Origin of the sequence: Synechococcus sp. OH20, assembly GCF_047502685.1 — a bacterium.
In the GTDB taxonomy this organism is placed as follows: Bacteria; Cyanobacteriota; Cyanobacteriia; order Thermostichales; family Thermostichaceae; genus Thermostichus.
On the sequence record NZ_JANSIQ010000059.1, the window covers coordinates 1 to 56154 of the forward strand.

At 60.9% G+C, this 56154-nt stretch carries 50 protein-coding genes and 1 tRNA gene; 20 read left to right on the forward strand and 31 right to left on the reverse strand.

Annotated features, from left to right (window positions below):
- Window positions 1-210 precede the first annotated feature (210 nt).
- The 5 genes from NW826_RS12625 (at window position 211) to NW826_RS12645 (ending at window position 4058) form a co-directional block, all read left to right on the forward strand.
- Window positions 211-777: a class I SAM-dependent methyltransferase gene (locus NW826_RS12625; protein ID WP_414510300.1), complete on the forward strand. Its 567-nt coding sequence runs from the start codon at window positions 211-213 to the stop codon at window positions 775-777.
- A 101-nt stretch (window positions 778-878) separates the two neighbouring features.
- Window positions 879-1322, forward strand: coding sequence for a SufE family protein (locus NW826_RS12630; RefSeq protein WP_414349115.1), 444 nt, complete (start codon window positions 879-881; stop codon window positions 1320-1322).
- Between the two features lie 13 nt (window positions 1323-1335).
- The gene (locus NW826_RS12635) at window positions 1336-2439 is read left to right on the forward strand and encodes a metal ABC transporter solute-binding protein, Zn/Mn family (RefSeq protein ID WP_414510301.1); all 1104 of its coding nucleotides are present in this window, start codon (window positions 1336-1338) and stop codon (window positions 2437-2439) included.
- Window positions 2436-3212: a metal ABC transporter ATP-binding protein gene (locus NW826_RS12640; protein ID WP_414510302.1), complete on the forward strand. Its 777-nt coding sequence runs from the start codon at window positions 2436-2438 to the stop codon at window positions 3210-3212. The genes NW826_RS12635 and NW826_RS12640 overlap by 4 nt, the downstream gene beginning before the upstream one ends.
- A gap of 9 nt (window positions 3213-3221) precedes the next feature.
- Complete coding sequence (locus tag NW826_RS12645) at window positions 3222-4058, forward strand: metal ABC transporter permease (protein WP_414510303.1); 837 nt, start codon at window positions 3222-3224, stop codon at window positions 4056-4058.
- Here NW826_RS12645 and NW826_RS12650 read toward each other — a convergent pair.
- Window positions 4055-4810, reverse strand: coding sequence for a hypothetical protein (locus tag NW826_RS12650; RefSeq protein ID WP_414510304.1), 756 nt, complete (start codon window positions 4808-4810; stop codon window positions 4055-4057). The genes NW826_RS12645 and NW826_RS12650 overlap by 4 nt on opposite strands.
- Before the next feature lie 366 nt (window positions 4811-5176).
- On the opposite strand from NW826_RS12650, the gene NW826_RS12655 reads away from it, so the two are divergent.
- A complete protein-coding gene (locus NW826_RS12655) occupies window positions 5177-5995 on the forward strand; it encodes a DUF1350 family protein (protein WP_414335863.1) in 819 nt (272 codons plus the stop codon).
- Here NW826_RS12655 and NW826_RS12660 read toward each other — a convergent pair.
- Window positions 5992-6402, reverse strand: coding sequence for a hypothetical protein (locus tag NW826_RS12660; RefSeq protein WP_414349167.1), 411 nt, complete (start codon window positions 6400-6402; stop codon window positions 5992-5994). The genes NW826_RS12655 and NW826_RS12660 overlap by 4 nt on opposite strands.
- A 232-nt stretch (window positions 6403-6634) precedes the next feature.
- On the opposite strand from NW826_RS12660, the gene NW826_RS12665 reads away from it, so the two are divergent.
- Window positions 6635-6844 carry a hypothetical protein gene (locus tag NW826_RS12665; RefSeq protein WP_414335866.1) on the forward strand — a complete coding sequence of 70 codons (210 nt, stop codon included), beginning with the start codon at window positions 6635-6637 and terminating at the stop codon, window positions 6842-6844.
- A 206-nt stretch (window positions 6845-7050) separates the two neighbouring features.
- Here NW826_RS12665 and NW826_RS12670 read toward each other — a convergent pair whose 3' ends face one another.
- Window positions 7051-8082: a hypothetical protein gene (locus NW826_RS12670; protein WP_414510305.1), complete on the reverse strand. Its 1032-nt coding sequence runs from the start codon at window positions 8080-8082 to the stop codon at window positions 7051-7053.
- Window positions 8083-8443: 361 nt separating this feature from the next.
- The gene (gene ribD / locus NW826_RS12675) at window positions 8444-9544 is read right to left on the reverse strand and encodes a bifunctional diaminohydroxyphosphoribosylaminopyrimidine deaminase/5-amino-6-(5-phosphoribosylamino)uracil reductase RibD (RefSeq protein ID WP_414335881.1); all 1101 of its coding nucleotides are present in this window, start codon (window positions 9542-9544) and stop codon (window positions 8444-8446) included.
- A gap of 243 nt (window positions 9545-9787) precedes the next feature.
- Between ribD and ppc the strand changes: the two genes are divergently transcribed.
- Window positions 9788-12724 carry a phosphoenolpyruvate carboxylase gene (gene ppc / locus NW826_RS12680; protein ID WP_414426955.1) on the forward strand — a complete coding sequence of 979 codons (2937 nt, stop codon included), beginning with the start codon at window positions 9788-9790 and terminating at the stop codon, window positions 12722-12724.
- Between the two features lie 40 nt (window positions 12725-12764).
- Here the strand turns inward: ppc and NW826_RS12685 are convergent, their stop codons facing one another.
- On the reverse strand, window positions 12765-13571 hold the full coding sequence (locus NW826_RS12685; protein ID WP_414367760.1) for a Ycf66 family protein: 807 nt from the start codon (window positions 13569-13571) through the stop codon (window positions 12765-12767).
- A gap of 165 nt (window positions 13572-13736) precedes the next feature.
- Here NW826_RS12685 and NW826_RS12690 point away from each other — a divergent pair, with 165 nt between their 5' ends.
- Window positions 13737-14138, forward strand: a complete 402-nt coding sequence (locus tag NW826_RS12690; protein WP_414335877.1) for a hypothetical protein — start codon at window positions 13737-13739, stop codon at window positions 14136-14138.
- A gap of 262 nt (window positions 14139-14400) precedes the next feature.
- Here NW826_RS12690 and aroH read toward each other — a convergent pair whose 3' ends face one another.
- The 6 genes from aroH to NW826_RS12720 all read right to left on the reverse strand — a co-directional run bounded on the left by aroH (window position 14401) and on the right by NW826_RS12720 (window position 17538).
- Window positions 14401-14775: a chorismate mutase gene (aroH, locus tag NW826_RS12695; protein WP_414334481.1), complete on the reverse strand. Its 375-nt coding sequence runs from the start codon at window positions 14773-14775 to the stop codon at window positions 14401-14403.
- A 90-nt stretch (window positions 14776-14865) separates the two neighbouring features.
- The gene (locus NW826_RS12700; RefSeq protein ID WP_414510306.1) at window positions 14866-15555 is read right to left on the reverse strand and encodes a V4R domain-containing protein; all 690 of its coding nucleotides are present in this window, start codon (window positions 15553-15555) and stop codon (window positions 14866-14868) included.
- 64 nt (window positions 15556-15619) lie between these two features.
- Window positions 15620-16102 carry a hypothetical protein gene (locus tag NW826_RS12705; RefSeq protein WP_414334477.1) on the reverse strand — a complete coding sequence of 161 codons (483 nt, stop codon included), beginning with the start codon at window positions 16100-16102 and terminating at the stop codon, window positions 15620-15622.
- A 45-nt stretch (window positions 16103-16147) separates the two neighbouring features.
- Window positions 16148-16399 (reverse strand): hypothetical protein, encoded by a 252-nt coding sequence (locus NW826_RS12710; protein WP_414334475.1) that lies wholly within the window; start codon window positions 16397-16399, stop codon window positions 16148-16150.
- Complete coding sequence (locus NW826_RS12715) at window positions 16396-17079, reverse strand: V4R domain-containing protein (protein WP_414334474.1); 684 nt, start codon at window positions 17077-17079, stop codon at window positions 16396-16398. The genes NW826_RS12710 and NW826_RS12715 overlap by 4 nt, the downstream gene beginning before the upstream one ends.
- A gap of 147 nt (window positions 17080-17226) precedes the next feature.
- Entirely contained in the window at window positions 17227-17538 is a 312-nt protein-coding gene (locus tag NW826_RS12720) for an Hfq-related RNA-binding protein (protein WP_414510307.1), read from the reverse strand.
- 291 nt (window positions 17539-17829) lie between these two features.
- On the opposite strand from NW826_RS12720, the gene gvpA reads away from it, so the two are divergent.
- The 5 genes from gvpA to NW826_RS12745 all read left to right on the forward strand — a co-directional run bounded on the left by gvpA (window position 17830) and on the right by NW826_RS12745 (window position 21143).
- Window positions 17830-18048, forward strand: coding sequence for a gas vesicle structural protein GvpA (gene gvpA / locus NW826_RS12725; RefSeq protein WP_011429717.1), 219 nt, complete (start codon window positions 17830-17832; stop codon window positions 18046-18048).
- 240 nt (window positions 18049-18288) lie between these two features.
- On the forward strand, window positions 18289-19296 hold the full coding sequence (gene gvpC / locus NW826_RS12730) for a gas vesicle protein GvpC (protein WP_414510308.1): 1008 nt from the start codon (window positions 18289-18291) through the stop codon (window positions 19294-19296).
- A gap of 88 nt (window positions 19297-19384) precedes the next feature.
- Entirely contained in the window at window positions 19385-20269 is an 885-nt protein-coding gene (gene gvpN / locus NW826_RS12735; protein WP_414334468.1) for a gas vesicle protein GvpN, read from the forward strand.
- 41 nt (window positions 20270-20310) lie between these two features.
- On the forward strand, window positions 20311-20643 hold the full coding sequence (locus NW826_RS12740; protein WP_414334484.1) for a gas vesicle protein: 333 nt from the start codon (window positions 20311-20313) through the stop codon (window positions 20641-20643).
- A gap of 74 nt (window positions 20644-20717) precedes the next feature.
- Entirely contained in the window at window positions 20718-21143 is a 426-nt protein-coding gene (locus NW826_RS12745; RefSeq protein WP_414334466.1) for an LptA/OstA family protein, read from the forward strand.
- A gap of 170 nt (window positions 21144-21313) precedes the next feature.
- On the opposite strand, the gene NW826_RS12750 is transcribed toward NW826_RS12745, so the two are convergent.
- The 11 genes from NW826_RS12750 to NW826_RS12800 form a co-directional block, all read right to left on the reverse strand.
- Window positions 21314-21387 (reverse strand) — tRNA-Arg (locus tag NW826_RS12750).
- Between the two features lie 21 nt (window positions 21388-21408).
- On the reverse strand, window positions 21409-22041 hold the full coding sequence (locus NW826_RS12755; RefSeq protein ID WP_414334483.1) for a ribonuclease HII: 633 nt from the start codon (window positions 22039-22041) through the stop codon (window positions 21409-21411).
- Window positions 22042-22103: 62 nt separating this feature from the next.
- Window positions 22104-24269: an Rne/Rng family ribonuclease gene (locus NW826_RS12760; protein WP_414510309.1), complete on the reverse strand. Its 2166-nt coding sequence runs from the start codon at window positions 24267-24269 to the stop codon at window positions 22104-22106.
- 778 nt (window positions 24270-25047) lie between these two features.
- Window positions 25048-27687 carry a TIGR03960 family B12-binding radical SAM protein gene (locus NW826_RS12765; protein WP_414510310.1) on the reverse strand — a complete coding sequence of 880 codons (2640 nt, stop codon included), beginning with the start codon at window positions 27685-27687 and terminating at the stop codon, window positions 25048-25050.
- 153 nt (window positions 27688-27840) lie between these two features.
- Window positions 27841-29064 carry an aminotransferase class V-fold PLP-dependent enzyme gene (locus NW826_RS12770; protein WP_414510311.1) on the reverse strand — a complete coding sequence of 408 codons (1224 nt, stop codon included), beginning with the start codon at window positions 29062-29064 and terminating at the stop codon, window positions 27841-27843.
- 134 nt (window positions 29065-29198) lie between these two features.
- Window positions 29199-30824: a peptide chain release factor 3 gene (locus NW826_RS12775; protein WP_414510312.1), complete on the reverse strand. Its 1626-nt coding sequence runs from the start codon at window positions 30822-30824 to the stop codon at window positions 29199-29201.
- A gap of 317 nt (window positions 30825-31141) precedes the next feature.
- On the reverse strand, window positions 31142-31906 hold the full coding sequence (locus NW826_RS12780; protein ID WP_414510313.1) for a hypothetical protein: 765 nt from the start codon (window positions 31904-31906) through the stop codon (window positions 31142-31144).
- A 1-nt stretch (window position 31907) separates the two neighbouring features.
- Window positions 31908-32708, reverse strand: coding sequence for a ParA family protein (locus NW826_RS12785; RefSeq protein WP_414337251.1), 801 nt, complete (start codon window positions 32706-32708; stop codon window positions 31908-31910).
- A 148-nt stretch (window positions 32709-32856) separates the two neighbouring features.
- Window positions 32857-34041, reverse strand: a complete 1185-nt coding sequence (locus NW826_RS12790) for a pyridoxal phosphate-dependent aminotransferase (RefSeq protein WP_414334453.1) — start codon at window positions 34039-34041, stop codon at window positions 32857-32859.
- A 62-nt stretch (window positions 34042-34103) separates the two neighbouring features.
- Window positions 34104-34688, reverse strand: a complete 585-nt coding sequence (locus tag NW826_RS12795) for a hypothetical protein (protein WP_414334451.1) — start codon at window positions 34686-34688, stop codon at window positions 34104-34106.
- An 88-nt stretch (window positions 34689-34776) separates the two neighbouring features.
- A complete protein-coding gene (locus NW826_RS12800) occupies window positions 34777-35376 on the reverse strand; it encodes a DUF2232 domain-containing protein (protein ID WP_414510314.1) in 600 nt (199 codons plus the stop codon).
- Between the two features lie 323 nt (window positions 35377-35699).
- On the opposite strand from NW826_RS12800, the gene NW826_RS12805 reads away from it, so the two are divergent.
- The 3 genes from NW826_RS12805 (at window position 35700) to NW826_RS12815 (ending at window position 39759) form a co-directional block, all read left to right on the forward strand.
- Window positions 35700-36710 carry an ArsJ-associated glyceraldehyde-3-phosphate dehydrogenase gene (locus NW826_RS12805; RefSeq protein WP_414333099.1) on the forward strand — a complete coding sequence of 337 codons (1011 nt, stop codon included), beginning with the start codon at window positions 35700-35702 and terminating at the stop codon, window positions 36708-36710.
- A gap of 13 nt (window positions 36711-36723) precedes the next feature.
- On the forward strand, window positions 36724-38010 hold the full coding sequence (gene arsJ, locus NW826_RS12810) for an organoarsenical effux MFS transporter ArsJ (protein WP_414337249.1): 1287 nt from the start codon (window positions 36724-36726) through the stop codon (window positions 38008-38010).
- A 117-nt stretch (window positions 38011-38127) separates the two neighbouring features.
- Complete coding sequence (locus NW826_RS12815; RefSeq protein ID WP_414510315.1) at window positions 38128-39759, forward strand: alpha-D-glucose phosphate-specific phosphoglucomutase; 1632 nt, start codon at window positions 38128-38130, stop codon at window positions 39757-39759.
- 23 nt (window positions 39760-39782) lie between these two features.
- Here NW826_RS12815 and NW826_RS12820 read toward each other — a convergent pair whose 3' ends face one another.
- The 4 genes from NW826_RS12820 to menA all read right to left on the reverse strand — a co-directional run bounded on the left by NW826_RS12820 (window position 39783) and on the right by menA (window position 47215).
- Window positions 39783-43088 carry a hypothetical protein gene (locus NW826_RS12820; RefSeq protein WP_414510316.1) on the reverse strand — a complete coding sequence of 1102 codons (3306 nt, stop codon included), beginning with the start codon at window positions 43086-43088 and terminating at the stop codon, window positions 39783-39785.
- 80 nt (window positions 43089-43168) lie between these two features.
- A complete protein-coding gene (locus NW826_RS12825; protein WP_414510317.1) occupies window positions 43169-44347 on the reverse strand; it encodes an LptF/LptG family permease in 1179 nt (392 codons plus the stop codon).
- Window positions 44348-44424: 77 nt separating this feature from the next.
- A complete protein-coding gene (locus tag NW826_RS12830; RefSeq protein ID WP_414510318.1) occupies window positions 44425-46218 on the reverse strand; it encodes an LptA/OstA family protein in 1794 nt (597 codons plus the stop codon).
- A 130-nt stretch (window positions 46219-46348) separates the two neighbouring features.
- Window positions 46349-47215: a 2-carboxy-1,4-naphthoquinone phytyltransferase gene (menA, locus tag NW826_RS12835; RefSeq protein WP_414333088.1), complete on the reverse strand. Its 867-nt coding sequence runs from the start codon at window positions 47213-47215 to the stop codon at window positions 46349-46351.
- Between the two features lie 376 nt (window positions 47216-47591).
- Between menA and NW826_RS12840 the strand changes: the two genes are divergently transcribed.
- Together NW826_RS12840 and thrC are read left to right on the forward strand one after the other, a co-directional pair.
- Window positions 47592-49151 (forward strand): isochorismate synthase, encoded by a 1560-nt coding sequence (locus NW826_RS12840; RefSeq protein WP_414510319.1) that lies wholly within the window; start codon window positions 47592-47594, stop codon window positions 49149-49151.
- A 131-nt stretch (window positions 49152-49282) separates the two neighbouring features.
- Window positions 49283-50362 carry a threonine synthase gene (thrC, locus tag NW826_RS12845; RefSeq protein ID WP_414333101.1) on the forward strand — a complete coding sequence of 360 codons (1080 nt, stop codon included), beginning with the start codon at window positions 49283-49285 and terminating at the stop codon, window positions 50360-50362.
- A gap of 17 nt (window positions 50363-50379) precedes the next feature.
- On the opposite strand, the gene NW826_RS12850 is transcribed toward thrC, so the two are convergent.
- The 5 genes from NW826_RS12850 to NW826_RS12870 form a co-directional block, all read right to left on the reverse strand.
- A complete protein-coding gene (locus NW826_RS12850) occupies window positions 50380-51264 on the reverse strand; it encodes a hypothetical protein (RefSeq protein ID WP_414510320.1) in 885 nt (294 codons plus the stop codon).
- Between the two features lie 298 nt (window positions 51265-51562).
- Window positions 51563-52963, reverse strand: a complete 1401-nt coding sequence (locus NW826_RS12855; RefSeq protein WP_414510321.1) for an AtzE family amidohydrolase — start codon at window positions 52961-52963, stop codon at window positions 51563-51565.
- Complete coding sequence (locus tag NW826_RS12860; RefSeq protein ID WP_414333082.1) at window positions 52960-53148, reverse strand: DUF4089 domain-containing protein; 189 nt, start codon at window positions 53146-53148, stop codon at window positions 52960-52962. The genes NW826_RS12855 and NW826_RS12860 overlap by 4 nt, the downstream gene beginning before the upstream one ends.
- 100 nt (window positions 53149-53248) lie before the next feature.
- A complete protein-coding gene (locus NW826_RS12865; protein ID WP_414367747.1) occupies window positions 53249-53830 on the reverse strand; it encodes a hemerythrin domain-containing protein in 582 nt (193 codons plus the stop codon).
- Window positions 53831-53966: 136 nt separating this feature from the next.
- Window positions 53967-54839, reverse strand: coding sequence for a tRNA (5-methylaminomethyl-2-thiouridine)(34)-methyltransferase MnmD (locus NW826_RS12870; RefSeq protein ID WP_414510322.1), 873 nt, complete (start codon window positions 54837-54839; stop codon window positions 53967-53969).
- 136 nt (window positions 54840-54975) lie between these two features.
- Between NW826_RS12870 and accD the strand changes: the two genes are divergently transcribed.
- Window positions 54976-55920 (forward strand): acetyl-CoA carboxylase, carboxyltransferase subunit beta, encoded by a 945-nt coding sequence (gene accD, locus NW826_RS12875; protein WP_414510323.1) that lies wholly within the window; start codon window positions 54976-54978, stop codon window positions 55918-55920.
- Window positions 55921-56154 lie beyond the last annotated feature (234 nt).

Sequence of the window (56154 nt, forward strand, 5' to 3'; positions counted from 1 at the left end):
CAGCCTCGTGAGTCTTGGATGCTTCAGCTCTACTTCAGAGACCCGGTACACGGGAACGATGAAGCAACTGGGGCAGAAGAAGAGACAAAAATCTCGCCGTAAAGCGGATGGGGAAACTCCACCCGCCTGCGCGGTGGGGTAGTTCATTAGCTGAGCAATACATTGCTGGTTGCGCTCACCAGGCTTGCCTATAGCAAGGGGTTCCTGGAGATGAGGAAAAGCCTTAGCATCTGGCATTGGCTGGCCCGCCGATATGGGCTTAGGCTCTTGAGTGCTGCCGATATAGCCGTCAATGGCTCGCGGCCCTGGGATCTGCAAGTCCACGACGAGCGGCTTTACCTGCGCTGCTTGCTCTATGGATCCCTGGGCTTTGGCGAGGCCTACCTGGAGGGGTGGTGGGATTGCGAGGCTATTGACGAGTTGGTTTGTCGTCTCCTCACCGGTCAGGCAGTGGAGCAAGTGGGCTGGCCGGTTCGGCTCCTGCTTGCCTTGGACAGCCGCTTTATTAACCGTCAGGGGGCCAGGGGAGCGTTTGTGGTTGGCCAGCGCCACTACGACCTCGGCAGTGATCTCTACGGGGCCATGCTGGATCGCCGCCTGATCTATAGCTGTGCCTATTGGGATGGGGGGGCACAAATCCTGGACGAGGCGCAGGAAGCCAAGCTGAAGGCCATCGCTGCCCACGACGGCGCCGCTGCCGAACAGATTAACCAAGAAGCACTGCGCTGGACCCTGGCCAATGCTGGCCCCATTGTGCGCGCCAGCCAAGCTATATAGGGATCCCCCCATCGCCACACCTAGTGCTTCTCCTCGGCAGGCTCTGAGGCGGCGTGCTACGATGACTTTTGATTATCATTCTCATTCAGGCAAGTGGGTTGATGCCCGAAGCTCTGCGGCAGATTGTGGGTCGCTTTCAAAAGGCCAGAACTTCTCGTCAGAAGTACGAGTTGCTGCTGGCCTATGCCAAGCGCCTGCCCCCTTTCCCCGATTCCCAGCGCACAGAGGAGAATCTCGTGCGGGGTTGTGCCTCGCGGGTGTGGCTGGCCACCGAGTTAAGGGACGGCAAGGTCTACATCCAGGGAGATGCCGATGCCCAGTTGGTCAAGGGCTTGGTGGCCATTTTGGTGGAGGGGTTGAGCGGCCTAGCGCCAGAGGAAATTTTGGGGGTTTCCCTGGAGTTTGTGCGGGAGATGGGCCTCAACTTCAGCCTTAGCCCTTCCCGCTCCAACGGCCTGGTGAGCATGTTCTCATTGCTGCAGCAGCGGGCCTTGGCTTTCCAGGAGTCAGGCGCTTCCGACGCTGCTGTCTCTGTCGTCTTGTGAGGTATTAGGACTCATGGCTAATAACTCTCTGCGTTCGGCCCGACCCGTGCGATCGCTGGTCTCGCTGGTGGCGGCCCTCTCGGTCGGGATCCTGGGTGGCTTGCAGATGCGCCAAGAAGAGTCCCGGGCCCAACGGGGATCCACCCCTCCGCAGGTGGTGACCACAATCCTGCCGATAACGCAATTTACCCGCGCCGTGGCCGGGGAGCGGGCCGAGGTGAAACCCCTGATCCCTCCCCAGATGGGGCCCCACGACTTTCAGGCTCGACCCGAGGATGCGCGCCTGCTGTCCCAGGCGGATGTGCTGGTGATCAACGGGTTGGGAATGGAGACCTTTTTGGAGGGATTGATTGCCAACGCCGGCAATCCGAAGCTGCGCATCATTGACAGCAGCCAAGGGATCCCGACTTTGCAGACCCAGGAGCCAGAGCATGGGCATTCCCACGGCCATGGCCATTCTCATGGTCACGGGCATGGTCACGGCCACAGTCATGGACACTCTCATGGGCACAGCCACGGCGAGTTGAACCCCCACATCTGGCTGGATCCCAGGCGGGCCATTCAGCAGGTGGAAAACATCCGCGATGGCCTCATTGCTGTCGATCCAGAAGGGGCAGAGACTTACCGCGCCAATGCCGCTGCCTTTATCGAGCAACTGGAAGCTTTGGATAAAGAAATCGAGCAGAAATTAGCTCCCTTCGCCGGCAGGAGCTTTGTGGTCTTCCACGACTTTGCCCCCTACTTTGCCGAGCGCTACAACCTCAAAGCGGAGTTCCTGGTGGAGATCCCGGAAGCCAGCCCCTCTCCGGAAGATGTGCGCCGGGTGATGGAGACGGTGCGGCAGTCGGGCCTAAAGACAATCCTGGTGGAGCCACAAGTGGGGAAGGACAACCCCTTTGAGGTCTTGGCCCGGGATCTGGGGGTACAAGTCCGCGTATTCGATCCCTTGGAAACTGCTGGCCCAGAGGGGATCGAGCCGGAGTACTACCTAACCATCCTGCGGCAGAACGTGGAAAACCTAGTCTCCGCCTTCGAGAAAGAGAAGGCCTGGGTTCCCCTACAGTTGCCCTTGGTGGGTCAGGCTGCTCTCGAGCACCTGCTGGCAAGGGGGCGATGAGCTTCCATTCTGACGAGGTTGTCCTGCGGGTGGAGGAGCTGACGGTCTATCGGGGATCCCACTTGGCCGTGCAGAACGTGTCGTTTGCGCTAGAGGCGGGATCCCATACGGCCATTGTCGGCCCCAACGGCGCCGGCAAGAGCACCTTGGTGCAGGCCATCTTGGGCATCCTGCCGCGGCAGTGTGGCTCGGTTTACATCCTAGGGGAGCCGCTGCGTCTGTCGGGGTATTTGCCCCAGAAAGTGCGGCAGCAGATTGCCTACGTGCCGCAGCGCTTGCACTTCAACCCCGCCATTCCCCTGACGGTGGCGGAGTTTGTCGCCCTGGGCTGGGGATCCCTTAGGCCCCGCTGGCCCTGGCAGCAGCGAGCTGCTCGGCAGGAGGCCGTCCAGAAAGCCTTGCAACGGGCCGAGGCTCTGCACCTGGCCTCTAAGACTCTGGGTCAACTGAGCGGCGGCGAGCTCAAACGGGTGTTGTTGGCCTATTGTCTAGTCTGGCCGCGGCGGCTGCTGGTGCTGGACGAGGCCCCCGCTGGTCTAGATAGCCTCAGCGAAGGGGAATTCTATCGGCTATTGGAAGAGCTGCGCCGCTCCCTGGGCTGGGCCATCCTGCAGGTCTCCCACGACCTGGAGATGGTGTCCCGCTACTGCGACCGCGTGTTGTGTCTCAACCGCTCCCTGATTTGCCAGGGATCCCCTGAAGCGGCCCTGGCGCCGGAGATGCTCAGCCGCGTCTACGGCCCCGCGTTTGCCCGCTACATCCACCACCACTGAGGAGGGGCAATGCCGGAGACCTGGGCGCAGGTGGTGGAATGGCTGCAGCTGCCCTTCATGCAGCGGGCTCTCCTAGGCGGCATCCTGACGGGGGTGACGGGGGGGCTTTTGGGCAGTTTTGCCATCTTTCGGCAGTTGGCGTTTTTTAGTGATGCCTTGGGGCATTCGGCGCTGCTGGGTATTGTCCTGGGAGTGGCCCTGGGGCTGGATCCCACGGCAGTGCTGATGGTGTTTGGGGTAGTGTTTGCCCTGGGGGTGACTTTTGTCCTGGAACGCACCCAGCTTTCGGCAGATGCGGTGCTAAACATCATCTACTCCTCCTCCTTGGCTCTAGCCATCATTGGCCTCAGCCTGATCCCTGGCTACCGCGGCAACCTTAACCAGTTGCTATTTGGGGATATTCTCGGCATCAGCCTGCCGGCCTTGTGGATGAGCGGCCTGCTCCTGCTCTTGGCCCTGGGGTATATTGGGCTGACCTTGCCTGCCCAGATGCTGCTCACCCTGGATGAGTCGCTGGCGCGGGCGCGGGGGGTAGAGGCGGGCTGGCAGCGGTTGGCCTTTGTGGTGCTGCTGGCTTTGGTGGTGGCCCTGTCGATCCGCTCGGTGGGGGTGCTATTGGTGAGCGCTTTTGTGGTGATCCCTGCCTCGACGGCGCGGCTTTTGGGATCCAACTTTACAACGTATGTGTTGCTGGCCATGGGCTTGGGGGGCTTGAGTGCGGTGTTGGGGATCCTCCTCTCGGCTGCCTTCAACCTGCCCTCCGGCCCCAGCATTGTGGCCACCCAGTTGCTGTTTTTTCTCCTGGCTATGGCGCTCAAGGGGGCGCCGCAACTGCTGCGGCTCTAGCTGTCGGCCATCCCAAAAGTTCTTTCTGGCAGAAGCTGGCCGAACAGGCGGCGGTAGCTCTCCGGGAAAACCTGGCCCATGAGGGTGGGCTGCTCGTAAACCCGCTTCAGGGTGTTGAGATCCCGTTTGGTGATGGTGGGCACCCGCAGCAGGCGGCGATTGCCGGTAGCCGCTGCATGGTGGCCGCCGTACATCAGATCCCGCGGGTTGGGACTATGGCCCCACAGCCCCAGCCCATGGCCAATCTCGTGCCGGGCCACCGCCGTCACTTCTGCCAACCCCTGGCCTTCGGCAATGACAATGCGCACCCGCTGCTGCAGCGAGCCATCGGCGGCAAAGAAAAACTCAGGCCGGGCTGCCCCCGCTATCCCTTCGCCAATGGCAGGAACGCGGTAGATGCTTATCCCGTAGAGGGCCTCCTCTTCTTTGCCCACCACCTTCAGGGGGAGGTAGGCCGACCACTCCTTTACCGCCTGCTCCACAAAGGTTTTCCACTGGGGGTGATCTCCCTGAATGTAGACAGGGACGGGGTAGAAGGCCCACTGGGCGTAAGCTCCACCCGGCAGCAGCGGCTCGATTTCTTCGAAGTAATCTCCCGCCGACTTATCGTAGGTGTAGCGGGCCAGGCCAGGGGGCAGTTGTAGGCGTACCGGTTGTGGCAGTTCTCCGGCTTGGGCCTGGAGAGCCTCTATGTCAAAAAGATGCAGAACCGGCAGGGATGCTCTGCCCCCTACTGCCAGGGCGAAAAGCATTGCCCAGCCGACGATGCAAAGCTGTAGAACGCGCCGATGGATCAAAGCCGACTTCTACCTATCTCCCTACCAGGTTAGTGGCTCGGCGGGCAGGCGTCGATTTTCAACTGCGAAGTCTGCATCACGATCCCCCACGACACCCCACCCTAGGCGTGCTGGAACTTCAACCTGAGGCAGGACGGAGCTTTGCTTGCTACATCGGAAGTCCGCCTGGGGATCCCCATGTTTGGGCAGAATATCCATTAGCATGAGTTCCAGGGGCTGGCCAAACGGGACGCGAGGAACCGCGCGAAGTGGCAAAATCGGACTGCCGGGCGCCGGGTTGTGGGGAGAGCCCCAACAAAATCGCAGGTGAGGTCGCAAACCATGGCACCGACTTGGCAGACAGATGGGCACACTTGGTTTCTTCTGCCCGCTCAACCCCGTGCCGTAATTCACTTTCTGGGCGGAGCGTTTGTGGGAGCTGCCCCGCAAGTGTTCTACAGCCGCCTGCTCGAAGAACTGGCCCGCATGGGCATGGCCATTGTGGCTACCCCCTACAGCACCGATATCGATCACGCTCAACTGGCTCTCAATGCAGCCCAATCTTTGCACAGAAGCCTGCAAAGCAAAAATTTGCTAGGTCTACCCCTGTTTGGCTTGGGCCATAGCCTGGGCTGTAAGTTGCAGATCCTCTCTTGTCTGGCCATGGGATCCCAGCGGCGAGGCAATATTTTCCTGGCCTACAGCAACGCCGGGCTGGATCGGGCTCTGCCCTTGCTGCGGCTGTTGGCTCAAGCTTGGCCTCAACAACAACTGTCCGATCTGTGGCGGATGTGGATGGGATCCTCTTCGCCGCCTGTGAACCTGTGGTTGGAGTTCGAGCCTTCTCCGGCAGAAACCAATCGCTTAATCGAGGAGCAGTATCCGGTCAGCAACAACCTGCTCGTGGAATTTCGCCACGATGATATCGACGATGTTCCTCTGCTTTACCAACAGCTTTGCCGCAAGTATCGAAGTTACACAGAATGGCAACACTTGGAAGGGGATCACCTAACTCCGCTGGGTTTTAGCTACCCTTTCCCAGTTGGGGAAGAATTCAGCCCCATCGATGCTTTTGGACAGTTGATTTACCAAAGCTGGCTGGCCCCCAACCACCAGATGATCCGCAGCATTCAAGCCTGGCTATCCACCCACCTCGCCTAGTCAAGCCAGCTCAGATCGGAAAGCAGATCCAGATCTTGAGAGTGGGAAAAGGAGGAGTGCGCCTGGAGATGAAACAACATCTGTAGGGTGTCGCTCATGAGAAAGTAACAGGTCAAGACGCCACCGGCAGCCACGGCCACCAGTGTCCCGGCCAACATGCGCGAGAACTCCTGACTCTGAAAAGCCTGCTCCATCAGGCGCAGGGCCCAGAATCCCAACAGGACAACAATAGCAAGGATGATCAACATATCGTAATCTATCGTAACAAGCCTGCTGCCCAACGGCCATTGGCAGAGTTGAATAAGAATATAAAGAACCTGGTTGCCCCTCATGCTCGATGACTCGGCGTCGGTGTGCAGAAGCGCCTGGATCTGTAGTCCTTTCCGGTTGGCCTTGTTGCGGGCCATGAGCACAAAAGGGATCCCGCCGGCGAGATCGCAGATCACCGACCGGTATCGTCTGGCTCCTCTGGGCCGGCAGTTGCTGCAAGATCTGGAGAGGAGTGAAGCGAGGATCTCCGCAAGCTGGGCAGAACAGGCTGACCTGCTGGCGACTGCTCTCCTGAGGATCCCCTACACTGGAGCTAATTTTCGATGGTCGCCCTGGAGGTGAGATGTGTTACGGCCAAAGTTGAGGCGTGTGCCCGGATCCCTGGCACTTCAACGTTCTCTTCAAGCTTCTTTGCAACAGCGCAGCCGGGCGATCAACCGTCGCCGCACACTGCTCTACCGCAGAACTCGCTTGCTCCACCGACGCAACTTGCCCCTTTACCTGCGCAACTTGCTGTTGCAGTACCGCACCAGCTTTATCTACAACCTCAAAGCCAGGCCCGTGATCAGAACTCGCTAGAGAATGTCGAGCTATCTTTTCACTCTCAGCGCAATAGTCTTCACAGCGCGAAAAATAGGCAGATGGCGATGGACATCGCCCTACCGGAAAAGCCTGGATTTATAGTCAAAAATTGTTCTCTGTAAGCCTTATCTCCCCCTTCCTTCTAAGAGAGAGGCTGGGCTCCCTCCGAGAGAAAAGAGTTGGAAGTGGGAGCCAAGCTAAGGCTACCGAATTGTGAAGCGGCCAACTTCTATCTTCTCGCCGTTGACCTGAACCTCGACACGGTAGCGCCCGGTGTAGGGTTGGCTGAAGCTGAGAAAGCCTCGCACCGTGTCGGCCAAGGGATCCCAGGGAAAATCAAACTTGCGGATCAGTTGCTCGCCCCCGGCTTCTCCGCCCTCGTAGTACCAAAGCATCTCCACCTGGGCGTTGGCAGGGAGGCTGCCCACCGGCAAGATGGCCCAGACTAGGGTATCGGTGGTCTTGAACTCGGTCGTGGCCTCGCCAGGGCTGCCGTCTGCCCGACCTCGGTGCAGGCTGATCACGCTTGTCCCCGCCTCGTTTGGGGCCTTCTGGCTGTAGGCGCGGGCATCCGCTTGCGCTTCCTGACCGAGACGATCCAGCTCGGCCAGCAAATCTTCCTGCTGCTTCAGGGCATCGGTTGCTTCCTGCAGCCAGCGGGCGATCTGCCGCTCTGCGGTTGGGGCTTCTGGAGCTGGAGAAGAAGGCTTTCGGGTGACCCCCGTAAGGTTTTGGATGGGAAAGCCCCGAGCCGTCCCCACCTCGCTGCCCAGCAAGTTGAGCCAGCGACTCCGGATTTCGGGTGTCATCTCTGGCTTGGTGGCGTAGGCAATGCGCACAGGGCCGTCTGGGCCTTGGGTGATGCGGCCAATCTCATGCTCTTGGATCCCGGCAGCCTGCCCACGACAGCCGGCGCTACGGAACTCGTAGAGAACATCTTCTTCGCCCTCCCAATGAAACTCCCAAGTCATTTGGAGACAGTTGGCCAAGAGGTCATCCCGAAGGCGGTTGGCCACCAAGCGCGGCGATCCCTCGACATGAATGTCCATGACGGAGAGCATTTCACTCCAAGAGGACAAGCTCTCTCCAGGCCGTGTAAGAAGGGTTAGAGTAAGCCCTTCCAGGACTTGATGATCGGCGAAAACCCACTCCCCCAATCCTTCAATGAGGACATTTCCTGAGAGGCTGAGGTAAGGCGAGGTAAAGAGCAGGCCGGCAAAAAGGTTTAACATCATGATGATCCTCCCTACCAGGATTTGTACTGGGAAAGTTCTCAATCAGCTCGCCGGGCAAGCAATGAAAAACGACTGGACAAAGAAGCTAGAGTCTTCGTCATTACCTTTCACAAGGTTCACCTCAGGAGAATCTTGACAGATCCCTACAGCTTGATTTTGCTGACCTTACCGAAAGATCCTTATGACCCCCTAGAATATCGGCCAGCATAGCACAGTTGAGCTCAATTCTGAAACCTACTTTGCAAGAATGCTGTATTTTTCTGATCAGTATATTCATTTACATTGAACAGATATCAGTCTGTTCGTTCAGACACTTAAAACCCTCCGGATAGCCCTCGCGAATTTGTCAACAATCGATCTCTTAGTCATCGGGGCTAGAAGAGGGGATCTTCCCGGTGATCAGCCAGTTATCCCCCACAGTCTGCAGTTGCGGCTCCAGCAGTTGCCAGCTCTGGTTAACGTCAGGGATCCCTTCTCCTCCTACGGGGGTTGGGGCGTCGGCCCCGCCCAAGATCTTGGGAGCGATGAAGGCGGCCACTTTCTGGATGGCCCCATCTTTGAGGGCTGCCCAGGCCAGGGTGCCGCCGCATTCCCAGAGGGCGCTCAGACAGCCTCGCTCGAAGAGGGCCTGTGCTGTCTGGGCCGGGGTTACTTGATCCAGGTGCAGCAGCTCCACCCCTTGCTTGGCCAGGGATCCCCAGAGGGAATGGGTCTCTGGGGCTTCGGTGATCACCAAAGTTGGTGCTTCTTCCACCTGCCACAGGTGCGCCAGCGGGGGCAGATTCAGAGAGCGGCTGAGAACCACCCGCAGGGGCTGGGATCCTTGAAAATCCGGCAGGCGGCAGGTGAGGCGGGGGTTGTCGTGCCAGACGGTTTTGGATCCCACAATGACTGCATCGTGCCAGGCCCGCTGTCGGTGAACCCACTCTCGCGCCAGGGGGTTGCTAATCCACTGGCTGTGGCCGGTGGCGGCGGCGCTCTTGCCGTCTAGGGTCATGGCGTATTTCAGCAGGCCAAAACACCGTTTCTGCACAATGGCGAAGGCAAAGCCCTCGTTCAATTCTTGGCACTCCTGCTCCAGCACTCCCACGGTTACCTCAACCCCGGCCTCCTGCAGGCGGCGGATCCCTTTGCCGGCCACCAGGGGATTGGGATCCTGCATTCCCACCACCACCCGCCGGATCCCAGCCGCCAGAATGGCCTCGGTGCAGGGGGGGGTACGCCCATAGTGGTTACAGGGCTCCAGGTTGACGTAGAGGGTGGCGCCCCTGGCCAGGGATCCCGCCTGTTGCAGAGCCAACACCTCTGCGTGGGGCTGGCCGGCCCCTGGATGAACGCCTTCTCCCACCACCTGCTCCCCCTGCAGGATCACGCAGGCCACCCGCGGATTGGGAGAGGGGCGCTGCGATGTGGAACGGGCCAGGGACAAACACCGCTCCATCCATTGCCGATCCGAGGTCATAAAATGGGCGTCCAGTCCAGGGGGCTGAAGCTGGCTATAGAGCTGCCAGTTGACGGTCAAAAGCTACGATAGATGCTCTAAATTCTAGCTCGGCTACCTGACGTCAAGAGGTGGGTATCGATCCAGATACGGGCAAGAAGTTGCCCCCGCCAATTCACAACCTCCTGACCGTGATACCTGCTACATCTTGGGTTTCGACAAACAGGCTCTAATATTGGGATGGTTGTTCTAGGAGCTGCCTTCATGACCTCTTCCCCCCACCTGACCGCTGCAGAGTGGGCAGCGGCTTCTGCCAACGGGCTGAAGGAGGCTGCCCTGCTTGGGGAACGCGATCCCTTGGCCCATCCCCTCCAAATCAACGAAGCCTTCAACCACAGGAACAACCTGTTAAACCGTCGCCTGCAACTGGTGGAAGAACTCTGGGAAGCCGTAATCCTGCAGGAGTGCGGGCAGTCTCTGGTGGAGCTGTTGCGGCGGCTGCGTTCCATGTGTTCCCCAGAAGGACAAGCCCTGGAGTACCCGATCCCAGAGGTGCTGCAAATTATCGAGCATCTCAGCCTCGATGCCACCATTCAAACGGCGCGCGCCTTTGCCCTGTTTTTCCAGTTGATCAACATTGTTGAACAGCACTACGAACGGGCCGAAGACTCCGACATGCGCATGGTGGACAGCCAGCAGCGCACGGTGCGGGAAAACGAAAAATTTGAACGGTTGTTCCCTTACCTGCGGGCTCAAGGAGTGCCGCCAGGCCTACTGCGCCGACTGCTGGAGCAGTTGCACATTCGCATGGTGTTCACCGCCCACCCCACCGAGATCGTCCGCCACACCATCCGGGAAAAGCAACGGGCCTTCTCTCGCCTGCTCAGCCAACTGGATTGGGCAGAACAGACTCAGCCTTTGCAGGCCCAGATGTTGAAAGAACAGATGGCGGAAGAGGTTTTGCTTTGGTGGCGCACCGACGAGTTGCATCAGTCCAAACCGACCGTTCTGAACGAAGTCGATTACACCTTGCACTATTTTGAAGAGGTTTTGTTTCAGGCTATCCCGCTGCTGCACGAATACCTCAGCCGCAGCTTGAAAAAAGCGTTTCCCGGCGTTGAGCCGCCGCCGGCAGGATTTTGCAACTTCGGCTCGTGGGTGGGCGGGGATCGGGATGGCAATCCTTCCGTCACCGCCGATGTTACCTGGCAAACGGCCCGCTACCAGCGCAACCTGATTTTGGGCAAGTACATCGAATCGGTGAAGGCGCTCACCAAAACCCTGAGCGTCTCTTTGCACTGGGGGGATGTGGACAGCCAACTGCTGGATGCCCTCGAGCAAGATCACCGCCTCATGCCGGAGGTTTACGAATCGTTTTCGCTGCAGTATCGCCAAGAGCCCTACCGTCTCAAGCTCAGTTATATGCAGCGGCGGCTGGAGTTGACGCGGGAGCGCAACCGCAACTTGGCCGACTCCGCCTGTCTGCCCGCCCCTCCCCCTGTGGACAACGCCTACGCCAATGCGGAAGAATTTCTGGCCGACTTGCAGCTTATCCAGCAAAGTTTGAAAAACAGTGGCCTTTCTTGCCGCCAGTTGGATCACCTCATCCAACAGGTGCAGGTGTTTGGCTTTCACCTGGCCCACCTGGATATCCGCCAAGACAGCAGCTACCACGAGGCCGCTCTCACCGAGATCTTTGAGTACTTGCGCATTTTGCCGCGGCCCTATAGCCAGATGACGGAAGAGGAAAAAACGGCTTTTCTTCTGCAGGAGCTGCAGACCCGTCGGCCCCTCATCCCCCTGGAGAGCCCTTTTTCCGAGAAAACGGCGGAGCTGATCGCCACCTTTCGCACCCTGCGCCGTCTGCAGCAGGAATTTGGCCTGGCCATCTGCCAAACTTATGTGATCAGCATGAGCCGCCAGTTGAGCGATCTGCTGGAAGTTTTGTTGATGGCCAAGGAGGTGGGCCTTTACGATCCCATCAGCGGGCGCGGATCCCTGGCAGTGGTGCCGCTGTTTGAGACTGTTGAAGACCTAAAGCGAGCGCCAGAGGTGCTGCGGCAGTTGTTGGAGATCCCTTTCTACCGCCAGTACTTAGCTCAGCAAGAAGACTTACAGGAGGTGATGCTGGGCTACTCGGATAGCAACAAGGATGCTGGCTTTCTAAGCAGCAACTGGGAGATTTACAAAGCCCAGCAGCGGCTGCAGGCGGTGGCCGAGTCCTATGGTGTGAAGCTGCAGATCTTCCATGGCCGGGGCGGCTCGGTGGGGCGCGGGGGAGGGCCGGCCTACGAGGCGATTTTGGCCCAGCCGGGGCGCAGCGTGGGAGGCCGCATCAAGATTACCGAGCAGGGAGAGGTGTTGGCTTCCAAGTATTCCCTCCAAGATCTGGCCATTTTTAACCTGGAAACCGTTACCAGCGCTGTGATCCAGGCCAGCCTGCTGCGCACCTACCCCAACGACCTGCACGAGTGGTCGCGCTTGATGGAATCCTTGGCAGAGCGCTCCCGCCAGGTGTACCGCAACCTGGTCTACGAGCAGGAGGGTTTTGTGGAGTTTTTCCATGAGGTTACCCCCATAGAAGAGATCGGCCAACTGCAGATCAGCTCCCGTCCTGCTCGCCGCAGCGGTGGCTCGAAAGATATTGGATCCCTGCGGGCTATTCCTTGGGTATTCAGTTGGACGCAGAGCCGCTTTCTCTTGCCGGCCTGGTATGGGGTCGGCACCGCCCTACAAGAATACGTGGCTAAGGGCGAGCACAACCTCAACCACCTGCAGCACCTCTACCGCGAGTGGCCCTTCTTCCGCATGGTGATCTCCAAAGTGGAGATGACTCTGGCCAAGGTGGATCTGCAAATAGCGCGTCACTACGTGCGGGAGATGAGCTCTCCAGAACGTTTGCAGCGGGCGATGGAGCTGTTTGAGTGCATTGCCCAAGAAATGTACCGCACGCGCACAATGGTGCTACAGATTACGGGTCACAGGGAACTGTTGGAGAACGATCCCTACTTGAAGCGCTCGGTGCAGTTGCGCAACCGCTCGATTGTGCCCTTGGGCTTTATTCAGGTCTCTCTCCTCAAGCGCCTGCGAGAGCACCAAGGAGCCCGCGCCGGGCGCACGCGCTACAACCGCGCTGAACTCCTGCGCGGAGCCATGCTCACCATCAACGGCATTGCCGCCGGAATGCGCAACACGGGCTGAACCCCTCAAACGCCGGCCAAGCTCAGATTGGTTCAGATCTTCAGAACAGGTCGTCATCGTACTCTTCTGGCTCCGCCTCTTCCACCTCGACCGATTCCACCTCGACAACGCGGCGGGAGGGACGACGGGGGGGCTCATTCGGGTAGCCTTCTCCTTGGTCTTGGGGCAGACGTGGGGGACGGCGGCGGGTGACCGTGCCTGTGCCGCGCTCCTCCTGCGTATCTACATCCTCTGGATACTCTCCGGTGGCGGGGCGACGGGCCTCTGGCGGCGGGGCGGGCTCATCGTAGTCGGTGTTTTGGCGAGAGCGGGATCCTGGCTCGTCGTAATACTCATCCACTTCGGGTCGGCGGCGCGGACGCACACGGGTATCGCTGGTCAGTTGGGGCCTGGGGCGACGCCCAGGCTCTTCGCTGCTGCGTTTGGGAATGGCGCGACTGTAAGAGGAGGTATCGCGAATGCGGGATCCTTCGGCCCGAGCAGAAACCGTGCGTCCTTGGGCATAGTCATCTAGGGGGTAGGTACGGCTGAAGTCTTTCTTGCGAACGGCTGGACGAACCCCGCCCACCTGCCGTACCTTTTCGCTCAAGAGAATCCGCAACCGGAAAGTTTCGATGGCAAACCAGCCGGCCATCACCGCCAGCAGCACCTGGGCAAAAAACAGCAACGGGATGAGCCGCTGACCCTCCAGAAGCAAACAGATGGAATAGATCAGGCCCATCGTGGCGAAAATCACATCCGATTCAGCGGAGGCCTCTCGCTTGATAAAGCGAACTGCGAAGATGGCTCCACTGGCAATCGCCACCAGCGCTGCCATCAAAAAATAGGGGCTTTGGGTGAGAAACATGCCAGGGATCCCTAAACAATGAAGAGGGGAGAGCGCTAAGCCTTACCCATTCCACAGCCGATCCTAACATCGATCCTCCCGCCGGCACGGACAACACCCGGGTTTGGATCCCTCTTGAATCCATGGGATCGGTGCTAAAATCGGCAACATCTTCCTGCATGTTCCATGCTGTATCTGGCACGGGTACACAAAAAGAGTCTCTTCGGCCAGGGGGAGCTGCAGCTCTTGGCTCGCCAGGCCGAAGAAGGGGTTTGGATCCCACTGCGCCAGCCAGAGTGGGTCACCTGCAAAGATGCCGGCCCTTACAACGTTGGCGTGTTGCTGCTGGTTGAGCTCTCGGAACAGCGGCGGGTAGAGCGGCTGGAAGAGGCGGCCATGAAGCTGGTGGAGATGTTGCACAGCCTGTCTCAAAACCGCAGTCTGGTGGATCTGTCGGAGATCGAAAGCTGGCGGCAATCTTTGACTCGCCAAAGCCAAGAGCTGAGCCGTCGAGAAGCCGAGGTGGCCGCCCGCCAAGAGCAACTGCAACAATGGGAAGCCCGCTTGCGCGAGAAGCTATCTTCCTGAATGCCCTACCGATCTTTTTCCCAAGCCGTCTGAGCCTGCCAGGGCGCGTTGAGACTAGCATAGCTCCCGGCTGCTCTAAGCCAACAACAGACGATCCCCTCTCCCTGAGTCAGCCCAAGCGCTCCGCGCCGCTCACGCGACCACCCCCAACCCCTCTCCCTCAGGGAGAGGGGAGTTAGGGATGGATGTAGTTTCTTCATATTTTTTGTTTGAAATGAGATAAATGGCCGTAACCGCGGAAAACCCCGCGGCTTCCCATCGGTTAAACAGCGCTGAGATCTGGCCTTAACTCGCGGGCACCTCGCAGATACACATGTTGCATGTCAGCTTGGGCAAGCGGAGTATTCAATTGGATCAGAACGCGAATACAACGGGGCAGGTCGCTGCTTACCCCCATCTGTTGCACATCCAACAACGGTACCGATTCCCAGCCGGGGCGACGACGGGCAAATTGGGCGGGAAAAGCCGCATTTAAATCAGGGGTAACGGAAAAAATAACGCTGACCAACTCAGCCAGATCTAGAGCGTTGCGATGTTCCAGTGCGTCCAACAACTCTGTTACTGCCGCTTCAATCGCCTCGGCAGTGTTTGCCGGTACGGTGATGGCTCCCCGAATTGCTCTGACTCGCCACCCCAATGGCCACACCCTCGCGCCTTTGAGCTCGTCTTGCTTCCAGAAAATTATACAGACTCATCTCCACGGGATCCCATCCCCTGCCAGCTCCGGTTAGGGGCCAGGCTGTAACAGCTTCTCCAGGATCTGAGCGTGGCTGAGGCCGGAGTCCACCCAGGCTTCTCCCTCTTTGAGGCGGGCGGCAGCGGTCAAGATAAACAAGTTGCTCTGCGCCCCCAAGGCCTCGCTGGTGGTTTGCACACAGGCCAGATCCTGGCCGGTTAACTGGCTAAACCAAGTGCCCAGCAGGCCTGCTTCCAAAAAGCCCATCGGGCGCTTGAAATGAGGGGGCGTAGCGGCAGCGAAGGGAGAGTTTCGGATCGACACCACCAGCACCCCCTGATCTTTGTAGGTCCAGTCGATCTCGATCAACCCCCAGCCGTGAGCTTTCCAAGCTTGTCTCAGACTTTGGAGGAAAATGCCCATCTCCAGCTCGGCCAGAGGCTTCTGGTAGTAGTCAGAGAGTTCCTGGGCAAAACGGCGGAAAAATTCCTTGCCCCACATACGACCACAGTTGCGCAACACCAGGCGAGCGGCTTGCCCCGTCTCGTATTCCAAGCCGGTGTAGATACCCCTCAGCAATGCCTCTGGAAGGGCCAAGAGACGGTCACCGTGGCGACTCTCCAGCAAGCCTGACTCCAGGTCACTTTGCAGGTAGGCGCTGGGCGCGTAGTAGTTGCCCAAAACAGGCGTATAGGGGTCGAAGCTGGTGGAGCCATTGGGGACAGAGGTGGTGCCGGCCATATGTCAAAGATCCCTGGGCTATCGAGTAGGGCAGCGCAATTGGGAAACTCAGCAGGAGAGACCTCTACTCAGTTGATCTGAGTCCGTCCAAAGAGAGCAAAGCTGCTTGCGCCTGGGTGATCAAGGGGCGAATAAACTCTAGCTCTCCAGGGGCCAGATGATCCCTTAGCTCTTGCTGACAAATCCGATAAGCAACCTCGTAGGCGCTTTGCAGCTTGTACAGGCGCACCTCTTCCTCCATCCACTCGATCAGCCGCTCCTTCAACAGGTTCTCGTCCTGGAGCAACATGGCCAGAGCGCTGTAACGCAGCAACAGGAGCAGGTGCCGCCGGCAGAGATCCACCACCTGAGAGGAAAGGTTGGGCATCTCCTTTTGAAGGGTGTTTAGGGTGCGGCTCACCATCTGGCTCTCCCCCTCCCGTACGGCCCGGTACACGTGCAGCCTTTTGGGCCAGCCGAGCACATAGGCTTTGAGCTGCTCCAGTTGCTCCGGTGTGAGGTAGCGGGCCTCTGCCTCAATTAGCATCTGCTCCAGTGGGCTCACCATCTCGCTCCTCCCAAGGGTCGGTGGGTGCTCAGCGGGTGTCGGAGTTCAAAACAGGCTGAATAAATCGGCCAAAGTAATCTGTTTCTCTTCAGGCTGAGGCGGCAGCGCTGCCGACAGGGATCCCATAGAACGGGCCGCCAAAGTCAGGGGATCCCCCGACCAGGGGATGGAGCCGAAGTACTCCCGCACCCCTACAAAAGGCATGGGCAGCGAGGGACTCTGCCGCGGTCGGCTATCCCAATTTAAATGGGCAAAAAAGCTCTGCACCGACTCTTCCAGAAAAACCTCTGCTGTCATGCTTTGGCCACTCCCTGACCGGAGCGCAACTTTTGGGCAATTTCGCCGGCGCTGGCCCCTTCGTTGAGCCAAAAGGCAGCGGCATCGATGCGATCTTTGCTGCCGAGCAAAAATTTGCAGTAGCTTTCCCCCATGGAATAGCACTGGATCTCGATGCAGTTGAGCTGCCGTTCCACCATGGCGCTAAAAAACCCGGCAAACAATCCGGCGTAGAGGTGGCAAACGGGCTTACCCACATCCCCCAGGGTGCGAGCCACAGCGGAGTCGAACAAATTAATGAAAATAAATCCCTGCCGCCGGCCCTCAGTCTCCACCTCCCAGCGCCCCCAGCCTTGCGAGGTCAAGGGCCACCACCAGGTTTCCAAAAGGAACATCAGGTGGCTCTGCTTGGGTTTGCGCCGATACTCCTCCTCGAACCAGCGGGAGAAGTGGATCGCGTCGTTGCTCCCCCACTCGCGGCCAATGGTGTACATCAACGAGGCAGAGGCATCCCCCACTTCTTCTTCTAAGCCCTGCTGTAGGCCCAGGATAAAGTCTTCGCTTACCAAGACGTTGCGCGCGCCCGTCCAGTCCACCAGGGATCCCTGGGAGGGGTCGAAACGATAAAAGTCTTCGCGGCTGTAGTGATTGTGCCGTTGGGCAGCAGGCTGCAGGGGCAACTCGAGGGGAGTGGTTGTCATAGGGGCGGAGAGAGGGTGTCCATTGTTTCACACTTCTTGCTGAATCATAGCCTTTCCGCCGAGGGCTTTGGCCAGGGCCGTCGATAGCTGCAAGAAAAGAGCCTCTGCTGCCGGGAAGCCAGCGACGGCCAGTGCGGGGACTTGGGTTTAGGAGGGAGGTCTGACTTTGACGAAGGCGATGGCGGAGCGCCACAGCAGCGCTTCCCGCCCTTCCGCATCGGCCAAACAGAGGCAGTCGGGATCCTGCCAGCGCAACTGGCCGACAAAGACATCCCCGGTGTTGAGCTTTACCTCAAGGATCTCTCGATCTTTGATCACTTTTTGCAGGCGACGCACGCTTGGGATCCCGGTGTCGAACTCGGTCACGGCAGCCCTCTTGGCCAGCGAAAGGACGGCAAGCGCACTGCTCTCAGTATAGGGGATCCCTGCTGGCCCGCACCTTGGCTGGACAATCTCCATAGCCGGGATCCAAAAACGCTCTTGCCCTCTGACCCACTTTTTCTTTCGGCGGGTACTATGTAGGGGGGATGGCGCTTGGAAAAGACGGTAAGTCTTGTCGGCCTGCCGTATTTTTTAAGCGAATCTACGGGTGTTCTCCCCGAAAAAAGTTAGCAGAATAGGGCTGGGGCGACAGAAAGTGCGCTTGTCGCCCTGGGGAAGGTAAATCCCAGCTTGGGATCCTTGTTGCCTGCTGTTTTGCTACAGAATTGTTTGTCTTTTTCAACCATCATCTGTGCAGGAGAGATCGTTATGGCAGTCGAGAAAGTGAACTCTTCTTCCAGCTTGGCCGAAGTGATCGACCGCATTTTGGACAAAGGGATCGTGGTCGATGCCTGGGTGCGGGTTTCTTTGGTGGGGATCGAGCTGTTGGCCATTGAGGCGCGCGTCGTTGTGGCTTCGGTGGAAACCTACCTGAAATACGCCGAGGCTGTGGGCCTGACGGCTACCGCTGCTGCCCCTGCCGTCTAAATCTGACCCAATCGCTCGATTCCCTTGCCTTCAACACCGCGGGGGTCGAAGGGTCGGGTCGTCGAGAAGGCGAGGCAGGGATCCGCCGTCGATCTCTGCCTTGTTTCCTTAGCTTCGGCTTGGGGATCGAGTTGGGCGGTGGTGTTGAGCTACAGGCCGTGCTGGTGGAGAGCGAGTTGGGAAAAAGCGGAGAACTGCATTCGCCCAGGCATTGAGAAGGACGTAGGGGGATTGCACGCCATGAGTTTGCAGGAACAGTGGGCCGTAGCCCGTAATCAACGGGCGGCTCAAAATCAAAGTTTGTTAAGCGGATCCCGGCAGCAGCGCCTGGAGCAGCACCGCGCTCTGATGGCCGAGCTGAGACAACGTTGCCAGGAACGACAAGAGGCAATACGGCAGCAGAGAGAACAAACCCGCAGCCAACTGCGCAACCTGGAGCAGAGCCGGGCGGCGCAGCGGGCCTTGGACGAGCATTCTCGCATGGCGGCTGCGGCGCAGCGGGCTAAAACGGTGGCGGAGCTTCTCTCTCGCATGGCCCAAGAACGAGCCGCCCAATCGCAGGCCCAGCAGCAGGAGCTACAGACTTTTCAAGCCAACTTGACAGCGACCGCGGAGAGCTTGCTGAGCACCTGTGCCCAGGCGCGGCAGGCCATGGCCAACCAAACCCGACAAGTGCGGCAGGCTTTCTATACTGAGTTGCGGCAACGGGTACAAGCTTTGCGGCAACTGGCGCAGCAGGAGCTGGCTCAGATTGCTCAAGAACAGCGGGCAGAGGCCCAGGCTCTGCGGCAGGCTTTGACAGCTTTCCGCAGGGCGTTGCACGAGCAGGTGTGGGGGAATGGGATCCCAGGGGATCGGCCCATTGTCCCAGATCTTGAGGAATCTGAAGAGGGTGATAAGCCGCCTGAGAGCTCGGTCAAAGCTGCAACAACGATTTCGACTGAGGTTACCCAACCAGAGCCTGTAGTTCCAGTCTCAGACAACACAGCCCCTCCTCCTGTGACACCACCTGAACCTCCGCCAGTTCCGCCCGAGCCCTTCCCTGAGCCGGATCCCATCGTGGCCTACGTCAACGACTATGTGGCCAGCCTGCAAGCGCAGGATCCCGATGTCACGTTGCTGCAGGTGATCGGGGATCGGGAGCGGGTGCGGGATCTGCTGGCCCGCGGTGCAGTGGATCTGGGGGTGGATCCCTCGGAAATCTTGGCCACCTTGCGGCGTATGGTGTCAGCGACGGTTGTGGTCTGAGCCCAGCGCAGTCCCTAGGAGCGCAAAAAGACCGTTGCGGCTATAGTCAAGGCAAGAGCGTCAAGGCAATTGAGAGTTGGGTATTGCTATGGCCACGGTTCTGCAGGCGCGTCCCCGCCAATTTGTGAACACTCCTTACATCGAGCGGATTACCCGCCGCGCTTTGCGCTATCTGCAATCGGGTTTTGCGGTGCATCTGCGGGGGCCTTCGGGCACGGGCAAGACTACCCTGGCGATGCATCTGGCCAGCCTGCTGGGCCGTCCCATCATGCTGATCTACGGCGATGATCGCTTCGATTCTTCCGACCTGATCGGCGGGCGCACCGGCTTTACCCATCGGCGGGTGGTGGATAATTTCATCCACTCGGTGGTGAAAATGGAAGAAGACGTGCGGCAGCGCTGGGTGGATGCCCGCCTCACCTTGGCCTGCCGCGAGGGCTTTACCCTCATCTACGACGAGTTCAACCGCTCCCGCCCTGAGGCCAACAACGCCCTCCTGAGCGCTTTGGAAGAGAGGCTGCTGGTGTTGCCGCCAGATAGCAACCGCTCCGAATATCTGCGGGTGCATCCCCAGTTCCGGGCCATCTTTACCTCTAACCCAGAGGAATACACCGGGGTTCACAAGGCCCAAGATGCGCTGCTGGATCGGATGATCACCATCGATATGGGGGAACCGGACATCGAGACCGAAAAAGAGATCCTCACTGCCCGCATTGGTCTATCTGCCCCCGATGCGCTCAAGATCGTGCACATTGTGCGGGCTTTTCGCCGCAAGCTGGATTTGACCCGCCACCCCAGCCTGCGCAGTTGTCTGATGATCGGGCGGATCGTCAAGGAGCACGAGCTGGCGGTGAGCAAAGACAATGCCGACTTTCGCGCTTTGTGTGCCGACGTGCTGTTGCCCCGGGCCGGCAAGCGCTATGAAGAGGGATCCCAGTTACTGAATTATCTGCTAGACCAACTGCCTGGCTAGGTCTTCTGCCTGTGGGTGCGCTCTGGAGGTCGATGAACCCTGTGCCGATTAGCTCTCAACCCTTGAATACGGCCACTCACGGCTCCTCGCTAGCCGACGTGTTGGAGCGGGTGCTGGATAAGGGCATTGTTATTGCTGGAGACATCACCGTTTCGGTGGGCAATGTGGAGCTGCTCAATGTCCGCATCCGGCTGTTGATCTCTTCGGTGGACAAGGCCAAGGAGATCGGGATCAACTGGTGGGAATCGGATCCCTATCTCAACAGCCAAGCCCGGGAGCTGCTGGAAACCAACCGCCAGTTACTGCAGCGGGTCAGCGAGCTGGAAAAGCAACTGGCCCAAGGGCTGCCCAAGGGGGGAAATGGAAGCGATTAACACGTTGCCCCGTCAGAAGGGATCCGGGATCCCAGGCTAGACTGGCTGCTGGGGTGGTTTGACAAGGTGATGGGATGGCACTGGGGATCAACCTCGATCGCAAGGTTTTGGGCCGGCTGAGGGAGCTGGGCTGGTCGATGGGTGTGGTGGTGGCGCTTGCGATCCCCGGCCCGGCCTGGGGGCAAAATCCGCGCGCCATCAGCATTAGCGCTGATGTTCAGGAGGCCAATGCCAATACGGGGGTGTTTATAGCCACTGGCAACGTCACCCTCAGCTTCCCTGCCGAGCGCCTCACGGCCCGCGCCCAAAGAGCGGTGTACTACAGCCAGGAGCAACGCATTGAGCTGGAGGGCCAGGTCACCATCCGCCAAGGGGAAAATCAGTTGCAAGCAGAAAAGGTCATCTATTACATCGAAAAAGGCACGATCCAGGCTGCGCCGGCAGCAGGGAGCCAGGTGGAGTCCGTTTACGTGCTGCCAGAGCCGACCGCAAGCCCTTGAGATCGAGTGTTTGGCCCATCAACCCTCTGCGTTCCGGTCGCCCCTGAGGAATATGAGTTTGAGGCCAATGGGGTGGTTCACCCCTGAATCAGCTTTGGCTCCTGTTCCCAATGGCAAGTTATGCCCACCCTGCCCTACAGCAGGGACTTGGCTCGTCTGTACGTTTGAAGCGCCCACGAAAGGATTCGAACCTCCGACACCTGGGACCGGAACCCAGTGCTCTAGTCCACTGAGCTACGTGGGCAGCGCTATTGCATAACCTATCTTATCGCCTGATTTTCCCTTCTGCCAAGGGGAAAAAGCTGCGGCGGTGCTGCGGGGTCGGCCCTAGGTTTTGCAACGCCAGTCGGTGCTCCTGCGTGCCATAGCCCACGTTGGTGCGCCAGCCGTAGCCAGGGTACTGGTGATCCCAGCTTTGCATCAGGGCATCCCGCCAGACCTTGGCCACGATGGAAGCGGCGGCGATGGAGAGGCTGAGCTGATCCCCTTTAACCAGCGCCGTCTGCCGGGATCCCAGCTCGGCCAACGGCAACCCATCCAGCAAGATGTGCTCCACTTCCCCCACCTGCGCCAGCGCTCGTTGCATGGCCAGCAGCGTGGCCTGGCGAATGTTGAGCTGGTCGATCTCGGCGGCAGAGGCGCTGCCAATACCCACAGCCAGGGCCACCTGGCGAATCCGCTCCGCCCAGTGGGTGCGCTGCGGCGGGCGCAGTTGTTTGCAATCCCTCACTCCCTCCAGCGTTTTGGGATCCATCTGGGCCGGCAAAATGACCGCCGCTGCCACCACCGGCCCCGCCAGCGCCCCCCGCCCCACCTCGTCCACCCCCGCCACTCGGAGAATCCCCTGTTGCCAAAGGGATCCCTCCCAAACCAAACTGGGCTTCGCCGTCTTGCCCACAACGCCAGCCCTGGAGCCATCAACCCACCAGACCACCGTGCTCCTGCGCTCAACCGGCTGGTCTAACTGCTATGGGAGCGGCGTCGCCTGGAGGCTGCCGGAGATTGCTGGGCAGGGCTGATCCCCTGTTCCGCCGGTGGCTCGGCCAAGCTGCTCCCCACCGCTGATGGGAACGATTCAGCAGAGGGGATTTCGGGTGGGGGAAGGTTATCCACCGGCTCCTTCTCCTGCAAGGCATCCGCTTCGGGCACCCACTCCTCCGACTGAGCAGTGGCCTCAGTCTCTGGCCTGGTTTCCGCCTTGACAGTTCCCGGCAGAACCACCCTAACCGCCAGGTCGCGGCCCCAAGGTGGCGGCTGATCCAGAAGCAACAGCGGCGATAGCCCCAACTCCGAGTAGACCCGTTGTTGCAGCGGGGTCATCTCCACGGTGATGGTTTGCCGTGGCGGAGCTGGACGGCCTTCTGAGGACTCCGTCCCGCTGGCGCCAGCAGCTCGGGCCGGGGCAGTGTGGCTCTTGCGTAGGGTGGGTTCTGCCTCCTCGGCGCGGCCAGAACGGCGGGGTTCGCGGCGCTTTGGCTCTGCTCCACCCCCCTGCAGGGGATCCTCCCCAAGCGGCTCCGGGGTTTCCTCTTCGGCAGGCGTATCCGTGCTGCGCACAACGAGGCGCTGGCTGGTGCGGGGATCCCCCCAGTCTTCGCGGGAGCGCTTGCGTTCGGTTTCAACCCGTGGCTCCTCCAGATCGACCGAGGCAGCAAAGGGCGAAAAGGGATCCGGGCTGGGGCGTCGTTGTCCGGGGGCAGAGCGTGACCGCCGCAGCAGCGCGCGACTATCGCCTCGAGACAACCCATCGCTCCCGACTCGCAGACGGGCCCGTTGGGCGTTGCCATCGCGGGGCAGGATCGGGCCAGCCTCTTCCTCATCCCCTTCCTCCGCCTCGCTGGGCAGTGTTACAGTCAGGCCACTTTCGACGGTCAGCAGCCGTCCCGGCTCCGCCCCTGGCAGACGGGCCAGGATCCCCAGCCCCTCGCAGGTGGGGCAAGAATGGCCGAAGATCTCGTAAAGGCTTTGCCCCTGCCGTTTGCGGGTCAGCTCCACCAGACCCAATTCCGAGAGTTGGGCCACCTGGGGGCGAGCTTTGTCGCTGGAGAGGGCCTTGTTGAAGTGCTCCAAAACCAGCAACTGGTCGCGGCGGGAATCCATATCGATAAAATCCACCACGATCACACCGGCAATGTTGCGCAGTCTCAATTGGCGGGCGATCTCGGTGGCGGCCTCGCAATTGGTCCACAGCACCGTCTCGCGGGAGGTGGCCGATTGGGTGAAAGAGCCGGAGTTGACGTCGATCACCTTCAGGGCCTCGGTGGGCTCGATGACGATGTAGCCACCGGAGGGCAGATCCACCCGAGGCCGCAACGCCTGGCGAATGACCGCATTGACCCGGAAATACTCCAGGATGGGGGTGGGCTCGCGGTGGGCATCGACCACGACGCCAGGCGGCATCTGGCCCTTGTTCCAACCTTGCAGATAGCTGCGCACCCGCTTTGCGCCAGCAACAGAGTCGGTAACAATGCGGTTCACGTCCTCCGAGTAGACATCCCGCAGCACCCGCTGAATGAAATCATCGTCCCGGCTGAGCAGGCCTGGCTCCCGTGCCGCCTGATACTGCTGTTGAATATCTTCCCAGAGCTTTTTCAACTGCTCCAGGTCGTCGATTATCGCCTCTTCGGATACCCCCTCCGCTTCGGTACGTACCAGCAGGCCCATCTGCGGAGGTTTAATTAAGATAGCTAGGGATTTCAAACGGTTGCGTTCTTCCCGATCCTCGATGCGCCGGGACAGGTGAACGCCTTTGCCGTAGGGCCGCAACACCAAATACCGCCCTGGAAAGGCCAAATCTCCGGTTAGCCTTGGCCCTTTGTTGCCGGTGGGCTCTTTCATCACCTGCACCAGCACCTTTTGCTGGGGCAAGACCAACTCGGAGATGGAGGCATGGTTGCGTTTGAGGCGCAGCGGGCCTAGGTCGCTGACATGGATAAAGCCATTGCGTTCGGCGGGGCCGATGTTGACAAAAGCGGCATCAATGCTGGGCAGAACGTTCTCGATGATCCCGACGTAAACATCCCCCACTTGGTGAGCGCCGCTGGCGACGATCAGCTCCTGCACTTGGTCTTCGGCGAAGACGGCTGCCACTCGATGTTGCTCGGCAATGACGATCTGCCTGGGCATTAACCCTCCTCCCCGCCCCAAGGGCACGCGGTTGCGGACTGAACCCTCATTCGGGCGAGGCGTCGTCCTTTGGCCGGGATCCGCTCAAGTTTCTTTAACCAAGATCGACTCATCATGGAGTTGTCTATTACCCTAAGCTCTGCTCTGACGGAATAGAACCGATTAGCTTCCTCATCCAAGGGGTGAGGCGAGTTAAGTTCAGGTGAACTACCCGATGCTGGCCCTGGCGAGTCCAGCGCGGGGCTTCTGCTGCTTGCAACGAAAGCTCATCGGTGGAGATGCATGAATGGGGTGAGGTTTGCATGGAGATTCATGGATGGGCTCAATCGACAGGCTCAGTAAGCATGACGGCTCCGCCTCGGGAGATGGGACGCTGGCTCCTTGCAGAACCCCAATTGTGCGACCCCAGCCTGAGCCAACAACAAGACGGGGTTTGCACGTGGAAAGAAGCACCTTCTCAGGGTTAAGATATAGCCCGGGCTAGGTCAAACGGTCAGATCCCTCTGTTCACCTATGGTTTGACCCCGCCGTGCCTGTTACTTGCCCCGGGTACTGAGCTAAGAGTGTCTCCATTCCAAAACCCGGCCCAACCTTTGCCTGCTGCTCGCTCCGCCTTCGGTCAGGTTGATGCTCGGCAAGCCCCACAGCGGCAGGAGCCAGTAGTAGCAGCATTATAGCGCTTGTGGGATCCCTCAGCCCAGATAGGCACTTGGCCATTTTGCCGCGCAACGCTGCTGCGACCGGATCTCAACAGCTGGGCTGCTCCCCTGGGAAATCCTTAATCCTGATCGGACAGGGGGTGTTCCCACAACAGGCGCAGCCGCTTGGCCGTCTGCAACGTCCAGCAGGGCAACCCCAGGGACTCGGCCATTTGCACCAGTTGGTTGGGCCGTAGGTAGGCGCCGTCGTTGCGGCAACTGCCGCGGTAGAGAAGGTGGGCGCTGCCGTCGGGGGCCAAGCCCTGAAACTCCAGGTAGTAGAGCAGGGCACGGGCATTGAAGGGAGCGGATTTGCCCGACTTGGAGCGTTTCTCAATCCAGATCTCGCGCGCATCCAGGATCTGGGTGACCCAGGCCGGCCAGTCGGCAGTGGGCGACTCGCAACTTACAGTGAGCTGATATTCGGCAGCATAGACGGCTTCGGTGGCCGAGGGATCCCGCAGGCCGATCGCTTGGATGGCTCGGATGGAGAGTTCAGGGGGCAGTTGTTCGCTCAGAAGGGCGCGCAGTTCCTCAGGGGTGACGGGCCCCTCAGGCCGCTCCAGCAACTCCAGATCGAGGATCTCTCCATAGCCTTCCTGGCCAATGGGTAGGGCGTTGGCGTTGGCCAGGCGGGGCATGGGGTGGTAGCCGCCGCTGAAGGCCAGAGGTAGCCCCGCTCGCCGACAAGCCCGTTCCCACAGCCGCATCAGATCCAGGTGGCCCAGCCAGCGCAGATCCCCGGTTTTGCCGTAGGTGATGCGGAAGCGCTGGGCGGGCGGCTGCGGCTCCAGGGGATCCGGGGTGGGGGTGGGCCGGCTTTGCAGGGGCGGGACGGGCGGGGGCGGGATAACGATGTTGTGGCCAAAGCCGGGACCGCAGATGCCGCAGGCGGAGCACTTCTCAAAGGAACAATCTTCCACCGTGATGGCTTCCAGGGCGCGGTGGTAGTCTTTCTGTAGCCATTTTTTGTCGATGCCGGTATCGATGTGATCCCAGGGCAAGGGATCCTCCAAACCCAGCTCGCGCATGGGGAGATGGGCGCAAAGGGCAACCGGGTCGGCGCTGGGATCCACGGCTTCGCCACCATAGGCCTTCACCCAGGCGGCATAGGCGGCGTCGATGTTTTCCCACCAGGCGTCCAGGCCGGCGCCGGCCCGCCAGGCCTGCTCGATCATGCGGCCCAGGGAGCGATCCCCCTTGCCGATAAAGTCCTCCAGGATGCTGAAGCGGATATCGGTGAAGTGGGCCTTGACCCTCCGCAGCCGTCGCAGTTCCTTTTGCAGCAGGCCCTGCTTGCGCTGCACGTCGGCGTAGTCTACCCGATGCCACTGGAAGGGCGTGTGGGGCTTGGGCGTGAAGTTGGAGAGGGTGAGGGTAAATTCCACCCGCTTGCGGCCCAGGGCAGCGCACTCCCGCTGCAGCATCTCGACCGTGCGGGCGATCCCCAGCACATCGGCGTCGGTCTCGCCGGGCAGGCCAATCATGAAATAAAGCTTAATTTTGTCCCAGCCCTCCTGGACGGCGGTGCGGATGCCGCGAATCAGGTCGGCGTCGGTGAGGCCCTTGTTGATAATGTCCCGCAGCCGTTGGGTACCGGCTTCTGGAGCAAAAGTCAGCCCCGAGCGGCGGGATCCCTTCATGATGGCGGCAATTTGCCCATCGAAGCGATCCACCCGTTGGCTGGGCAGCGAGAGCGCAACCTGCTGGCCAAGGAGACGGTTGTGCAGCTCGGCCCCCACCGCCGGCAGGGAAAGGTAGTCGGAGCAACTGAGGGAGGAGAGGGAAAATTCGTTGTAGCCGGTTTTGCGCAGGCCCTGCACCACCGCTTCCACTACTGCTTCCGGCTCCACATCGCGGGCTGGACGGGTGAGCATGCCCGGCTGGCAAAAGCGACAGCCGCGGGTACAGCCCCGCCGCACTTCCATCACCAGGCGGTCGTGGACGGTCTCCACCAAGGGCACCAGGCCGACAGCGTATTGGGGTTGGGGCAGCGCTACGCGGCGGCGAATACGCTCCGGCACGCCGGGCACGATGGGTCGGGGCGGGATCCCCTCGTAAAACTGGGGCACGTACACCCCCGGCACCTGGGCCAATTCCAAGAGCACTTCTCGGCGGGGCTTGTGCAGGGATCCGGCCAAGACCTGGCCGATCTCCGGCAGTACCTCTTCCCCATCCCCAAAGACGAAGAAGTCAAAAAAGTCGGCAAAGGGCTCTGGGTTGGAGGTGGCGGTCGGCCCACCGGCAAAGATCAGGGGACACTCTTGCGGGGTGAAGGCTTGCCGTTCCCACCATTTGAGCGGGATCCCGGCCAGATCCAGCATCTCTAAGATGTTGGTGCCCCCCAGCTCGTAGGCCAGGCTGAAGCCGATAATATGGAAAGCGCGCAAGGGGCGGCGCGATTCTACGGCAAACAGCGGGATCCGCAACTGCCGCATCCGGGCCGCCAAATCCGGGCCTGGCAGATAGGTGCGGTCGCACAACTGATCCGGCTGGGCGTTGAGGATGTTGTAGAGAATGATGTGGCCCAGGTTGGAAGCCCCCACCTCGTACAGCTCCGGGTAGCTCAGCACCCAACGCACCCGCGCCGAGTCCCAGGGGCGGTGGGCGGCGCCGAATTCTTTCCCCAAGTAGCGGGCTGGCCGCTGGATCTCAGGCGTGAGCAGGCGATCCAGATCGATGGGGCCTAGATGGGCTTGCGTGGCAGCCGGAGAGAGCATGGGGATCCGAGCAAGAAGTGAACGCAGCTACTGATCTGACTCTAGCCGAACTTTCCCGGCAGCCCAAACCCAGGGCGGATAGAACAGCAAAACTCTTTCTCAACCCCATCTCCCCTCTCCTTCTGGGAGAGGGGTTGGGGGTGAGGGCGCACATCACTTCGGCAACCGCTGCAAGGCCAGCGCCAACTGTTCGTACTCAGCCAAATGGTTGTAAACCTGGGCCGAGATGCGCACCCAAAGCTGGCCGGCAAAGGGAATGATGGGAACTTCGATGCGGTGCATCTGCCAGAGGTAGTCGTGCAGGCGGCGGGCCCGCTCCGCCAAGGGCAGCTCCGGGATCCACTGTTGCCAGAAGGGTGGCAAGGGCAGGGTCGCCATGAAGCCCAACATCTTCTCAGGGGCGGGTGGGATCCCTTCCAGTTTTTCCAAGAGCAACTGCCGCGCCTGCAGCAGCAGCGTGTGGTTGTGCTGGCGCAGCCTCTCCACCCCCAGCTCCCGGATGAAGGCCAGGGCTGCCGAGATGGCCAGCCAAGCGCTGGGATCGCGGGTGCCCACCCAGTCGAACTCGGCTGTGAACCCTTGCCCATAGCCGTGGGAGATGGCCAGGGGATGGGTTTGGGCCTGGCGGTGGGGGGCCGCCCACAGAAAGGCACAGCCTTTGGGGGCAAACAGCCACTTGTGGGCGTTGCCGGTGTACCAATCGGCTCCTAGGCTTTCCAACTCCAACGGGAGAACCCCCGGCGCATGGGCCCCGTCCACCAAGACCGGGATCCCGCGCTGCCGACAGAGGCCAACAAGCTCCGCCAAGGGGTAGATCAGGGCCGTGGGCGAGGTGAGGTGATCCACCACCGCCAGCCGAGTCTGGGGGGTGAGAATGGCTGCAAACGCTGCCAGAACCTGCTCCGGCCCCGCAATGGGGAAGGGGATCTGCGCTTCCGCCAGCACGGCCCCCCAGCGTTCACAGACATAGCGCAACGCCTGGCGGACAGCCCCGTAGCCATGGTTGGTACAGGCAATCTGATCCCCTGGCCGAAACGACAGCGAGCGCAACACCGTGTTGATGCCGCCAGTGGCATTTTCCACAAACACGAGATTTTCCGGTTCGGCCCCGACAAACTGGGCCAGCTCTGCCGCCGCCGCCCGCAAAGCCCGCGGCAGCTCTTCCCCCATAAACTGCACCGGCTGGGCCTCCAGGCGTTCTTGCCAAACACTTTGGGCCTGCAACACCTTTTTCGGGGTCGCACCGAAAGAGCCGTGATTCAAAAAAATGGCCTGGGGATCCAGCCCCCACAACGAGCGGTCGCAAAGCGGTGCCTCGGCACTGGCAGCCGCTTCCAAGCAGCAGGGATCCGATCTGGCACTTGAGGAAAAAGACATGGCTGAGCCGCCTGGGTTACAAAAATCTGGGATCCGCGTCCAAGCAGCTTGCCCAGAAAATCAAGAGTGTCAAGGCTAGATGGACAGGGCTGCGGTCAGACCATCGGATGGGAGGAGAGTTCTTTAGGATGCCTCTACGGGCTGCCATTGGACTCTGGACTGAGATCCTCAAGGGGGGCGATTTTGCTTAGCTTGATTTTGGGATTGCTGCTGATAAATTGCTGCAAGGTCCACTCGTTTTTAAAGAGAAGAACGGGCCTATCTTGAATGTCTTTGACGATAAGGGTGTTAAACAGGCTGGGGATGTTCTCCAGAACTTCCCAGCCATTCTCTACCCAGCGGGCCAGCGTGTAGGGCAGCATCTCCAGCCGGGTTTCGACGTTGTACTCATGTTCCAGGCGGTACTGCAGCACCTCAAACTGCAACTGGCCCACTGCGGCCACAATCGGATCCCGTTTGGACTCGTCGAGGGAGTACATCATCTGCACCGCTCCCTCTTCCTGCAGCTCTGATACCCCTTTCTGGAACTGCTTAAACTTGGAGGGGTTGGGATTTTTTAAATAGGCAAACAGCTCCGGCGAAAAGCTGGGGATCCCGGCGTAGCGCAACTTCGGGCCGGTGTAGAGGGTATCCCCAATCCTGAAGATGCCGGGGTTGTTGAGGCCGATGACATCGCCAGGATAGGCTTCATCGATGGAGATGCGCTCTTGAGCAAACAATTTTTGGGGATAGGAGAGGCGGATGGGGCGGTTGAGGCGGGCATGGTTGACCACCATGTCCTTCTCGAACCTGCCGGAGCAGATGCGCACAAAAGCAAGGCGATCCCGGTGGCGGGGATCCATATTGGCCTGCAGCTTAAAGACAAAGCCGGTAAACTCAGGATGTTCGGGTGGGATCAGCCCTGCCGTGCTCTCGTGGGGCATTGGCGGTAGAGAATACTCCAGAAACGCGTTGAGAAACAGCTCCACCCCAAAATTGGTCATGGCGCTGCCGAAAAAGACCGGCGTTTGCTTGCCAGCATGCACCTGCTTGAGATCCAAGCTGGGCATGAGGCCATCCAACAGCTCCAGCTCTTCTTTGAATTGGTAATAGAGATCTTTTTCAATCAAGTCTTCAATTTGCGGATCCCCCAGCTTGATGACCATTTCTTTGGCCCGCAGCCGTCCCCGCGAGACCCGCTCAAAGAAATGAAACTCCTGCGTGCGTCGGTCAAACAAAGCTGTAAAGCGCTCCCCTGAGCCAATCGGCCAGGTTACAGGATAGGGCTTGAGGCCGAGCTCAGTCTCAATTTCGTCCATTAGCTCCAAGGGATCCCGGCTGGGGCGATCCATCTTGTTGATGAAGGTAAAAATCGGCAACTTCCGCAGTTGACAGACTTCAAACAGCTTGCGGGTCTGGGGTTCTAGCCCTTTGCCGGCATCTTCCAGCATCACAGCGTTATCAGCCGCCGCCAGGGTGCGGTAGGTATCTTCACTGAAGTCTTGGTGGCCGGGAGTATCGAGCAAGTTGAGGCGAATGTTGCGGTAGTCAAACTGCAACACGGTCGAGGTAATGGAAATGCCCCGCTGCCTTTCCAGCTCCATCCAGTCGGAGGTAACCCGCTTTTGGGCGCGGCGGGCCTTTACAGCCCCCGCTTCTTGAATCGCCCCCCCGTACAACAACAGCTTTTCCGTAAGCGTGGTTTTCCCGGCATCGGGGTGAGAAATAATGGCAAAGGTGCGCCGTTGCTGGATAGCGTTGGCCAAATCTACTGCTTTCATGAAAAGTTACTGCTCCAATCAAAACCCGCTCGTCTCACAGCGCGCTGACGCTACGCGACCCTTGAAAAATAGCGATGGCACTCCCCTTGCGGCCCTGCTGTTGCTTCGCAGACGATGGAGAGCTCTAGCGAGGAGTAGAAATGAAAAAGGCTGGGATGGCCGTCCGCTAGCGGGGGAGGGAGCACAGGCTGAAAAGCTGGGGGTAACCTACTCTGACCGTAGCACAGGACTTGGTTCTACCGTTGCCTGGCACTCGAGGACAGGGATCCTTTGGAGCGGAATTCCCACCCGAGCGGATCGGGATCAATGGGTCTCGTTCAACAGTTGCTCAGCAGTTGCTCAATGGTGGCGATGGTGAAGTTTTGGCTGACCACCAGCCGTTCCACGCGAATGCGGTGGGCCTGCAGCAGGCACTCTTGTTGCAATACTTTGGGCAGTCGTTCCCAATGATCCAGCAGGACTTCCAGCAAAATCTCGCCCGGCAGCCCGGTGGTGCTTTGCAGGGATCCCAGCTTTTCTACTCTCTTGATAGACCATTTGAGGGTGAGCTTTTGCAGGCCCAGTTGGGCATCGAGGGCCTCGCGGGGATCCGCTGGCTTGGCGGCACCGTTTTGGTGAACTCCATCGCCGGTACAGGTGGTGGCAGGGGGCAGAAGCTCGGCTTGCCCTTCAGTCGGCAGCGTAGCCCATTTGGCCGGGTTGACCTGCTCGACCGGAGCCGGCGACAGGACGGGCAGAGGATCCACGTCAAGATCTCCACCCAGAGAAGGCGCTTCAGGTGGGAAGGGCGCATCGGCCAAAAGAGGGATCCGCTCTGCCTCTGGCGGGGTTGTGGCAGCACAGCCCTGACGGGGCGAGGCCACGGGAGATTGCTCCGGCTCGACACCCACTGCCCCAGGGCGAGGCAGATCCAGAGGCTGTGTCTCTTTGTTGTCTTTGGGACGGTGCGGAGCATCCACGCAATCGACAGGCGCAGGTTCGGGCAGCTCTGGCTGTTTATTCACCCCCATGCGCGAGAGCAGATCGGCCTTGGTAGGGCCAGTGGGCAATTTTTTCTTGGGGGTCTTTTTGGTGGTAGCCATCTTAGCGAGACCTCAACACCGCCTCAAGGATCTCGCGATAAGGTTGGGCCAAAACCTCTTCTCCGGCCTCTGCCAACGACCAGCCCATACTGTTGGTTTGCTGCACCACCGTGCTTTGCCGCACCGGGGTAAAAATGGGGATCCCTTGCATCATTTCCGCCAGGGCTTCCACCGCTGCCCGCGACATTTTGGTGCGGTTGTTGCCCACCCATTGCTCCCGGGTGGGGAGCACCCCCAGAAACTTGGGCACCTGAAAATCCAGCTCCTCCAATTCCTTCAGCAGCACCAGGGTACTCAGGGCCCCCATCACCCCTTTTTGGGTGCATTCCGTCGGCACCACCAACAGATCGGCGCTGAGAATGCTGTTGTAGGTGAGCAGCCCTTTCGAGGGGGGACTGTCGATGACCAAAAAGTCATACTCCGACAAAATCGGTCGCAAAGCCCGCTTCAAAAACAGCTCCCGCCCCGGCTCCATCACAATCGCGTCCATCGCTCGCGACAGGCTGTAGTCGCTGGGGGCCAGCCACAGCCGCTCCTGGCGATCCTCATTCAGCGGCGGACGAATGATCTCCCGAATGTGAACCCGATCCGCCCCTGGCAAAATCGTCTCGGCAATGGTGGCCGACTCCGACAAATCTGTCCAGCCCAGCCACTGGCTCAGGTTGCCCTGCGGATCAAAATCGACGGCCAAGGTCTTGCCGTGCTCTGCCAGCATGATGGCCAAGTTGAGGGCGGCTGTGGTCTTTCCGGATCCCCCACTCAAGCAGGCGACGGTGATGACAAGCGCCGTTCTGCCAGACATGCGTTATCCCCCTCGTAGCCCATCCCCTAACACTATAGCTAGGGTTAAGCAATAGTGTTTACACCTTAGATAGGGATTGCGCGGCTGAGGATGGCCTGCAGGGATCCATCCGCTGGATCAGCTCTTTATCAATCCTCAAATTGGATCCTCAAAGGGAAGACACAAACCGGTGCAGCCGCTGCAGCCCTTTTTCCAGGGTGGCGCGATCGGCGGCATAGGAAAGGCGGATGTAGGCATCTGCCCCGAAGGCCAGGCCCGGCACGGCGGCGACGTGATGTTCTTGGAGCAGCCGTTGGCAGAACTCCACCGAACTTAGCCCGGTTTGGCCGATGTTGACAAACACATAAAAGGCGCCCTCCGGCTCTGGACAAGTCACTCCCGGCAGAGCGCGGATCCCCTCCAGCATCAGATCCCGCCGCTGCCAAAATTCTCGCCGCATTTTTTCCACTGCCGCTGCCGACAGGGGGCTGGTCAGGGCTTCCAGGGCGCCGTACTGGGCAAAGGTGCAGACATTGGAGGTGCTGTGGCTTTGCAGGTTGATGGCGGCGTCGATGATGGGCTTGGGCCCGGCCAAGTAGCCCACCCGCCAGCCGGTCATGGCATAGGCTTTGGCAAAGCCGCTGCTGAGGATCACTCGTGGCACCAAGTCAGGGCAAAGGGATCCCAGGCTGATGTGGCAGGCTTGTCCGTAAATCAGCTTTTCGTAGATCTCGTCGCAGACCACATACAGATGGGGTACAGACAGGATCACCTCGGCCAAGGCTGCCAGCTCCTGCCGATGGTAAACGGCGCCGGTGGGGTTGGCCGGCGAGTTGAGGATGAGCAACTTGCTGCGGGGGGTGAGGGCCTGGCGCAGTTGGGCGGCGGTGAGTTTGAACCCCTGAGCCTCTTCTGTCTGCACCCGCACCACCTTGGCCCCCGCCAAAGCCACCATCTCGGGATAGCTGACCCAGTAGGGGACGGGCAGGATCACCTCGTCGCTGGGATCCAGGAGTACCATGGCCAGGTTAAACAGGGTTTGCTTGCCGCCATTGCTAATCAGGATCTGGTCGGGGCTGTAGTCCAAGCCGTTTTCTCGCCGCAACTTGTCCGCCACCGCCTGGCGCAGGGCGGGGATCCCGGCGGTGGGGCCGTAGCGGGTTTTGCCCTCTTCCAGGGCGCGGATGGCCGCCGCCCGAATGTGCTCAGGTGTATCGAAGTCCGGCTCGCCGGCGCTCAAGCTACACACATCCACACCCTCTGCCTGCATGGCTTTGGCCAGAGCTGTAATGGACAACGTGGGGGACGAGGATAGATGGGCGACCCGTTGGGACAAGCCGGCAGCAGACACCATCAGTCAGGAAACTCTTTGTTTTGAAAATTTTAACTTTCCTTGCGGTCAGTGACGGGAGGACGTCACGATTCTGAGGGGTTCTGAGGCTGGGCTACTGCTGTCAAGAGGCGGCTGCCATCCACCAGCAGCAGCTCATGGCCCTCCCGCTCCGCTAACAGATCCCAAAACTCGCCCGCAACAGCTCCTGGCAAAAACCCCTCCAAGCGCAGTTGTAAGGGCGGAAATTGCTTGTTCCCTTGGGGCTTGCGCCGCACGGTTACCTCAACAAAGCCATCGTGGGGCTCGACGATGCCGCGAATGTTGAAGCCCTCCTCTGCATCTTCGGGGGCAGGCAAAAAAGGCTCATCCTCCAGCTCTGGATCTGCCTCCTCTTCCGGCAGAGCCAGAATGCGGATGACGCTCAGACCTAGGGCGCCTCCCGACCGCGGCTGTGGCTGCACGTAGTACCAGTAGGTGTGGCCGCTCTCGATGCAGTGGGTGAAAGGACGCAGCAGCTCGGCGCGGCCAGGGGTGGCCGGATACTCCACGCCATCGCTGGCAACCAACATCGCCTGCGCATAGGTCTTGGGGATCGCTTTTAGGGATCCCTTGATCAGGCCCAAGGCACGGAACTGGTAGGGGTGAGCGGGCGGGGGCAGGGGATTCATAGGAGTCAGCAACAGGACGGAAGGCCAAAAGAGTAGGGCTTACAAGTCTATCTCATGACAGCGGCCATCTCAGAAGTATGGGAGGCTGCTAATCCAGCAAAAATTGCACCCACTTCGGTGGCGGCGGCAGCGGGCAGCGGAAATGCTCCATCACCAGAGCGGCCACCAGATGCACCGTGAACACATAGATGAGGGAGTTAAAGGCGATGAATGCCACCACCACCACCTGAACCATCCAGGGTTCCGCCACCCAGTACACCCCTAGTCTGGTCAGGGACACATCCAGCAGCCAGTTGGTCAGGCCGGTGAGTTGGATGGTCACGTAAGTCCAGAGGTTTTCCCCCACCAGCAGGGAGGAGAGCAACAACTGGAAAACCAGGCCGAAAGCGCTGAGGGCAGCGCCGCTGGCTACCGAGACATACCAAGAGAAGCGCTGCTGCCAGAGGCGGGCACACCCGTAGCCCAGCAGGCCATAGGGAATGACGTAGAGAATGCTGCGCGTGGGCCCCATCAGCACTGTCAGCAACAGGGCGGAGACCACCAGGGCCATCGCCCCGGTGCGGGGATCCCAGCGCATCACCGCCAGCGCCACCGGAATGGGGAAAAACAGACGCATAAAGGGAGCCAGCGGCGTGTAGCTCAAGATCCAGATCAAAGCGGCGGTGCTGGCCAAAAAAGCTGTTTCCACCACCCTCAAGGCCGGAGAGCGGGGAGGGGGCGGGGGGAGGGGAGGAAAGTCATCCGGCACAGAAGGCTGAGGCGGCGAGGGCACATCCAGAAACGCACGACTTTTTCCAGCTTAGGTCACCGCTTGCCGGGTTGGGCGCAACCGTTTATTTGATGTAAAACGGCTGGGGGAGGAACCCTGTTGTCGATGCCCACCACCCCAGCGGATCCCTTGTGGGTTCCATCAACTTGTCTTGAAATGAGTGGGGCGTTCTGGTAATGTCGAGGCGGGATCTTCATTTGAAAAGGCGGGATCCCTACTGAACGATTTTGGGATCAATCAACATGGCAGTGCGGGTGGGCATCAACGGTTTTGGCCGCATCGGACGGTTGGTGTTGCGGGCGGCTTGGGGCTGGCCGGAGCTGGAATTTGCCCACATCAACGAGATCAAAGGCGGGCCTGCCACCGCAGCTCACCTGCTCAAGTTCGACTCGGTGCAGGGCCGCTGGAACATCGACATCGAGGCATCCGGCCAAGGGCTGCGCATCCAAGACAAAGCCCTCACCTTCAGCGAGTACAAATCTCCTGGCGAAGTCCCCTGGGCCGATTTGGGGATCGACCTGGTGCTGGAGTGCTCAGGCAAATTTGTCAAGGCGGCAGAACTGGACGCCTACTTCAAAGCGGGGGTGCGCAAGGTCATTGTGGCTGCCCCCGTCCAGGATGAGGCGGCCCTCAACATCGTCATGGGCATCAACGACCACCTCTACGATCCGGGCCGCCACCATTTGCTCACAGCCGCCTCCTGCACCACCAACTGCCTGGCCCCCTTGGTGAAGGTCATCCACGAGGGGATCGGCATCCTACACGGGGTGATCACCACCGTCCACGACGTCACCAACACCCAAAGTATGGTGGATGCCCCGCACAAGGATTTGCGGCGGGCGCGCTCGGCTCTGCTGTCTTTGGTGCCCACCACCACCGGCTCGGCTAAGGCCATCGGCCTCATCTACCCTGAGCTCAACGGCAAGCTCAACGGCCTTGCGGTGCGCGTGCCCCTGCTGAATGCCTCTTTGACCGACGCCGTGTTCGAGGTGAGGCGGCCCACCAGCGTGGAAGAAGTCAATCACCTCTTGAAGACTGCAGCCGAGGGGGAACTCAAGGGCATCCTCGGCTATGAGGAGCTGCCCCTCGTCTCGGTGGATTTCAAGGGGGATCCCCGCTCCAGCATTGTGGATGCCCCCTCGACCATGGTGGTGGACGGCACCCAGGTGAAGATCCTGGCCTGGTACGACAACGAATGGGGCTACGCCAACCGCATGGCGGAATTGGCCCGCAAAGTGGCTCTCAGCTTATAGAGGAGACCTGCCCATGACTGCTGTCTCAAGTGCCCAAGCTGCCGCAGTGCGCAACTATGCCCTAGTAACCGCCGCCTACTGGGGATTTACCATCACCGACGGCGCCATCCGCATGTTGGTGCTGCTGCACTTCCACAAGTTGGGCTTCACCCCGATTCAGATTGCCATGTTGTTCCTCTTCTACGAGATCTTCGGGGTGATCACCAACTTTCTGGGCGGCTGGATTGGATCCTTGTTTGGCCTGCGGCTCACCCTGTACGGGGGCATTGCCATTCAGATCTTCGGCCTGGTGATGCTGGGGGTGATCAACCTGCAGTGGCCGATCTGGGGCCAGGTGGCCTACGTAATGACGGCCCAGGCTCTGGCCGGGATCGCCAAGGATCTCACCAAGATGAGTTCCAAAAGCGCCATCCGCCTGGTGGTGCCCAAGGAGGCCGAGTCCCGCCTGTTCCGCTGGGTGGCCATGCTGACGGGATCCAAGAACGCCCTCAAGGGGGTGGGGTTCTTTGTGGGGGCGGCCCTGCTGCAGATCTTCACCGAGATCTACGGGGATCCCATGGGCTTCCGCATGGCCAACTTCGTGCAGGCGGGGGCGCTGGCTTTGATCTTCTCTTCGGGGGTGCTGCTGCCGGCGGATATGGGCAAGGTCAAAGCCAAGATCCCCTTCAAGCGCCTCTTTTCCAAGAGCAAAGAGATCAACCTTCTCTCGGCGGCCCGCTTTTTCCTGTTTGGGTCGCGGGATGTGTGGTTTGTGGTGGCCCTGCCGGTGTTCCTCTACGACGAGCTGGGCTGGACGTTTATGCAGGTGGGCAGCTACATGGCCATCTGGGTTATCGGCTATGGCTTTATTCAGTTTGTAGCGCCGCAACTGTTGGGGGGGGGGCGCCCGGGCCGCGCGCCCAAGGCCCGCACCATTCAGATCTGGACGTTGACCTTGACGGCAGTGCCGGCGCTCATTGCCACCGCCTTTATGGCCGGCCTGCCGCCGGAATGGGTGGTGACCGGCGGCCTCATCCTCTTTGGGATCGTCTTCGCCTTCAACTCGGCGGTGCACTCCTACCTGGTGTTGGCCTATACAGAAGATGACGATGTCGCCCTCAACGTGGGCTTTTACTACATGGCCAATTCCGGTGGGCGCCTGCTGGGGACGGTGACCTCCGGGATCCTCTTCCAGCTTTATGGCTTGGTGGGCTGCCTTTGGTTTTCTACCCTGTTGATCTTGGCGGCGGGGCTGTTCTCGCTGAAGTTGCCCGATCCCAGCAAAACGCCGGTGGAGTGGGTGGTTAAGCCAGGCGATTGAAAACTGAGCTCGATCCCATCCATCAAGTGGAGGAGGGGAAAGGACTCTGCGCCCGAACCCCGCCCAAGGGGGAGATAGATGAGATAGTAGAAGGGCAAGCAGCATTTCCGGCAGCCTATGAGCCTGCGCATCGTTCCCACAACTCCCTTCCCTGGCCAAAAACCCGGCACTTCTGGGCTGCGCAAGCCGGTGCCCGTGTTTCAGCAGCCCCATTACCTGGAAAACTTCCTCCAATCCATTTTTGATGTCCTCGAGGGATCCGCCGGCCAAACTCTGGTGGTGGGAGGAGATGGCCGCTACCACAACCGGGAGGCCATTCAGGTTCTGCTCAAGATGGCGGCGGCCAACGGCATGGGGCGGGTACTGGTGGGGCAGGGAGGGATCCTCTCCACGCCGGCGGTCTCCTGTCTCATCCGCAAATACGGGGCCTATGGGGGGATCATTCTCTCGGCCAGCCACAACCCCGGCGGCCCAGAAGGGGACTTCGGCATCAAGTACAACATCGGCAACGGCGGCCCTGCCCCGGAGAAGCTGACCGAGGCCATTTACGCTCGTACCCAGCAGATCCGGGAGTACCGCATCCTGGAAGCTGCCGATGTCGATCTGGAGTGCTTGGGCGAGCAACGGCTGGGATCCCTGACGGTGTCCGTCATCGACCCGGTGGCCGATTACTTGGGCCTGATGCAGCGCCTGTTCGATTTCGACGCCATCCGCGACTACCTGGCCTCTGGGATCCGTATCGCCTTCGACGCCATGCACGCCGTCACCGGCCCCTATGCTCGCGCCATTTTGCAGGGATCCTTGGGAGCGCCAGAGGGCAGCGTGCTCAACGGGCAGCCCCTGCCGGATTTTGGCGGCGGACACCCGGATCCCAACCCGGTGCATGCCCGCTCATTGCTGGAGCTGCTGTTTCGGGAAGACGGGCCGGACTTCGGGGCGGCCTCCGATGGGGATGGGGATCGCAACCTCATCCTGGGCCGCCAATTCTACGTCACCCCCAGCGACAGCTTGGCCGTGCTGGCAGCCAATGCCCACCTGGTGCCCGGCTACCGGGAGGGCTTGGTGGGAATTGCCCGCTCCATGCCCACCAGCCAAGCGGCGGATCGGGTGGCAGCCAAGTTGGGGATCCCTTGCTACGAAACCCCCACCGGCTGGAAATTCTTCGGCAACCTATTGGATGCCGGCAAAGTGACCCTCTGCGGGGAAGAGAGCTTCGGCACCGGATCCCACCACATCCGCGAAAAAGATGGGCTCTGGGCCGTCCTGTTTTGGCTGAACATTCTGGCCGTCCGACGGCAGCCGGTGCGGCAGATCGTGGAGGAACATTGGCACACCTACGGACGCAACGTCTACTCCCGCCACGACTACGAGGGCCTGCCGGTGGAAGTGGCCGAGGCCCTTATGGAAAACCTGCAGCGCTCCCTGCCCGGGTGGGTGGGCCAGCGTTTGGGATCCCACAGGGTGACCTATGCCGACAACTTCAGCTATACCGATCCCGTGGACGGCAGCACCACCCGTAACCAAGGGATCCGCATCGGCTTTGAAGATGGATCCCGTGTTATTTACCGTCTCTCGGGAACGGGCACCCAAGGGGCCACTCTGCGGGTATACCTAGAGCGACTGGAGCTGGATCCCGCCCGGCATGGCTTGGATCCCCAGGTGGCCCTGGCCGAGCAGATTCAACTGGCCGATCACCTTGCCCAGATTCGCGCCCGCACGGGTCGGCAGCAGCCAGACGTCGTTACCTAGTCCTTACCTAAGAGAACTCCGGATCAGCGGGCCAGACTATCCAGGCTGAATGCACCCACCGGAGAGGTCAGTTGAAACTCCCCCCGCTCCTGGGTCAGGCCCACCGGACGGCTGGGGAAAGCCACCAGGATCCCCTCCAGGCGCAGCGACTCCGCCAGCGGATCGTAGGCCAAGCGCAGCTCGAAATCCCGCAGGTCGCGGCGCACTTCAATGCGGCGGATCCCTGCCTCCGTCAGGCCCAGGCGGAGCCGCCAGTGGTTTTGCCACTGCGTGCCGAGGGTGGCATCCAACTCCAGTCCATAGGTAGAGATCTGGCCTAGCCGCGGATCGTAAACCGCCTGCAGCGCGTAGCTGATCCCCGGCTCATAGCTATCTAGACCCGAGCGCTGCTCCCGGTTGAAGGTGGTGCTGCTGCGCCCTCGATATTCCAGACGGATCGGTTGTAACTGACCCTCGTTGAGGTCGTAGGAGGTTTGCACCTGGATGTTGAATAGCTCAGGGGTGGTGTTCCAGGTAAAGTTGGCGTTGAGGGTGTCCCACCTTTGGGCGACAAAGTCGTAGCCAAGGGTGGTGTCGAAGCGCAACAGGTTTTTTACTTCCGCCTGCAGCTCCTGCAAGTTGCGAGAGGCAATCGCTTCCAAGTCCTCCGGGGTGTCGTCCGGGAAGGTCAGAGCTATGGGCAGCTCGCCGGGCAGGTCATCTTCAAAGGCAATGTAGCCGGGGGGCACGTTGGGCAGGAAGTCGCGCGGCGTAAAGAAGCTGATGTTAGCGTTGAGGCGATCGACATCCTTGGGGCTGACGGAAAGGGTTTGAAAAGGAGCGGAATTGTTGCCGTAAAAGGTGCGGCTGTAGCGCAGGTCGATGGTGTTCCAGTCGGCGGGCTTGAGGCTGAGGCGGGGGTTGAGGCTGACGGTGGATTCCTGGTCGGGGGTTGAGTACAGGACTTGGGTGTAGTCGATCGAGCCGGGCATGAAGGTGATCCAGGGAGCCGGTTGAATGTCGTTGAATTGAAGGCTGGAGCGCAGCTCGTAGCGATTGAAAAAGTTAAGGCCGGATCCCACTTCTCGATCTGGCTGTTGCTCTTGGGTCAGGGTGAGGGCGTTGCTGAGGGAGATATCGGGAGTGATGCGGAGGAGATCGGGATTGAAGGCCAGCTCGAAGTTGCGGCGCGGCTCGGTGTCGCCGTTGGAGCTGCTGTAGGCGCGGTAGTTGAGGCGGTAGGTGCCTCCCCAGCCGGGTGGGGTGAGTTGGGCACCCAGCGTCAGCCGCGCATCAGCGAAATCCGGCCCATCTTTGACGCTCACCCGCTGGTTGTAGTCCAGGCGCAGATCCGATTGCAGCCAAGGCACGCCCCCGTAGCGCTGGATGTGGCTGAGGGTGAGGGGAAAGCTATAGGTGCCGTTTTCCTGGGATCCACTGCGGCTGATGTTGAGGGTGGTGGTGGAGAGATCCCCCTGAAAGGTGGTGTTGAGGCGCAGGTCGGCGTTGTCGTTACGCCCGCCGGCAGGGCGGTAGGTGTTGTCCAGGTTGAGGTTGAGCTGGCCCCGCAGTTGGCCCTCTTGGCCGAGGAGGTTGGCGGCGTAGAAGTCGAAGTTGTGGTCGAGGCGGAAGCGGCTGGAGAAGCGCCGCTGGTCGGCCTCGGTTACCAGGTAAAACTGGGCCCGCCCGTAGTTGACGCTGTCGGGGATGGGGAGGATGTAGTCGTGTAGAAAGCCGATGCCCAGGCCTTTCTTCTGCAGGACATCCAGCCGCAGGCCACCGAAGTTGTACTCGTCGAAGCGATAGGCCCAACTGGATTTGACAAACACCCCTTCCGCCTCACTGCGCCCCGGCAGCACCCACTGGTGATCCCGCAGGCTGTAAATGAAAAGAGGCAAGTAGGCAATCTGCAGCCCCGCCCGCAGATCGCCCTCTTCGCTGAGCTCGCCGCCGGCAAAGACGCGGGCGTCGTAAACGATGACCCGGTCATCGGGAAACACCTCCACCCGATCCCCTTGCACGTAGTGGGTGATGGGCGGCTTCGGCGAGGTGGTGACGGTGGCCTTCTCAAAAAAAATCTGATCCCCCAACAGGGCAGTGGTCTCTTGGCTGCGCACAAAAACCTGGGTGCCCGGCTCCTCCCCCGGCAGGATCACCAGCGAGTTTTCAAATTGGGCAGACCGCCTGGGGATGTCCAGATCCAAGTTGCGCCCCTCGATTTGCCGGATGCCGCGACCCTGGGGGCCAGGGGGCTGTTCCATCCGGAAGGGGCCCTCGCTGCGCAGGCGCCGTTCCCGCCGGTAAAACAACAGCCGCTCGCCAGTGATGCGGGTGCCGTCCGCCAGTTGGATCTGGGCGTTTCCCTCGGCAATGCCCAGGTCTTGTTCGGCGATGTAGCTGAGCACATCCCCACTGACGTTGATCTGATCCGGGTCGAGGGGGATCTGCCGTTGGCTGGTGGCGGTGGCCGCCAGCTGCTGGCGAATCTGGGATCCCCCCACTCGGCCTAGGTCAACGTTCCCCGCCGTCTCGGTGCTCAGATCCCGTAGAAGCGGGAACTGCTCCAGCAGTTGAGGGGCCAGGGGGGAACCGACAGTAGGAACAAAAGCTTCTGTTCCGGTTTCGCTTCCCCCTTGAGTGGTTCCCGTCCCTCCCGACGCAGGGATCGCCAAGCTCCCACCGGCTTGCGAGATCAAGGAAGGAACGGTCTGGGGGAAAGGCGGGATCCGGTTGGTTGGCGACAGCGGGCCGGAGGCCTCACCCAGCTCCGCTTGCCCTTGAGCAGTGGCCGGGCTCTCGACAGTGGATCCTAGGGCGCGCGTAGCCTCGGTGGGACGCAGCCGGAGTTCTTCTTCCATCCGCAGGGCAGCAGCTTGGGAACGGGGGGAGCCGAGGGAGTCCAGAGTCGGAACGGTTGCAGGGGACGTCGCCGCTGAAGCGGGCCGGGAAGACGGCGTTGCCTGGGCCTGTTGTGCCTGCCGCCGGGCGTGGGCCGCCGCCCCTTCGGCCAAAAGCCGTTGCAGCCGCTGCCGGTTTAGCTCTTCTGGCGTGAGGGCCTTTTCAGGAGGGGTGCTGGGTGGCAGGGATCCAGAAGCTCCAGGATCAGAACCAGAGGCCGCAGAAGGTTCAGTTGCCGCCTTCAAGAGCACAGCGGGCGGAGAAGATTGAGCCTCGGCTAAGGTGATGGGATCCCCCAGCAGGCTGGCACCAGGGGGAGCAACCGATTCTGGGCTGGGAGCTCGGTGAGCCGGTTGTAACCGCTGGGCCGACGTTTGCGCTGCCCAAAAGCGCTGGTAGCCCTCCATATTGGTGGGCAGGGGATCCGGCTGGGCAAAGACCGCCCTCTCCATTCCCACCCACAGGGAGCTGCCCCAGCAAAGGGCTAGCCACCTTGCCCAAGGGCTGAAGCCATGTGGGAAGTTGCCGAATCTCACCGTAAAAACCGCCACAGTAGAGAGAAGCCCACCCCGCCGAAAATCATATTCGGCAACCAGGCAGCCAGCCAGGGATCGATCTGCTCAACTCGACCCATCGCGCGTCCTAAGCTCATCAGTACATAGTAAATAAACACCAGGACAATCGCCAGCGCCACACTACCGTAGCGGCCGGTCTGCCGCACCGTTTGCAGGCCCAAGGGCGCAGCCACCAAGATGGCAAAAAAGCTGGCCAAGGGAATGGCGAACTTGAGGTGGTACTCCGTCAGGCAGCGGGCTACATCGGCAGAAGGACGTTGCTCCGCTCGATATCGCTGGCATTGCTCCCACAGCTCTGCCGCCCGTTGCTCCTGGGGCACCTTTTCGGCGTACACCAGGCCCACCAACTTGCTGACGATGTTCAGCTCCATCTCCGCCACCTGGCCCTCGTAGTAGGTGCGCCCCCGCTCGTCGTAGCGACGGATCACCACGTCTTGCAGGTGCCACGCTTGGCCCACCTGACGTGCCGTTTCGGCAGAGATCACCTGCGGGTAGCGTAGGTGGCCGGTCTCGGCCTTGCGATCCAAAATCAGCAGATCGTGCATCAAGCCGGTCTCCGGGTCAATGGATCCCACATGAAACCAAAGGTCGTCGTCCACCCGCACGATCTCTTCCGAGTCAAAGGGAAGGGCATCCTGAGCCAGGATGAGATTGGTGTTCAGGGTTTTCACTTTTTGGTTGGTTTGGGGCACGATCACTTCATTGGTCAACAGCGCCAGGCCGCTGATCAGTAGACCGATGCAGAGCACCGGAATCAGCACCTTGCGATAGGGGATCCCGGCGGCCCGCAGAGCCGTGATCTCGCTATCGGCCCCCATCCTGCCCAGGGTGAGCAGGGTGGCGAAGAGGCCGGCGATGGGGAAGGTGACCACCAAAATGGCGGGCAAGTTGAGGAGGAGAATGTGCAAAATCGTGAGGGGAGGGGCGCCTTTTTTCACCAGCAAATCGGCGTAGATAAAAAGCTGGTTGCCCAGCATCATCACCGTGCCCCCCGCCACGCCCAAAAAGAAGGGGCGGATCATCTCTTTGCAGAGATAAAACTCCAAAAAAAAGCCCCCCAACTTCAGGGATCCCCAAAAGCTTCCCGTCTGGGCAGAAGTTCGGCGCCGTTGACCCTTGGCCAGTGGGGTGGTCATTTGGCTCTGTTACCTCAGGTGCACAACCTCAGCCAGCTTTCGAGATCTAGACGACCCCCAGCCAGGATGGGATCCCGTCAGAGAGCATCGGTGATGCGAAATTGAAACATCCCCTGCTGCTGCTCGTCCCCCTCGACGGTGTACTCATCCTGTTCCAAGTTCAGGGTGACCAGCCTGCCGCTGAGGCGGTTGGCGCCCCGGCACATCTGATCCAGAGCATCGCGACCGGGCAGCGGTGCGCCGCTCTCGCGGGGAATCGGATTGATCTCGCCGCGATCGCAGAGGAGGACGGGAGCCTGGTCGGCGGTGATCCTGAAAATCTGCCCTTGGTCAGAGTAGTCGGCGCGATCCCCTTCGATGGCGCGGTTGGCCTGCACGATGACCACATTGCCGAAGAAGCGGGCATCGCTGCTGGCCTGGTCGATCTCCACCCGGTCGGCGTAGATCACCGTCGGTTGATCGACATCGGCCTGGGTCTGGGGGTTTTGCAGGCGCCGCGCCAGCCAGTCCCCCTCGATCTGCTCGATCACCACCTCCCCCCGCAGCTCCACCTTCTCAGGGGTGATGGTGGCCTGGTTGGCCTTGGCCTTGCGCCCCCGCTGGATAAACTCGACAGCATCGCTAAACTCCGAGGTGCCGGTACGGGAGTTGTAAACCAGGCGAGCAGCCCGCACTTCCGTTTCGGCTTGGCGCAGCTCCTCTGTCAGGGATCCGCCGCCGGCGGCTGGGGTAGAGGCGGCCATCTGCCGGTAGAGAACGTTTTCTTCGAAGAAGAAGATCTTGTCGCGGTGGTTGCCCTCCAGGCGGGCGGAGGTGAGCACCCGCCCCGGCTCGCGCAGGGTAACTCCCCCCGTCAGCAGGCTTTGGGATTCGCGACGGCGGTAGGTGCCCTGGGCCGACTGGATGACGGTTTCCCCCTGGCGGATTTCCAGGTTGCCTTCCCCGCGGGCAACTTGCGTGTTGCGGTCGTAGGTGAGGCGGTCGGCGATGATGGTGACCTCCTGATCCGGTTGGTTGGAAGTAGCCTGTGGGCCAGCCTGGGCCAAGCGCAGATCCGCCAAGAGGGGATCCCGGCTGCCAGGGTCGGCCACCTCCTGCAACACGACGCCGCCGGAGAGAATGCTCTGGGCCTGTCGGCGCAGGTAGGTGCCCTGAGGGGCGCGGATCTCGAGGCCGCCTTCGCGGATGCGCAGGTTCCCTTTCCCTTCGGCCACCTGTTGGGTGCGGTCGTAGGTGATCTGGTCGGCGGTGATGGTGGTGGAAGCGGGATCCGCCGCCGCCGAATCCAAGGGCAGCACAGTTAGCTTGCCCTGCTGGGCGCTGAGGAGGGCAAATTGGAAGTTAAACGAGCCGGAGCGGCCCTCTAGGATCATTTCTTGCCCTTTGAGGGTGAAGGCCTCCGGCACCTCGATGCGCTCTTCGGGGGTGATTCGCAGAGCGCGGGTCAGGAGCAGGCTGCCATCCTCGCTCCTCACCTCCACCCCCTCATCCAGATACAGCGCGTCGGCGCTGGCATCGTAGCGGGCACGCTTGGCCTGCCAAGTCATCTGCTCGCTGCTGGCAAAAAACGGATCCGGCACTCCTTCCAGCTGATCGGCACTTTCTCCGTAGAAGTAGCCGTGCGCCCCCTGCTCAAACACCTGTTGTCCAGTGGCCAGCTCCACCTGCTCGGCGATCAGCCGCCAACGCCGATAGCCCCCCCGCCGCCCCACAATATCCACCCTGCGGCTGACCGAAAGGGGCTGATCCGGGGGGGGAGACTCCACCTTCACTTCTTCGATATCGATGGACAAGGCCCAACCGACCAAAGCAGCTAAGAGGCTGCTCCCCAAGAGCGCCACCCCCAGATTGGAATTGAAAAATCGCCGCATCCTGTTCTCGCTGCTTCTCCACGTCGATCCTTAGCCCACGACCGGTAGCGGGGCCCGGCAACCTAGGCTGTAGCTTACCGCAATTTACAAGCCGCCGCGGCGGGATCTGGAGCATTTCTAAGGTTCTGGTTTATCCCAGACGGCTGAGGATAAAGCCCAACCCCAGAAACAGCCCCAGCCAAAAATGGAGGTTGACGGCGATGAACTTGGAGTGGCTGATCCGCTGCGGCTGGTCGTGGTAAGCCCACAGCAGGCGGGAAAGCTGCACCGCAAACGGGATCCCGGCCAAGCTCAGCAGCGTCCAGGCCGGAAAAGCCCCCAGCCCCACAAACAGCAGCATCAGGCCGAACAGACTGCCGCAGATCCAAGGGATGAGGCGGGCGGAGCGCAAGGTGCCCAGGCGGGCCACCGGCGAGCGCTTGCCGGCAGCCAGATCGTCCTCCACCTGATGGAAATGGGAGCAAAACAAAATCAAACTGGTTACCATCCCCACCACCAGTGAGGCCGCCAGCCCCGGCAGCGACCAGCTTCGGCTTTGGCTGTAGTGGGCGGCCAAAACCGCCAGCGGCCCGAAGCTCAAAAAACAGAGGAGCTCCCCCAGGCCCTGGTAGCCCAGGCGCAGGGGCGGTCCCTGGTAGGCGTAGCCCAGCCCGCAGGCCAGCAGCACCAATAGCAGCACCGTCGGATCCGATTGCCGCCAGCTCAGCCACAGGATCCCTGCCAGCCCCAAGGCCAAAAAGGCATTCCCCACCCAAAATACCTGCCCCGGCTTGCCCGTCAGGTTGACCAGCGAGTGGAGCTTGTTTTTGTCCACCCCTGTCTGGGCATCGAACACGTCGTTGCTGAGGTTGACCCAAGCCAAAAGACAGATGGCTGCTCCCAGAAATACGGCCAAAACTCCTACATCCATCGCCCCTGCCTGGGCATAGGCGATGGCGGATCCCACCCAGATGGGCATGATCGCCACGCTGTACATGGGGGGCTTAAGGGCGGCCATCCACAATTGCCGCCGCGAGGGACGATCCCAAGTGCTCTTTTCGGCAAGCTGTACTGGGCTGGCCTCTGGACTCCTGCGCGTTCTCTTGGACGGTTCCGGCTGTGCGAGCATGTTGGCCCTGGCTCTCTCTGGTTCTGTGTATGCCTCTGTATTTGTTAGGTTAGGATGCTTCCGTTCCCATCCCCAGGGATGCTAAGAAACTTTGCAATCCGTGAAGAAGTTCCTCAGGTTTTGCCCCTGAAGGCCCAAGCAACCGGCCTGTCTCCTGATCTCGTATAATTTTGTATCCTGAAGTACCCTGCTGGCGGTTCCCCTCCGGGTCGACGCTCGTCCTGTTTTCGGCCAAGGTGGGATCGGCTTCTGTACTCTTTTTTGCATGACCTCCTCTCTTTTTTCTTGGAATGCCCCCAGTGCGGAGCGGCCGAGAGCCTGGCCGTCGATCACTTCCGCCTCTGTTGGGACAGACCAGGAGGGGGAGCGGCTCTGCTGGCATTCCCTTCTGGCCGCCTGCCAAGAGAGGGCGCGGGCGCAGGGGATCCCTCAAATCCTCAGCCTGTCGCGGCCTGTCCCAGGGCTAGATCCGCTGGCGGCGCTGGCCCGGCAGTTGAGCTGGCTTCCCCCAAACCGCTTCTCCCACCATTGCTATCTCTCCCACCAGACCCAGGGAGAAAGGGTGCGGGTGCTGGGGTGGGGATCCCTGCGGCAGGTGGATCTTTCGGGGGAGGAGCGATTTCAGACGGCACGGGCTTTTGTACAAGCGTTGCAGCCTCATGTCCATGTCGCTCCCGTCAGCGGCAGCGAGTCTCCGTCAAGGGGTGGCAGCCGACAAGAACGCCCCTTGTGCTTCTGCCGCTTTGGCTTCGGCCCCGGGAGCGGTGGCGCAGCGGCGTTGGTTCTGCCCCGCTGGCAACTGTTGCAGGTGGGGGGGGAGCTGACGGTGGCGCGGCTCAATCTGGAAATCGGTCCCGACAGTGACCCGGCGGCCTTGGCCGGCCAGATCGCCGCTTTTTTTGCCCACATGCAGCGCCTTTCCCAAGCGCCCTTGCCCCGCTGGGAGCTGCAGCCCCCTCTGGAGGTGGCGGTGGCGGAAGCAGCCCTCTTGGCGCGGATTCAAAAAGCCCTGCAGGCCATTGAGGCGGGATCCCTGCAAAAAGTGGTGCTGGCGGAAGCCGTGGATCTGGCGTTGCCCTCCCCTCCCCCGCTCCCCTCCCTGTTGGCCTATCTGGAGGCCCATCACCCCGATTGCAGCGTCTTCGCCTTTGCCTCAGAGATGGAGAGCCAAGGGATCCCAGAGGAGTCCCCGCTTCCCGCTCAGGTTTTCGTGGGGGCCAGCCCGGAGCGGCTGCTTTCGGTGTGGCAAGGCCGGGTGCAGATCGATGCGCTGGCCGGCTCCATCGCCCGCGGCGCCAACGGCCACCAGGATCGGATGTTGGCCGAGCAATTGCTCCGCAGCGCCAAAGACCGCCGCGAACACCAGTGGGTGGTGCGCTCGATTCAAGAGGCTTTGGGCCGGCTGGGGATGGATCCTCAGATCTCCCCGCAACCGCGGCTGCTCCGCCTGGCCAACATCCAGCATCTGCAAACGGTCATCGAGGTGGAGCTCCCCGCCGACGCGCATCTGTTCGACCTGTTGGCCCAACTGCACCCGACGGCAGCCGTGGGAGGCTATCCCCAACAGGCGGCGCTGCAGTGGCTGGAGCAGGTGGAGCCCTTCGATCGCGCCAGCTATGCCGCCCCGCTAGGCTGGGTGGACTTGCAGGGCAATGGCGAGCTGGTGGTCGGGATCCGCTCGGCCCTGATCGAGGGGGAGCGGGCCCGCCTGTATGCTGGTGCCGGCATCGTGGCCGATTCCAACCCCGTCCAGGAGTTGGCCGAGATCCGCCTCAAGCTGCACGCCCTGGCCCAAGCCCTGGCCCTGCAGCCCTTGCCCGGATAGGCTCCCCCCTGCCGGCATGGGGCAGAGCCGATACAAGCGCTCCCCAAACAGTTACAGTTAAAAAGCCAGTTCTTCGATGGCCTCGACTTCTCGGCAGCATGGTCACCCTCAATTCTAACCATCCCTCCCGTATGGCCGGATCCCGCGCCCAAGTGGGGCTCTGGCCCGGCCTCATCGAGTACTACCGGGAGTGGCTCCCCGTCGGCCCCGGCACCCCTGTAATTACGCTGCACGAGGGCAACACCCCTCTAGTCCCCTCTCCCGCGCTGAGCCGACGGCTGGGGCGGGGCTGCCAGGTTTACCTGAAGCTGGAGGGCCTCAACCCCACCGGCAGCTTCAAGGATCGCGGCATGACCATGGCTGTATCCAAGGCCAAAGAGGCGGGGGCGGAAGCCGTCATCTGCGCCAGCACCGGCAACACCTCGGCGGCAGCCGCCGCCTATGCGGCCAAAGGGGGCCTGCGGGCCTACGTGCTGATCCCAGATGGCTATGTGGCCAAGGGCAAGTTGGCCCAAACCCTGATGTACGGGGCCGAGATCATCGCCATCCAGGGCAACTTCGACCGAGCACTGGCCATGGTGCGGCAACTGGCGGAAACCTACCCGGTGGCGCTGGTCAATTCTGTCAACCGCTTCCGGCTGGAGGGGCAAAAAACCGCTGCCTTCGAGGTGGTGGATGCGTTGGGGGATGCCCCCGACTGGCTCTGCATCCCCGTGGGCAATGCCGGCAACATCACCGCCTACTGGATGGGCTTTTGCCAGTACCGCCAACAGGGCAAGGCCAGCCGCCGCCCGCGCCTCTACGGCTTTGAGGCGGCCGGCGCCGCCCCCATCGTCCTCGATCGCGTGGTGGAACATCCGGAAACGGTGGCCACGGCCATTCGCATCGGCAACCCTGCCAGTTGGGCGAAGGCCAAGGCGGCAGTCCAGGTCAGCGGTGGCCGGGTGGACAGCGTGACCGACGAAGAGATCTTGGCGGCCTATCGTCTGCTGGCGGCAGAGGAAGGGATCTTCTGCGAGCCGGCCAGTGCCGCCTCGGTGGCCGGGTTGCTGAAATGGCGGGAGCAGGTGCCCGCCGGCGCCCAGGTGGTATGCGTTCTCACCGGCAACGGCCTCAAGGATCCCGACACGGCCACCCAACAGGGAGCCGCTCCCGTCCACACGGGGGTTGCCCCCGAGCTGGCCGCTGTTGCCCGTCTGATGGGTTTTTAGCTAATCCGCTTGCCCGCTCAGGCAGCCTGCGACTGCAGGGGCCCTGAACAAGCCAAAATGAACTGGTGGATCTCCAGCAGAATGCCTTCCGCCCCGGCCAAAGCCTCCGGCAGGGTTGCCAGCACCTGGGCATCCGCTTGTGCAGCCTGCTCTGCTTCTTGCAAAAGATTGATCGAATTATGGTCGAGCAAGAGCTCTAGCTCGTTTAGGGCCACCACTGCCAGTTGCTGTTCGGCTTGATGGAGCTTGTTTCGTAAAGTCTGAACTTGGTCGGTTTGCGCTTTCAGCCCGGCTTCCGCCTGCTCAGCGCGAGCGATGGCCTCATCCCGTTGAGCTTTCAACAAGGCCATCTCTTGCTCCAGTTGGGCCAGTTGCTTTTGCAGGCTGTAAATGTGCTGATCCCGATCTCCCAAAGCTCGTTCCAGCTCGCGGTTTTGAACTTCCATCTGCTGACGAGCTGCGTTCGCTTGGGCTAGCTGTTCTGCCAAGTTTGCCATTTCCTCTTCCATGCGGGTCAGCCGACTCAAGCGTTCCAAAACCTGAGTGTTTTCCGCCTCGAGTTTTTCGATCAACGCTTGAGCGCCCAACAGCTCTGCTTTGGTAGAGTCCAGCTCACCACAAACTTGGTCATAGTTGGCGATCAGCTCGCTCAGCCGAGCCTCTTTGGCCTGTAGCTCTTCCCGCAGGGAATGAAGCCGGCGGTCGCTCTGCTCGATGCGCTGCTGCAAGAGGGGCAGTTGAACCAAAGCCTGCTGAGCGGCGCTGAAATAGCCGAACAGTTGTTTGAAGTGGCGCTGCAGACGGCTGTGGGATTGATCCAATTTGTCGAAGGCTTCGTTGAGAGAAAGATAAGCCTCGCACAGTTTCATGTAGCGCTGGGCCACAGAATCAAGGTGCTTCATAGCGACTAAGATCCAGGTGGGGGTGCCGTGTCTATTTTATGCCGTTCATTCTATCGACCCAACCCGGAAAAGAGGTTATTCGCTACAACAACTGGGGGATTAATTTTACTTTAAGATTTTCCTCTCTCTAGGCAAGCAGCTCACGTCCTGCCCCAACCAGATTCAAACTCTCTGGCAAAAACGGCCCTTAAGAGTAGCACATTTTTACTCCCATCGAGGGGATCACACATTTAGCGTCTGGAGCAAAAGATTCAAAATTGAAACACTAGATATAGTTCAAAAGAGGGCTTCTGCTGGCTCAGGCAGGCTGCGCCTCCGGGATCCCCAGCGCTTCCAGATGGGCGGCGGCCCGCAACAGGTTGGCCTCTTGGTAGGGGGCAGCCACCAGTTGGACGCCAAAGGGCAGGGATCCGCTCTCGCGCAGCGGCACCGACAGCACCGGCAGGCCGACAAACGAGAGGGGCTGGGTGTAGAGACCCAGGTTGGGCCGGGTGAGGACTTCCACCCCAGCGATCACCATCTTCTCTTGGCCAAGCAAGGGGGCAGAGCAGGGGGTGGTGGGGGCGATGAACAGGTCGATCTCTTGAAAGAGGGCCTGAAGCTGCTGGCGATACCAGCGGCGAAAGCGCTGCGCCTGCACGATCCAACTGGCGGGCAGCAGAGCGCCAGCCAAAAGGCGATCCCGGGTGGCCGGGTCGAAGTCGTGGGGACGAGTTCGCAGGTGATGCAGGTGCAGGTTGGCTCCCTCGGCAGCCGTGATCAGGAAGGCGGCGGCGCGGGCGCGCTCGGCCTCCGGGATCCGCACCGTTTGCTGGGCTCCCAGGGCCTGGGCCACTTTTTCCACGCCGGCCAGGATGTGGGGCTCTGCTCCCCGCAGGAAGTAGTCGTCGGCCACGGCAATGCGCAAGCCTTGGATCCCTTGCCCCAATTGCCCAAAGGTGGGATCCGCAGGGCGGCGGGCGCAGACGGGATCCTGGGGATCCGGCCCTTGCATGGCATCGAAGCTGAGGGCAAGATCGGCCACCGAACGGGCCAAGGGGCCCACGTGGTCAAAGCTGGGAGCCAACAGGGCTACTCCTGCCCGCGACAGACGGCCATAGGTGGGCTTGAGGCCGTAGATGCCGCACAAGGCGGCGGGCACCCGAATCGAGCCGTTGGTGTCGCTGCCCAGGCTGAGGGGTACCAAGCCCCCGGCCACGGCTGCTGCCGAGCCACCCGAAGAGCCGCCGGCACTGCGGCTGAGATCGTGGGGGTTGCGGGTGGGGCCGTAGTGGCTATTTTCGGTTACAAAGCCGTAGGCGTACTCGTCCATGTTGAGGGTGCCCACCAGGATTGCCCCTGCCTGCTTGAGGCGGGCCACCACCGTGGCATCTTGGGGGGCCGGGGGGTTCTCGCGGTTGATCGCCGAACCGGCTAGGGTGGTGAGGCCAGCCACGTCGAAGAGGTTCTTGACGGCAAAAGGCACCCCCGCCAGGGGGCCCACCGGGATCCCTTTGGCCACCTGTCGATCCAGCCGCTCCGCCGCCTGCAGGGCCGATGCTTCCAGCACGGCTGTAAAGGCATTGAGCTGGGGATCCCGCTGGCGAATCCGCTCCAGACAGGCGGCCACCACTGCCTGGGCGCTCACGGATCCCTGGCGGACGGCCCTGGCAATCGCGAACCCGTCGGCGCTGCCGAGAAGAGGGGGATCCGGGGTCATGGCTGGGGGTTGAAGGTAGGATCTGGCTCAACCGTCGGTGGCAGCGGAAACTCCAGTACCTGTTGAGCAAGGGGCAAAAAGCGGGCGAAGTTTGCGATCACCCCCGCTCGATGGTCGGGATGCAGGGGCAGTTGCAGCAGTTGGGCCATCGAGTCGACGTAGGTTTCGGGATCCCAGGGTTGCATCGATTCAAGGGGTCGGCTGGGGAAAAGGTACCACAGGCCAGCTTGCCAAAACCAGCAGAAAGTTACCCAAGGCAGAATCCAAAGACAAGACCGTCCTCGGTTAAGGGGTGGCCGTCGACGCCGTGCTACCTGGCGGGGGCCAAAGGCGTTCGCGGGGCAAGACAGGGCGAGTCACGGCCTGCCGCTCCCATTCCTCTAAATTGAGGCGACGACCGGCAGAACTGGGGGCACTGGCCTGCAGGCGCTTGCGGAACAGGCGCAACTGCTGTTGCTCGGCGGCGGGAGAAACACGCTGGGCAAAGAGGGGATGCAAGAGCTTCTCTTCCTGCTCAAACTGGGCCCGCAACTGCCGATAAAAGTGAAGGGCAGCAGAGGGATCCAACTGCTGCGGCTCACGCTCCGCCTGGTGCAAAAAGCGGGTCAGCTCCGGGATCTGATCCCGCAACTGTTGCTCCAGCCCATTGACCTGGCTGCTGAGCTGGGGATCCGCTGCCAGAGCCGTCCTGAGCAGCGGGTAGAGGACATGGCGCTCCAATTGAATGTGGCGGGAGAGGCGCTGCCGCAACCTTTGCACCCAGAGACGCCGCTGCTCCAGATCCAACTCCGAGGCCCGAGAGAGACGAGCCAAGAACTGCAGGATAACCCGGTGCTGTTCGGCACAAAGGGCAACCAGTGTAGACATAGCAGTTCCCTGGAGAAAAAGCTTTATCTTAGCTTAACTTTGTCAAGAGACAGCAGCGTGCGTAAGGGTACGGGACTGGTGCAGGTGTCTTGGCTACACCCCGACAGCAACCCCGGCAAAAGCTGCCCTCCAGTTGCTAGGCTTGCACAAGCCAGCGGCGTTTCCAGGCGGAAGTGGGCTCAAGGGGTGAAGTTTGCTGTTCCTGCTGGCGCTGCAGCCGAATCTGGGCTCTGTCTCCCTGCAAGGTGGGATCCCGGTAGGGCACAGCGGCGCGGGTTTTCAGGTGCTCCCGCTCCATGGGGGAGAGGGGCGGCAGGTGATCCGGTTGGGGTGAGGCCACCGTGCCCGGCCAAGGGCGACCCACCGGCGGCGTCGAGCCAATGAAAAGCCCCGCCTCCAGCAAGGCTGATCGCACCGCCGCCGCACAGGAATAGGTGGCCAGGATCCCGCCGGGGCGCATTCGCGCCGCCACTGCCCGCAAAAAGTCCACCGTCCACAGCTCCGGGCAGACGGAAGGGGAGAAGGGATCCAAAAACACCGCATCCGCCCATCCCAGCGGCACCTGGAGCAGGGTTTGGCGGGCATCTCCCCACAGCAGCGTTCCGCGCCAGCGCGGCGATTGCCAGGATCCCTCGTTGATAAAGTGTTGCCACTCCTGGCTAAAGCTCCAAGTGGATCCCACCCCCACCTGCCAGGCCTGGCGGGGCAACTGCGGGGAGCGCTCTAGGCCAATGACTTCTACAGGGCAGTCGGGCCGCACCTGCCAGATTGTCTCCAAGGCCAGGCCAGAGTTGTAGCCAAGGCCAAAGCAAATATCCAAAAGACAAATGGGATCCTCCGGATCCCGCTCCAACGGCAGCCGATCCAGCCGGCAAGGGCGGACGAACTTCTCCAGCGCTTCCTGAGCGGCGCCGCTGAGGTTGTGAAAAGCCTGCCCAAACTCCTGGGAGAAAAAGGTCAGGGATCCATCCCCTGTGGTCAACACCTGCCACTGGGTTTCTGCGGTCATGGCTACTGCAAGTTTCTATTTCCAGCTTGGCGATTCTTTGATAGCTTGAGAACGTTAAGATGAGTTTCGCAGCTCACCGGCAGGGCTTGTAGATTCAGCTCTGGCCATCCCTAGCTAGGGGGGTACCTCAGCGGCTATGTCTTTACTGGATTGGTTTGCCGAGCGGCGCAAGCAGACTTCCCTCAACTTGACAGGCAGCAGCCCCTTCGACAAAGAGCGGCAAGTGCGAGAGATTGCCGACGGCCTCTGGCAGAAGTGTCCAGCTTGCGACGCTCTCACCTACAGCAAAGATCTGCAGCAGAACTGGCAGGTTTGTCCAAGCTGTGGCTACCACCATCGCATCACAGCCCCGCAGCGGCTGGAGCAGCTTTTGGATCCCGGCTCCTGGCAGCCCCTCGACGAGCACCTGGCCCCCACCGATCCGCTGCACTTTTTCGACCAAAAGCCCTACGCCGAGCGCCTGGCCGCCTACCAGGAGCGCACCCAGCTCAAGGATGCCGTCCTGACCGGGTTGGGCACTCTGGAAGGGATCCCGGTGGCGATGGGCGTGATGGATTTTCGCTTTATGGGCGGCAGCATGGGCTCGGTCGTGGGCGAGAAGATTACCCGTCTCACCGAACGCGCCACCTGCGATCACCTACCCCTGATCCTTTTTTCGGCCTCTGGGGGAGCCCGCATGCAGGAAGGGATCCTCAGCCTGATGCAGATGGCCAAAACGGCAGCCGCTCTGCAAAGGCACCGCGAAGCCGGGCAGTTGTTTATCTCCGTGCTTACCCATCCCACCTATGGGGGGGTGACCGCCAGCTTTGCCATGCTGGGAGACTTGATCCTGGCCGAGCCAGGCGCCCAGGTGGGGTTTGCCGGGCCCAATGTTATTGAGCAAACCATCGGCAAGGGCAAGCTTCCCGAAGGCTTCCAGACGGCTGAGTACTTGCTAGCCCACGGGCTCATCGACGCAATTGTGCCGCGAACCGAGCTGCGCAAGCGCTTGGCCCAGTTGCTGGCCATGCACCGACCCCGCTTGCACATGTCCCTTGCCGCGCTCGATTCGACTTACGCCCTCGATCCCGCCAGGATCTGAGACGGGAAGTAAAGGTTGGATCCCTCTGTCTGCAGGCGGAGCAGTTAGCTCCCCTCTCCCTTTGGGAGAGGGGCTGGGGGTGAGGGATTGCTCCCCTCTCCTTTTGGGAGAGGGGCCGGGGGTGAGGGATTGCTCCCTGGCTGAAGAGGAAGGGAGGGTAGCTGCCTCAACGGCACAGCGCGCCTAGATCCGGCAGACAATCTCAACCAGTGGGAAGTTGCCATGGCAAAGAAG

Excerpts from the sequence above, each read along its gene's own strand:
- NW826_RS12860 (WP_414333082.1), bottom strand. The coding sequence starts at position 53,148 with ATGCAACCCTGGGATCCCGAAACCTACGTCGACTCGATGGCCCAACTG.
- NW826_RS12625 (WP_414510300.1), top strand. The coding sequence starts at position 211 with ATGAGGAAAAGCCTTAGCATCTGGCATTGGCTGGCCCGCCGATATGGG.
- NW826_RS12705 (WP_414334477.1), bottom strand. The coding sequence starts at position 16,102 with ATGGTGAGCCCACTGGAGCAGATGCTAATTGAGGCAGAGGCCCGCTAC.
- NW826_RS12820 (WP_414510316.1), bottom strand. The coding sequence starts at position 43,088 with ATGGAGAGGGCGGTCTTTGCCCAGCCGGATCCCCTGCCCACCAATATG.
- NW826_RS12640 (WP_414510302.1), top strand. The coding sequence starts at position 2,436 with ATGAGCTTCCATTCTGACGAGGTTGTCCTGCGGGTGGAGGAGCTGACG.
- NW826_RS12795 (WP_414334451.1), bottom strand. The coding sequence starts at position 34,688 with ATGAATCCCCTGCCCCCGCCCGCTCACCCCTACCAGTTCCGTGCCTTG.
- NW826_RS12785 (WP_414337251.1), bottom strand. The coding sequence starts at position 32,708 with ATGTCTGGCAGAACGGCGCTTGTCATCACCGTCGCCTGCTTGAGTGGG.
- NW826_RS12760 (WP_414510309.1), bottom strand. The coding sequence starts at position 24,269 with ATGCCCAGGCAGATCGTCATTGCCGAGCAACATCGAGTGGCAGCCGTC.
- NW826_RS12780 (WP_414510313.1), bottom strand. The coding sequence starts at position 31,906 with ATGGCTACCACCAAAAAGACCCCCAAGAAAAAATTGCCCACTGGCCCT.
- NW826_RS12650 (WP_414510304.1), bottom strand. The coding sequence starts at position 4,810 with ATGCTTTTCGCCCTGGCAGTAGGGGGCAGAGCATCCCTGCCGGTTCTG.
- NW826_RS12630 (WP_414349115.1), top strand. The coding sequence starts at position 879 with ATGCCCGAAGCTCTGCGGCAGATTGTGGGTCGCTTTCAAAAGGCCAGA.
- NW826_RS12765 (WP_414510310.1), bottom strand. The coding sequence starts at position 27,687 with ATGCTCTCTCCGGCTGCCACGCAAGCCCATCTAGGCCCCATCGATCTG.
- ribD (WP_414335881.1), bottom strand. The coding sequence starts at position 9,544 with ATGACCTCGGATCGGCAATGGATGGAGCGGTGTTTGTCCCTGGCCCGT.
- NW826_RS12690 (WP_414335877.1), top strand. The coding sequence starts at position 13,737 with ATGCTGTATCTGGCACGGGTACACAAAAAGAGTCTCTTCGGCCAGGGG.
- NW826_RS12790 (WP_414334453.1), bottom strand. The coding sequence starts at position 34,041 with ATGGTGTCTGCTGCCGGCTTGTCCCAACGGGTCGCCCATCTATCCTCG.
- NW826_RS12745 (WP_414334466.1), top strand. The coding sequence starts at position 20,718 with ATGGCACTGGGGATCAACCTCGATCGCAAGGTTTTGGGCCGGCTGAGG.
- NW826_RS12830 (WP_414510318.1), bottom strand. The coding sequence starts at position 46,218 with ATGCGGCGATTTTTCAATTCCAATCTGGGGGTGGCGCTCTTGGGGAGC.
- NW826_RS12865 (WP_414367747.1), bottom strand. The coding sequence starts at position 53,830 with ATGTCTACACTGGTTGCCCTTTGTGCCGAACAGCACCGGGTTATCCTG.
- NW826_RS12635 (WP_414510301.1), top strand. The coding sequence starts at position 1,336 with ATGGCTAATAACTCTCTGCGTTCGGCCCGACCCGTGCGATCGCTGGTC.
- NW826_RS12670 (WP_414510305.1), bottom strand. The coding sequence starts at position 8,082 with ATGATGTTAAACCTTTTTGCCGGCCTGCTCTTTACCTCGCCTTACCTC.
- NW826_RS12660 (WP_414349167.1), bottom strand. The coding sequence starts at position 6,402 with ATGGCCCGCAACAAGGCCAACCGGAAAGGACTACAGATCCAGGCGCTT.
- NW826_RS12805 (WP_414333099.1), top strand. The coding sequence starts at position 35,700 with ATGGCAGTGCGGGTGGGCATCAACGGTTTTGGCCGCATCGGACGGTTG.
- NW826_RS12815 (WP_414510315.1), top strand. The coding sequence starts at position 38,128 with ATGAGCCTGCGCATCGTTCCCACAACTCCCTTCCCTGGCCAAAAACCC.
- NW826_RS12840 (WP_414510319.1), top strand. The coding sequence starts at position 47,592 with ATGACCTCCTCTCTTTTTTCTTGGAATGCCCCCAGTGCGGAGCGGCCG.
- NW826_RS12775 (WP_414510312.1), bottom strand. The coding sequence starts at position 30,824 with ATGAAAGCAGTAGATTTGGCCAACGCTATCCAGCAACGGCGCACCTTT.
- NW826_RS12645 (WP_414510303.1), top strand. The coding sequence starts at position 3,222 with ATGCCGGAGACCTGGGCGCAGGTGGTGGAATGGCTGCAGCTGCCCTTC.
- gvpC (WP_414510308.1), top strand. The coding sequence starts at position 18,289 with ATGAGTTTGCAGGAACAGTGGGCCGTAGCCCGTAATCAACGGGCGGCT.
- NW826_RS12850 (WP_414510320.1), bottom strand. The coding sequence starts at position 51,264 with ATGAAGCACCTTGATTCTGTGGCCCAGCGCTACATGAAACTGTGCGAG.
- NW826_RS12655 (WP_414335863.1), top strand. The coding sequence starts at position 5,177 with ATGGCACCGACTTGGCAGACAGATGGGCACACTTGGTTTCTTCTGCCC.
- NW826_RS12825 (WP_414510317.1), bottom strand. The coding sequence starts at position 44,347 with ATGACCACCCCACTGGCCAAGGGTCAACGGCGCCGAACTTCTGCCCAG.
- NW826_RS12870 (WP_414510322.1), bottom strand. The coding sequence starts at position 54,839 with ATGACCGCAGAAACCCAGTGGCAGGTGTTGACCACAGGGGATGGATCC.
- arsJ (WP_414337249.1), top strand. The coding sequence starts at position 36,724 with ATGACTGCTGTCTCAAGTGCCCAAGCTGCCGCAGTGCGCAACTATGCC.
- ppc (WP_414426955.1), top strand. The coding sequence starts at position 9,788 with ATGACCTCTTCCCCCCACCTGACCGCTGCAGAGTGGGCAGCGGCTTCT.
- thrC (WP_414333101.1), top strand. The coding sequence starts at position 49,283 with ATGGCCGGATCCCGCGCCCAAGTGGGGCTCTGGCCCGGCCTCATCGAG.
- menA (WP_414333088.1), bottom strand. The coding sequence starts at position 47,215 with ATGGCCGCCCTTAAGCCCCCCATGTACAGCGTGGCGATCATGCCCATC.
- NW826_RS12720 (WP_414510307.1), bottom strand. The coding sequence starts at position 17,538 with ATGGAGATTGTCCAGCCAAGGTGCGGGCCAGCAGGGATCCCCTATACT.
- gvpN (WP_414334468.1), top strand. The coding sequence starts at position 19,385 with ATGGCCACGGTTCTGCAGGCGCGTCCCCGCCAATTTGTGAACACTCCT.
- NW826_RS12715 (WP_414334474.1), bottom strand. The coding sequence starts at position 17,079 with ATGACAACCACTCCCCTCGAGTTGCCCCTGCAGCCTGCTGCCCAACGG.
- gvpA (WP_011429717.1), top strand. The coding sequence starts at position 17,830 with ATGGCAGTCGAGAAAGTGAACTCTTCTTCCAGCTTGGCCGAAGTGATC.
- NW826_RS12770 (WP_414510311.1), bottom strand. The coding sequence starts at position 29,064 with ATGTCTTTTTCCTCAAGTGCCAGATCGGATCCCTGCTGCTTGGAAGCG.
- accD (WP_414510323.1), top strand. The coding sequence starts at position 54,976 with ATGTCTTTACTGGATTGGTTTGCCGAGCGGCGCAAGCAGACTTCCCTC.
- NW826_RS12685 (WP_414367760.1), bottom strand. The coding sequence starts at position 13,571 with ATGTTTCTCACCCAAAGCCCCTATTTTTTGATGGCAGCGCTGGTGGCG.
- NW826_RS12710 (WP_414334475.1), bottom strand. The coding sequence starts at position 16,399 with ATGACAGCAGAGGTTTTTCTGGAAGAGTCGGTGCAGAGCTTTTTTGCC.
- NW826_RS12855 (WP_414510321.1), bottom strand. The coding sequence starts at position 52,963 with ATGACCCCGGATCCCCCTCTTCTCGGCAGCGCCGACGGGTTCGCGATT.
- NW826_RS12700 (WP_414510306.1), bottom strand. The coding sequence starts at position 15,555 with ATGGCCGGCACCACCTCTGTCCCCAATGGCTCCACCAGCTTCGACCCC.